A 57,671-nucleotide genomic window follows, 5' to 3' on the forward strand; every position below is an offset into this window, starting at 1 on the left:
CTTATATAACACCCCTCTTTTTGTTTTTAAGAACAGTATAGTAGTAAATAAAATTATATCGAACTCAATTTTAAATATATAAATGTTTCGACAAAATATATTGATAGAAGTTGATGACAATAGCAACTTTTATAATGAAATGAAGCAATTTCAAAATGGTTTTAGGATGATCACATTTTTGTATGTTCACAAAGTTGTCAGAAAATAAATGAAATTTTCATATGAAGTTCAAATGGAATTCACAACAATCAATTATTATAAGGGCACACAGATAATTCCTTATCTTTTATATAAACCATCCCCCAAGGAGGACAATGAAAATGAGAAAAAAAGTGAGAAAATCTTTTAAACAATTATTAATTGAAAATAAACAATCACTATTAAATAATAAAGAAAATATGAAAGAAATTGAAGAGAGAATTGAGAAACGACATGTAGCATATAGTGGTGCCAATAATTAAATAAAATAAAAAAGATAGCCTTTAAAGGCTATCTTTTTTATTTTATATTGAAAAAACTCTATTCCTCTCTTTAATTTTGTAACTATGCAAGATGTTTTTATAGTGTTTTTCTGTCAATATTATTCATTTTTCGAGGTTGTAATTGGTATATATCAATTTTGAAGATTCACTATTCATAATATTACAAAAAATGTTACAATACATTCAAAATTACGCTATAAAATCATTTTAATATGAAAAATTGGAATGAAAAGAAAGGAGAGGAATATGAATAATGGTGTCGCTTTGAAATGATTATTATCATTTCAGTAGGAGTTGATGTAAAACGATGGATAGGTATGAAGAACTGGATTCTATACGAGGAATTTCTTCATTGATAGTAATGATTGGCCATCATTTAATGATTTTTTCAGTATTTCAAAATTACAGTTATGAAGATAATAAACCATTTGTTATTTATCTATTAAAAGAAACACCTGCTCGTCTAATTTTTAGTAGTGGTAACGAATCTGTTATTATCTTTTTTGTTTTGAGTGGATTTGTTTTGTATAAATCCATTCAAAAAAACTACGATAGCTATGGATCATTCCTTTTAAAGCGTATATGTAGAATCTATATTCCATATATCGTAGCAATAATTATAGCTATTTTATGCCAGACTACAATGAGTAAATATGGTATTTCTAATTTAAGTGAATGGTTTAATCGCTCATGGACGATTGAAAGTTCTTTAAGCTTAATAGCGCAACATATTTTATTAATTGGGAAATATAATACAGATGCATATAACGGCGTAATTTGGTCACTTGTTCATGAAATGCGAATATCGATAATTTTTCCGTTAGTTTTGATGGTTTGTTTACGAAAAACGTTGAGGTATTCATTATTGTCATTGTTTAGTTTTAGTATATGTTCTGTCGTGATTTTATTTTTATTTCACTCAAGTTTAACATTAACTAGTTATGCATTAACTCTGCATTACACAGTGCTGTTTTTACTAGGAGCACTAGTTGCGAAATATAAAAATAATTTAATAGTTTTTTATAGTAATCGTACTAAAAATGAGAAAATTGCATGGTTTTTATTTGCGGTTTTACTTTATATGTATGAAGGGCTTGTTGGAGAAATTAATTTGCTTAATAATTTTATATTTCGAGACTACGTAGTAGCGATAAGTGCATGTTTATTTGTCATATTAAGCTTGTCAGTATCAACTTTGTCATCCTTGCTACGTAATAAATACTTGTTATATTTGGGGAAGATTTCTTACAGTCTTTATTTATACCACATCATATCTTTATTTTCCCTAGTGTATATGCTTCATGAAATATTTCCGTTACCTATTGTTTTAATGTTATCGCTCATTCTTTCGTTTATACTAGCAATAATTTCTTATTTGTTTGTAGAAAAATTTGCATTCAGGATCGGAAAGTATATAACAAAGCAATCGAATTTAGAAAAGGAAAGACTATCTGCAGAAAGTGAGTTGCAGGATGTCATTCAAACAAAGGCGGTGAAATAATTGAAGCAAGAAATTAGTATGAAGGATTTTCAGCAGCTATTGAAAAGAAGAGTAGTAACAATTATTTTGACGATGTGTTGTGTAACAGGTTCTTTAATTCTTATTTCTATGTATATATTAAAGCCTTCGTATCAATATTCAACGCAAATTCTCGTTGGGAATTTAGATGGGTTTAATAAGGAAAATGCAGTGAATAAAACACAGGAAAATAAGCAACTTGTAACGTCGTATGTTGATATATTAAAAAGTCCACTCATTATTTCAACGGTTAAAAAAAATTTGAAATTAGAGCAATCAACTTATGAATTAGCACAAAAAATTTCAGTGGTGAATATGGACAACTCACAAATCGTTACTGTCACAGTAAAAGATTCGGATCCTACAATCGTCAAAGAAATTGTAAAGTCATTGGCAGAACAATCTCAAAAAAGCTTTCAACAGTATACGAATGTACAGGGGATAAAAATATTAACTGACCCTGAGTTACAGGAAAAAGCTGAAAAGTTGTTTCCGAAATTTCAACTTATCATTCCTATCTCTTTAATTGTTAGTTTTTTTGTTGGGATAGGTTTAGCTGTATTTCGAGATTATTTTGATGAGCGTATATACGTGGAACAAGATTTAGAGAAAATAACAACAGTATCTGTTATTGGTCACATAAATATGAAACCGAATAGAAAAAAGAAATCTACAGAAGTTGATGCGCAATCATCTATATATCGAGGTGAACATGTCGATGTTTAAGACAAAGAAAAAGCTGCCATTTAATCCGCATGATGCTTTTATGAAAGAGCAGTTTTATACGGTGTATCACGAGTTGAAAAAATCGGGGAAACAAGTGTTCACAGTTACTTCAACGAAGGATAGAGGTGTTATCGCGTCGCTTATAGTAAATCTAGGGGTAGTGTTTGCAGAGATGAAAAAAAAGGTGTTACTTATCGACGTGAATTTTTCTGATCCTAAACTACATCTACTATTACAAAGCAATTATACGAAAACAGTGAACGATATAATAAACGATTCCCCTTGTAGTTATGAATCTTTTTCTAGTAATTTATCTAAATACTTATATTGTATTCCTGCCCAAAAAACAGTACACACCGGAACGCCTTTAGTTGCTACGGATGAATTTGATCATGTAATGGCGAAGTGGAAAGAAGATTTTGATTATATTTTCTTGTATTCCTCTGAAGTATTTGAGCTTCCTGCTACGCACATGATTGCAGGGAAATGCGATGGAGTGGTCTTAGCAGTCAAAAAGCGAAAAGATTCCCTACGTAAGGTGCAAAAAGTGATAGCAAATATAAAGAGGAAAGAATGTGAATTAATAGGTATAGTTTTATATTCTTGAATGTGGGGGTAACGATCTATGATTCGTGAAACAAATCAAGCCAAGTTGTATACGATTCCGGCTCAAGAAAAGACCAGTATTTTGAATCGAAGTATAAAGCGCTTGTTTGATATTATATTTTCACTCATATTGTTACTATTAACGCTACCAATTATGTTGTTCTTTTGTATTATGATTGCTTTCGAAACAGCAGGAGCTCCAATTTATTTTCAAGAACGTTTAGGGATTAATGGAAGGAAATTTAATGTATTTAAATTAAGATCGATGGTAAAAGATGCTGAAATAAATGGACCACAATGGGCAAATGAAAATGATCCAAGAATTACTAAAGTTGGATCGTTTATAAGGAAAACGAGAATTGATGAGTTACCGCAACTTTTAAATATTTTAAAAGGTGATATGTCTTTTGTCGGACCAAGACCAGAGAGAGAGTATTTTTATAAACAATTTGATACGTATATTCCAGAATTCAAGGATCGTTTAATAGTGAAGCCAGGGTTGACAGGATGGGCACAAATAAATGGAGGATATAATCTTGATCCGAAAGAAAAGTTGAAATTGGATATGGAGTATATTGAATTGAAAACGATTAAGATGGATATTCGGATTTTATGTAAAACTGTTTTAATAGTATTGAACGGTAATGGTGCAAGATAAATATATGTAAGTAGGTTGCTTGCAAAGGAGAGCAGGTATGGGGAGATCTATTTTAAATAATATTATCCATCTATTTTATAGCACAATTTTAGCTAATCTTCTTCAGGCTGTGAGTTTAATTGTTTTAGCAAATTTTTTTAATGCACAAAATTATGGGATGTTTAGTGTTGCCATAGCAGTGACGTTTGTTATGTTATTTTTTACAGATTTAGGACTTACGAATACGTTTCTTCGAGAAGGGGCAAAAGATGGAGTAGACTTAGAGACAATTTTATCGTCGTATATAAAAGTAAGGATGATTCTACTTATTTTTATTTCTATAATCGGCTATATTGCTATTCATTATATGTATGCGGATAGAAATTTGATTTATATGATGATAAACGTAATGTTTTTCATGTTAATAGGATTAACTTGGCAAAATATAGGGATTGCCTACTTTCAGCTGACGGAGCGTATGAAGTATATAGCGCTTATTAAAGTTGTATCAGCGGCAGTTGTCATTATCATTACATGTTTTTGTATTTTCGGAGAGTTACCAGTTTATATAACTGCTCGTTTATATGGATTTGGTTATATGATTGGTGGTGTATTCAGCATATATGTAATGAAAAGAAAGACGAGTATGAATATGAAGGTCGTAATTCATAAAGCGTTATTTTGGCAATTGACACCTTTTATTATTAGTGGTTTTTTAATAATGAGTACGCCACAATTAGCACCTATCTTACTTAACTATACATTGCCATTAAGTATGGTAGGTGTTTTCGCAGTGGCGTATCGGATGCCAGCAGCTTTATATCAAGTGCCAGGGGTGATTGCAGGTGCATTTTATCCAGTACTCTTTAAGCATTATAATCAGAATAATTTAGAAGAGCATACGAAATTAAACTTACTTCAAATAAAATCAATGGCGATTGTGGGAATATGTATGACGATAGGTTTATATCATTTAGCGCCATACTTTATTTCTATATTTTTTCAGGAGGAATGGAGAAATGCAGTAGAGCCACTCCAAATATTATCATTTCTCATTGTGCTGCAAAGTTTAAATATTGCTATAGCTGACGGCTTAACAACGAGTGGACGTCAAAATAAAAGAACGGTGGTGCAATGTATAGCATTAGTGATAGGTGGGATTATGCTTTATAGCTTTAGTAGTATTGGTGGAATGATAGGAGCGGCTTACGCTATGGTTTTATTTGAAATTGTGGCTTTAGTTGGGTATATAGCGGTAAGTGTAGTGAAGAAAAAAATTGTATTTCAAATTGTAATACCGTATACAATTTATTTTGGCGTAACTTTTATTGGAGTGCAATATATATTGCACACATATCATTTCATTGCGCTCGTTCTGACTACGTTAATCGTAGTAGTTGGTATATTCCTATATGATTACGAGCTGAAAAAACTTCTTCTTTCGTTTATAAGAAAAACACGCAAAAAGGATTATATTACGAAACAGGGGATATAGCCTATGGAAAATAATATAAAGATATCGATGAAATGGATTATGCTCTTAATATTATTTGTCATGTTAAGTAAATACAACATATATATTGGATTTTCGCTGAAGATATATATGATTTTTTTAGTTATATATTTTTGTTTAACAATTAAAAACTTTCATATTCAAAAGCTATATTTTCATGAAGTTGTATTTTTACTATTTTATTTCATCTATTGTTTGAGTGGAATTCTTTCTATATATTTAAATGCTAGTATTCGTATGATTCTTGGTGTGCTACTTGTTTTAGGGTGTTATTTTATAATGAGAAATTTATTAGGAAATGTTGAAATAGCAACACTCGAATCATCTATCGTCTATGTAGGATTCGTATTTAATTTTGTAAGCCTAATACTTTATATAGTCGGTTTACAGCACTTTGGATTATACGGTGGAGAAGAGAGAGAAATTTTTGCTGGACTATTAGTTGATAGAGGGTATCCAAGGTTAATTGGTTTGCTAGATGATCCTAACATTTTTATTTTTTATAATACAATATTTTTTATGTATTATATGACAAATCTACATAATATGACGAACATTATAGGATTGATTTTATGTGTTACGACAAGTTTATTAACTTTTTCAAGAGGAGGGATATTAGCACTTATGCTTGTCGTTTTTGTATATATATGTACATCTAGTTTTGCAAAAAAAATAAAAATAATGATAAGTTTACTATTATTTGGTGTAGTGATTTTTAGTTTATCAAATAGTGTAATGGGTGGCCAATTGGATGACATATTGAATAAACGAATTTCTGATTTTTCGCACGATAATGGAAGTGGTAGATTTACATTATGGGAAGCTGCTTTTAAATATTATTTATCCAATCCATATATCGGAATTGGTGCGTTTAATTTTTCGAATTATTATGAGTTTCAATTTAATGAAAAGTTATATGTACACAATACATTTTTAGAAATTTTATCTGAATCGGGTACAATTGGTTTTCTTTTATATAGCGCTTTTTTATTCATATTAATGTTCAAGTTAACGCAGTATACTTTGTTTCGTGAAAAACCGTACCTTTTATTGACTATAATTGCATTTTTATTTCAGATGATGTCATTGTCACTTATTATTAACGAAGCGTTCTTTTTATTTTTAGCAATGGTTGTGAAGTACATTTCAATATATGAAGGAAGGGGAAAGGTAGATGGTAAAATGTCTATCAGCACATAATAAGGCGCCTCATGTTTCTGTAATAACACCTTCTTATAATAGTATACGATTTATAGGTGAGACGATTTTATCTGTACAGAATCAATCATATGAAGATTGGGAAATGATTATCGTTGATGACGCTTCAACTGACCAATCTCTTGCAAAAATTAAAGAGATAATAGAAGGAGACTCGCGTATTAGATTATTATCATTAAAAGAAAATGTTGGTGCTGCTAAAGCTCGGAATATAGCGATTGAAGAGGCGAGAGGAAGGTATATTGCCTTTTTAGATAGCGATGATATATGGTTGCCTCATAAATTGAAGACGCAATTGTTATTTATGGAAGAAATGAATGCGGCCTTTTCATATGCATCGTATAGTTTAATCGATGAAAACAGTAATGAACTAAATCGTGAAGTGGATGTACCAAAATTTGTTGACTATCATTGTTTGGCAGGAAATACAATTATCGGTTGTTTAACAGTAATGATTGATCGTGAAAAAATTCCGCATATTGAAATGCCTAGTGTACAGCCGGAAGATACAGCGTTATGGCTGAATTTATTACATGAAGGACATGAAGCGAAAGGGATACAGCAAGTGTTAGCGAAGTATAGAATTGTAGCAAATTCTGTTTCGAGAAATAAAATTAGAGCCGCTTTTCGTTATTGGAAATTATTAAGGGAACAAAAACGACTTAATGCTGTGCAAATCCTTTACTATTTTAGTAAGTATGCTTATCATGCCTATAGAAAAAATAAAATCAATGTAGTTGGGAAGACGCAATTATGAATATATTGTTGATGACAGATAAATTGATAACTGGAGGAGCCGAGAGTTATTTCTGTAAATTGGAAAGCAATTTGCGTGATGAGAAATTTACGGTTTATACAGCTGCAGGTGATGGAGAACTATATGAGTCTCTTACTAGAAAAGAAAATTTCATGTTACTTAGTCGATGGAATCATTTGAGAAATATTCATTACTTACGAAGTGAGATTTGTAAACGAAAGATAGAACTTATTCATGCAAATAGTTTGCGAATGGTATTATATTCCTTTTTAATTCGAAAGTTTATGAAAAAACAGATAAAAGTCGTGTATACGAAACATAATGTAACGATATTAGAAAAGAAAATGCCAACTCTTTTTCGTTATTTTATAAATAAATATGTGAATAATATTATTACAGTAAGTGAGTTTGAAAAAAATAATTTAATTTCAATGCATGTAGCAGAAGAGAAAATAAAGACAATTTATAACGGTGTGGATATTGAAAAGTTTTTATTCCAGCAGAAAAAGACAGAATCTATTTATAAAATAGGGATATTAGCAAGACTATCCAAGGAGAAAAACCATCAATTATTTGTAAAAATTGCAAATGTGTTAAAAAAAAGAGATGACTTTTTGTTTTATATTGCTGGTGATGGACCAGAAAAAGAATCTATTATGAAAGAAATAGAAAAGTATGGATTGCAGCAAAGTGTAAAGATGTTAGGGAATATTTCAGAGCCGCATAGGTTTATAGGAAATATGGATGCCCTACTTTTATTATCTTTTCGTGAAGTGTTTCCAATGGTGGTAATTGAAGCAATGGCTACAGGAACACCGATTGTTTCAATAGATGTTGGCGGAATAAATGAAGCGGTAGTAGATGGAGAATCAGGTATTTTGTTAACTGAATATTGCGAATATATATTCGCAAGTGCGCTTGAGGAACTACAAGGAAATGAGGAAAAGGTGAATGGTATTAGACTGAAAGCACGAGAGAAAGCAGAGAGATATTTCTCATTAACTAAAATGATAGAAGAAACGAAAAGTATATATGAATTAAACAAATGACCGTGCAAGTCGTTTGTTTTTTTTATTAGAGAAACTTTTAAGAGAAAACTCACATATTATATGAAAAAGGTAATATGAGGAGTGAATTTATTTTGTCAGAATATATTTCTTCCCAAGAAGATTGTGCACCAGAAAATAGTGTCCATATTGATTGTTTTGGTGCAGTTCCGAACTCAGGGAATGATAGCTCATTAGCAATTCAACAAGCTATAAATTATTGTGTAGCGAACCGAATTTCGACGGTTAGAATTACAGGGATAAATACGTACAAAATTGTAAAACCGATTGTTATTAAATCAAATGTAAGATTAGAGCTAGATCCTACTGTTACGTTGCAAATTGATGGAGATTTTAATGCGTTTGAACTGCAACAAAATGCGTCTATTACAGGTGGTACAGTTCAAGTTATAAACCCAGTGTTTCAATCTGCTGTCATTTATGTTTCCGGTTCACAACAAATAGAAGTTCCTAATCACTCTCTTATATCAAATATTAATATAATAAATGCAACGTCGTCATATAAAGGTAAGGCTATACACTTTTATTGTCAAAAAGCATGGGATTATATTAGTTTCTTTCAAGTTAACTTTATTCAAATTAAAAACTTTCAAACTGCAATACATTTGAAGACAGAATATATAGATGATATAAATACACCTTGCTGGATTAACGCAAATGTATTTCAATCTATATTTATTGATGGATGTCAGTATGGGATAGAAGTTGATGGAAACAGTGATTTACCAAATGAAAGTTCAGGAAATACGTTTCAGGATATTCAAGTGCAATGTAGACAGCAAACGAAAAAAGTCATTCGTTGTACGGGTGCCTATAATACATTTGATTGTATGATTTGGGATACGTACCGGATGAGTAGTGAACAGACTGTCATTGAATTTTCTTCTAATTCACATCGTAACTACCTTTTTTCAAATTTACTTTCCACAACTATTGTAGATAAAGGGCAATACAATGTTTGTACGTCTACCTATGAAGAATCTCTTCGAATTCAGTTACCGATTACGTTAAATAAACCACATTTAATAGGGAACCAAGATGATATTTTAGTAAACGCTCAGCAAAAGTATACTGTTAAGCAAGTTAGTGGGAAATTACCTTATGGGGGGAATCTTGCAAATTGCTTCAATTTAATAGATGAACAAAGTGTAAACTATATCGATGTTCCAGATAGTAATCCAGTTGTGATTGAGCTAGATTTTACGAAAAATCCAATCAAAATGTTAAATTGTTTTGGAATGTATTTTGGATGGGGAGAGAGCCCAAAGAAAATTAAAATTGAATATGCATTAAGTGCAACTGGAAATTGGGTTGTTGCATCGGATGTTCCATTAAATGTAGGCGATACAATTATATCGAATATGAAGGCGAGTCAACTATATAAAGTAAGAATTACATTGAGTGGTTATTCTCAAGACCATAAACGTTTTCGGATTAATCGTATGTTTGCAAGGTCTTCGATGGAAAATGGGAATGCTTGGTTAGCGACAACTGGTGGAAGAATGTTTGGAGATATTGAAATAGAAGCAAGTAAAGGTATCATTATGAAGACTGCTAGTGGAGCGAAATGGAAAGTAACGATTAATGAGGCTGGTCAGCTTATTACGACTAAAATAACTTGAGATGATGATTGGTTGTAAATGCTTGGACGAGTTATTAGGTATTACGATAAAGGGAATAAAAAAGAGATTGTAATTTGGTTTCAACCAAACTACAATCTCTTTTTGTTTAAATTAACGCCACCAAATCCAAGTCCAAAAGTAATTTCGTATATTTCGAGGAGTAATGCGTATAAAACGTTCGCCGTCAAAGAAACAATTGAAATTTGGAAGTGTTTCATCAGGATTTTTTGGAATAAAAGTGACGATGTTTTCGTTGCTTGTAACGGTTACTGTAATTGGTGGATCGGTAGGCGAGACTTGAAGTTGTAAAGAAATATCCGCCGTGTTTTTGAATTCATTATTAACAGGTGGACTTATCACTTGTACTGTGAATAATACGATAATTGTTTCGTTTGGTTCCAAATTAGTAGCGACTAGGAAACCGATATTCGGATTCGCTAGTGGAGAGCGTTCGCTGTTAATAAAGACAGTACCGTTCATAAATTGTAAACCTGCTGGAATGGTATCTTGTAATGAAACATTTGAAAGTGAAATATCAGAAGTATTCGTAATACGCATCGTATAATCAAAATATTGGTTTAAATAAGCTGAGCTGACGGAAGCATCTTTCACTACTGTTGCAGTTATAAATTGAACTGGTATACGAACGATATTTGAATTGTCAATGAAAGTAATAATTGGATCCTGTGGTGTCAATTGGAAGGCGGCTGTGACGGAAGCAGAATTGATAATTGTGCTGTTTGAAGGGATAGACGTGACGAGAACTTTAAATGCTATCTTTGCTACGGAGCCAGCTGGTAAAGCACCGATATTCATACCAGTGTCTGGACGGACATTTAGAACAGGAGTGCCGTTAATGGTTACGCTGTTTTCTATAAATGTTGTACCAGTTGGAATGATATCTAAAATAGAAGTACTTATCGTAGGAATCGGGGAATGGTTCAATACCTCTAATGTGAATGTAATCATATCACCTATAACGGCAATAGATGTGTCGGCTGTTTTGTTAATACGAACCATAGGATCAACTACTGTTGTTGTAACGACATTTGTTTTCTTTGTAATTGTAATAGGTGGTTCATTCGGGTCAATGGTAACAGTATAGGAAACAGAAGCATCGTTATTAATTGCTGGTTGAAGAGTTGTAGGAGATATTGTTACTTGGAAAGTAATGATAGTAGATTCATTAGGAGTAAGGCTTCCTAATGTAATACCATTTTCAGGATTTTCATTAGGCTGATTGATTCCGTTAATCGTAACGCTGCCTGTAACGAAGGTTGTATCTACTGGTGCGGTGTCTATGGCAATAATATCTTCAATCGTTACATTACCACTATTCGTAATCGTAATTGTATACGTTACAGTTTGACTAGGTAAAGCATTCGTAGTATCAACAGACTTTATGGCAACGACATTATCATTTTGGACAGTTGTTGTGACGGTATTTGTTGTAGTCGTGTTTGTAACAGGTAAATTATTTGGATTGACTATATAGTTAAAAGTAGTAATGGCTTGGTTCGTCAATTCATTTGGTGTTGGGATAGAAGTCACGGTTACTTGGAATGAAGCGACAGCGTTTCCGCCGACAGTTATAGTATCAATTGGTATACCACTTACTGGATTAACTCCCGGAAGGGCTTCTCCGTTTACAATGACGCTATTTTCTATAAATGTAGTACCTTGAGGAATCATATCTTGAATGGTTACATTATTCGCTGCAACATTACCAGTTTGATTGAGTGTAATCGTATACGTTAACGTGTCACCGACTGTTGCAAATGCAAGGTCAACAGCTTTATTACTATTTAAATTTGCGTGATGAATTTCTGTTACGGCAGCTGATGAAATGATAGTTTCGGTAATAGGCGGCTGGTTTGGTATGGTGTATTGGTATTCGATTGTACTCGTGTTAGAGATTGGATTTGTTTGCGGAATCGAAGTAACCCGTACTTGAAATAGAATAGTTGCTGTCGTATTAGGCGGAATGTTATCAATTCGTATCCCGTTAAGTGGATTGTCACTTGGACGGGCGTTTCCATTCACAATAACACTATTATCTATAAAGCTCGTATTCGCCGGAATAATATCTGTAACGATAATGTTTTCAACTTGTATATTCCCATTGTTCGTGATGGAAATTGTGTAAGGGATAATCGTTTGTAGGTCAGCGTATTGGATAGGTGTTGTTTTTGTTGCAATTACATGAGCAGAAATAACTTCAGTGATAGTAATATTACTAGTCGATATTTGTTCTTCGCTATTAATTGTATAACGAGAAGTTGATTGATTTTGAATACGACCACTAGCTGGAAGAGCTACCACAGTAACGGAAAATGTGACTGGGATAGAAACGTTAGGAGCAATCGTTCCTACAAGTATACCAGTACTTGGATTCGCGTTAAGCTGAGGAATATTATTTACTAAAACGCTACCTTCTATAAAGGTTGTTCCGTCAGGTATATTGTCTGTAAATACAACAGTAGTAGCATCTGCATTTCCTATATTCGTTAAAGTTGTTGTATAAGTTAAAATGTCACCAATCGTTACAGAAGTTAAATCAACAGTTTTCAGTGAAACGATATCAGCATCATTAATTTGGACGAAAGTAGTATTGGAAGTAGTAGATTTTTGAATTGGTGCAAAGTCAGGATTGAAAATAAAGTCGTAGACGATGTTTGCAGTATTAGGCGTTGGATTTAAAGCTGGCAAATTCGTAACGGAAACTTGTAACGTTATTGTAGTCGCTTGCCCTGACGCAATATTAGGAATGAAAAAGCCGATATTCGGATCTGCTGCAGGAAGTACAGTGTTGTTAACTGTTACACTTCCCGGAATAAATACTGTTCCATCTTCTATAGTATCTGTAAAAAAGATGGAGTTAGTTGTAGTAGATCCGTTATTTTGAATGAATACTGTATATTCAATGGTGTCATCAATATTAGCTAATACTTTATTAGCAGATTTTGTAGCGATAAGAATCACATCAATAAATTGTATATTTTTAGTATTGGAAGAGGTTGTTTCTGAAATTGGTGGTGCGCTTTGTTCCGGTTTATATTCATAGTGTATAACAGCGATATTATTAATAGTATTTTGTGCAGGTATAGAGACTACATTTACTTGGAACGTAACAATAATCGTATTATTTGGAAGAATAATACCAAGATTGATACCGGTAATTGGATTTTCGTTAGGTCTTGGGATGCCGTCTACAAGGATGCTATTTGGAACGAATGTAGTGCCAGCAGCAATTGCGTCAATTAGGATAGTATTTGTAATAGGTACTGTACCAGCGTTTGTAACTGCGACTGTATATGTGATGATTTGACCGATACGTGTAATAGATCTGTTAGCAGATTTAATTGCACTAACATTTGCTGTCCGCACTTCAGTATTTACTGCATTTGATAATGATCTACGCTGAATAATCGGAGAACTAGGGTCAATTTGGTATTCATACGAAGTGTCTGAAATGTTAATGACTGTGTTGCCCACTGGTATATTTGTAAGTTGTACTTGGAATGAAATAGTGATTGTTTCATCTGGTTGTATCGTGCCAAGAGTTACTCCATTTTGAGGATTTGCACCAGGCTGAATCACATTATTTATTGATAAGCTATCTTCAATGAATATAGTACCTTCTGGAATGTTGTCAATGAACACCGTATTGTTCGCTGGAACAGTTCCTATATTTTGTAGTGTATTTGTGTAGGTAATATTTTGCCCAATGGCTACGAAAGTAACATCCGCCTGTTTAACAGAAATAATATTTGCATTTTGAAGTGATGTTGTAACGATATTAGAATTTGCAGAGCGATTCACTGGTGGAGCTGTAGGAATACTTACATATTGATAATTTACAGATGATTGATTTACAATTTCGGTTGCAGTTGGTGGATTATTTGTTTGTACTTGAAATAGTATTGTTTTGGAACTGTTTGGTGGAATCGTTCCAATTGGAATTCCGTTTTCTGGATTTACACCTGGTTGAAGTACACCGTTAATTGTGACACTGTCGGGAACGAATGTAGTCCCAGCTGGAATAGAATCTGTAAAAATAATATTTATTGCGTCAACGTTGCCGATATTTTTCACTTCAGAAATATAAAGTATAGTTCCGCCAATATCTACAGTTATTGGATTGGACGTTTTTGTAACTGTCAATTGTGCTTGCACGAAATTTGTAATGACAATATTACTTGTAGATGTTTCGGTAATAGGCGGTTGTCCTGGGTCTAGTTGAATTGTATATGTTGTATTAGATTGATTTGTAATCGATTGTTGCGAGAATGAATCGTTAATAAGAATTTGGAACGAAATAAGGTGAGTAGCGTTTGCTACTAGGTTAGGCAAAGTAACACCTGCATTTGGATTTGCACCAAGTATAGCTGTTCCGTTAAGTGTAAAACTATTTTCTACGAATGTAGTCCCTTCTGGAATCGTATCTGAAAATATGAGATTAGTAGCTGGAATATTTCCGGTATTTTCTAGTGTTATCGTATAGGTCAAAATGTCACCGGTTGTTGCTTGTTGTGCATTGACAGCTTTTAAAGAAAGAACATTCGCATCCGAAATTTGTGTGAAAGCTGGATTAGACGTAATTGTTCGAGAGATGATAGGAGCAGTTGGATCGGCGATAAAAGTATAGTCAATACGGGCTATATTAGAAATTGGATTCACGCTTGGAATGGATTGAACGATAACTTGGAATGTGACGGTGACGATTTCTGAAGGTGCAATGGCGTTTAAGGAGATTCCTACGTTTGGATCAGCACCCGGAGCTGAAACGCCATTTATGGTTACGCTATTTGGAATAAATGCAGTTCCTTCTGGGACCAAATCTGTTAAAGTAACTGTATTTGCAGTTGTATTTCCGTTATTTTGAACGACTACCGTGTAAGTGATTGTACCGTCAGTAGATTGTACGAGAGAATCTGTATTTTTAATTACAGATAGCGATGCATCAACGACAGCTATATTTACCGTATTAGATGAAGAGGTTGCTGTAACTGGAGGTTGACTTGGGTCGACAATATAAGTGTAACTTGTAAGTACTTGATTTATAATCGCTCCTTGTGGTGGAATAGAACTTGCAAGAAATTGGAACGTAATAGTAGCAGAATCACCTGGTGCGATAATACCAACTGGAATACCGAGAGTTGGACTTGCATCTGGAAGTGAAATCCCGTTAAGCGTGACACTATTTGGAACAAATAATGCACCTTCAGGAACTCCGTTAATGAGTAATACAGAATTTGCAGGGAAGTTTCCAGTATTCGTTAATGTTGCTGTATACGTAATGATATCTAAGGTAGATACGATTGTACGATTTGCTTCTAAAACAGTTGTAACAGTCGCGTTATTAATTTGTGTGGAAGCACTATTAGAAGTTATTGTGCTTGTAACAGGAGGAGAGGCCGGATCAACAATAAATTCGTATTGAATAGATGCAACGTTTGTAATTGGGTTCGAAGGTGGAGTAGATGTGACTATGACTTGGAAAGTGGCAGTTAAGGAACTACCCGCGTTAACGGTTCCAATATTCACTCCGTTATTTGGATTTGCACCTGGAATGGTACTTCCATTTACAGCAAAACTATTTTCAACAAAGGTCGTTCCTGCTGGAATCGGATCTGAGAAATTTACATTCGTAGCGTTTGTATTGCCACCATTTTGAATTAAAACTGTATAAGTGATCGTGTCGCCGATGTTTGCAAAGGCTGTATTAGTAGTTTTTACGGCTGAAAGTATTGTTGAATTAATAGAAGTAACGAAGACGTTCGTTTCCACATTGCCAGGCTGAGCCTGTAATGCATTTCCTACGTTATATTGGAAGTTTACAAATCCTAAGTTTTGGAGTTCAGGTGTGAACGTTGTTGGGTTGCTTACAATTTGAACTTGGAATAAGATTGTTACAGTTTGATTTGGAGTGATCGTATTTATGCCAACACCATCAATGATAGAAGCAGATGGTAATGGAGTGCCATCAACAATAACTGATCCTGCCACAAATTGTGTCCACGATGGTATCGGGTCTGAGAAAATAACGTTATTAGCCGGAATATTTCCTGTATTCGTAATCGTAGTTGTATACGTAATCGTATCACCAATCGTTGCAAAAGCTTTATCTGCAATTTTAATTGTGTTTAAAATTGCACTTTCGATTTTTGTGGAAACAGTAGTAGAAGTAATATTTTTTGAAACGGGAGGATTAGCTGGATTAACGATATGCTGGAAGCTAATGCTAGCTTGATTGGTAATTGGATTTATAGGTGGAATTTCATTGGCATTAATATGAAATGCTACGATGACAAACTGGTTTGGTGCGATATCTCCAATTGGAACGCCTGTCATTATGTCTGCATTTGGGATGGTAGTTCCGTTTAGTGTAAAACTATTCGGTTCAAAGGAAGTTCCGTCTGGAATTAGGTCGGTAAAAATAACATTCGTCGCACTAACATTGCCGCTATTTGTAATCGTAACTGAGTAGACAATATCTTGCCCAATATCTACTGTTTCCACATTTGAATTTTTTTGTGCAGTAAGGATAGCGCTATTAACTTGTGTTGTCGTTGTATTAGATTGATTGGAAGTCGAAATGAACGGCTGATCTGAATCAACAATATAACGGTAAGTGGTAAGAGCCGAATTAGAAATAGGATTGTTGATTGGGAGGGTTGAAACGATGGCTTGGAATGTGACAATTGATGTATTTCCACCATTAATTGAACCGATATTTACACCAGTAGATAAATCAGCGTTTGGAATGGTTTGCCCATTAACTGTGAAACTGTTTGGAACGAAACTTAAATTGCTATCAAGTATATCGATAACGGTAACATCAGTTGCAGCCACATTCCCAGTATTAGGAAGGTTAAGTGTAAATGTTATTGTATTACCAACATCCGCAAAAGTAAGATCTGCTGTTTTTGTGCTAATAATATTTGCGTTGTTTATTTGAAGAAGTGTCGTGTTGGAAGTAGCTGCACTCGATACTGGCGGATTCCCTGGATCAACAGTAAACTCATACGTCGTTGCTGCTGTATTTGGTGCAGGATTAATAGGTGGGATGCTGTTAACCGTAACTTGAAATACGATACTATATATTTCATTTGGTGGAAGTGTTGCAAGTACTACACCTGTATTTGGATTCGCATTTGGTTGTAAAACGCCATCGACTGTTAATGTGTTAGGAACAAATGTGAGTCCACTTGGTAATGCATCTGTAAATACAATATTAGTGGCATCCGTATTTCCTATATTCGAAATAGACGTAGTATAAAAAGCAGTTTGCCCGATATCTGCAAAGGAGACACTTTCATTTTTCGTCATGGATAATATAGCTTCTTTAATTTGCGTTGAAACGGGATTACTAATTGAAGTTTCTGGATCAGGCGGTGAGACTAATTGATACGATGTTGATGAGAAATTTACAATTTGGTTCTCGGTTGGTAATGACGCCACGTTTACTTGGAATGAAACAGTTACTGTAGACCCAGCTGTTATAGGCCCAATATTTACTCCGTTCGATGGGTCCGCACCACTTTGAGAAACCCCGTTAATAGAAAATGAGTTTGCAATAAATGTAGTTCCGCTCGGCATTGTATCTGAGAAAATAACATTTTGTGCAGATGAGTTTCCATTGTTTGTTAAAGTAACAGTATAGGTGAGTGTGTCTCCAATACGACTAAAGGATTTATCGACTTGTTTTAATGAAAGAATGATAGCTGTGTTAATTGTAGTGAACACTGTGTTTGAAGTAACATTCCTTGAAACAATAGGGGCATTAGGGTCAGTGATAAATGTGTAAGAAGCACTAGCCGAATTGGCAATAGGATTTTGAACAGGAGTAGAAGTAGCGGTAACTTGAAATGCTATTGCTATTGAGCTGTTAGGAGCAATTGATCCAATTGTAATACCTGTATTAGGATTAAGACCAATTTGTGTGATGCCATTTATTGTGACACTATCCAAAACGAACGTTGTACCGTCTGGAATAAGGTCAGTGAACGTAATATTCGTAGCATTTGTATTCCCACTATTCGTTAAAAGTGTCGTATAGGTAATAGTATCACCTAGTGTTACAAGTGTTTGATCAACTGATTTAATCATCGTTATCATAGCATCTAGTACAGGGTTTGTAACGCTGTTCGTTGAAGTAGAAGTAGTAACAGGAGCTGCGCTTGGATCAACGGTATAAGAGTATAAAATTGTATCGTTATCCATAATTGAACTTGAAGGGGGAATAGAAATAACAGTTACTTGGAAAGTAACGGTTACTGTTTCGCCAGGAGCGATATTGGGTATATTGACTCCAAGTGCTGGCCGTGCACCAAGTTGCTGCATACCATTGATTGTGACCGAATTTGGTATAAATGTAGTGTTGGCTGGAATAGCGCTTGTGAAAGTAATATTCGTTGCTGCAGTATTTCCTGTATTTGTAATAGTAGTTGTATACGTAATCGTATCTCCGACAGAAAGAATGGATTTATCAGCACTTTTTGTAGTAGTTAATATAGCACTATTAATAGTTGTCGAAACAGTATTAGATATATTCGTTTGTGATACGGCAGGTTGGCTAGGATCGACCACATGTGAATACTGTACAGAACTAAAATTTGAAATTGGATTTATACTTGGAATGTTTGTTACAAGTACGTTTATCGTAATAGCAATTGTACTGCCAGGATTTATATTTCCAACTTGAATTCCGTTAGCGGGGTTTCCAATTTGCTGAGCACCAGAATCATTTACAAGAGTACCAGATATAAATGTCGCTCCATCAGGCAAAATATCCGTGAAAAGTATATTTTGTGAAGTGACATTTCCAGGGTTGCTTAATGAAATTGTATAGGAAAGTGTATCCCCGATCTTTGCAAAAGTTTTATCTACAGATTTAATTGCCAAAATTTCTCCGGAATTTATTTGTGTTGAAACCGGATTAGATGTTGTACTTCGTGAAACGAGTGGTAAATTAGGCACTGTCATAAATTGATAATTAATAGAAGCTCCGTTTACAACGGGTGAGTTTGGTCCCCCAGGTCCGATTGTAAAAATAGGATTTGGGATGCTAACTACTTGCACACGAAAGGTGACGTTTATAAAATCTCCTGCAATAATATCCCCAATTGGTATCCCGTTCGCCGGATTTACTCCAGGTAATAAAACCCCACCTACTCGAACGCTGTCTTCTATAAATACTGTATTATTTGGAATCGGATCTGTAAAAGTGATATTAGTAGCAGTTGTGTTTCCTATATTCTCCAATAAAACTGTATAAGTTAAAAATGAATTTCCGGGTGCGATGTCAGAAAATAGACGATCGACACTTTTTGTTGCTTGAATAATTGCTTCGTTAATTTGCACTAAAGTTGGATTACTTGTAGCTGTTTCTGTCACTGGCGGCTGGGTAGGATCCACAATGATAGAATATGTCGTACTGGATTGATTCAACGTAGGATTTGTAGCTGGTATTGAGCCAACGATAGCTTGAAAGCTAATTGTTGTTGTTCCTCCAACTGGAATGGGGTCTAAAGAAATCCCGCTATCTGGTCTAAATCCAAGTTGTGGGATGGTATTAATTTGTAAGCTATCAGGAACGAATGAAAGTTCAGGTGGTAATATATCGATAAAAACAGGTGTGTTTGCGGTAGTATTTCCGCTATTAGTGAGAGTAGTTGTATACGTAATTGTATCTCCGACAGCAGCAAATGCACTGCTTGCAGTTTTTGTTGCGATTACGGAGGCTGTATTTACTTGTGTAAAAGTTTTATTGGATTGAACGGTTCGTGAAACAGGCGGTTCATTTATATGAACAATAAAGCTATATTGAAGCGATGATCTGTTAGGAATTGGATTCGGATTTGGGATCGTTGTAATGTTTACTTGAAAGCTGAGTATAACTGATGCATTTGAATTTATGTTACCAATATTGATACCGTTTTGTGGATTAGCATTAGGAATAGTTATTCCATTTACTGTAAAACTATTTGGGATAAACGTCGTACCATCTGGAATTAAATCTGTAAAAATAACATTGTTTGCGGTAGTGTTCCCGGAATTAATAATGGTAGAAGTGAAAGTGAGTGTATCTCCAATAGTAGCGAATGTTGAATTGACAGTTTTATTTATAAATAGAGTAGCATCAATAATTGGAGTAACCGTCGTATTCGTAATTGTACTACCAACAGCAGGTGATTGGTTTGGATTCACGTTATATTCATAATTTACAAGAGCATTATTTGTTAATGTGCCACTAGGTGGTATCGCTAAAATTTGTGCTTGAAAAGTAATGAATATAGTATCTCCGGGAGGAATATCTGCTAAGTGAATACCAAGTGATGGGTCTAATCCTGGCTGTGGAACATTATTAATAGTTACAGAATTCTGGATAAATGAAGCCCCTGCGCCAAGTCCATTCGTTAAAACAGTTGCACTAGCGGGAATATTTCCTGTGTTCGTAACTGCAATCGTATAGGTAACGATATCTCCAATTGCAGCAGTCGGTGTGTTCACTGATTTCGTAGCGATGATTGTAGCGTTATTAATTTGAGTTGTTATTACGTTACTTAACGCATTGGAGGATGTTGGAGGTAAGTTAGGATTTACGAAATATTGGTACGTTGTGTTACTTTGGTTCGGGATAGGGTTCGGATTCGGAATGGAATTTACTTGCACTTGGAACGAGATGGTCGTATTTGCATTAGGATTTATCGGATCAATTGCTATGCCATTTGCTGGATTTACATTAGAGAGCGTAGTACCATTTACTGTTACGCTATTTGGAATAAAAGATGTCCCGCTTGGAATGGTATCTGTAAATACTATACTTGATGCAAGTGTGTTCCCATTATTTGTTAAAGTAGTCGTATACGTAATAATATCATTTACGTTCGCAAACTGTTTATCAGCAGATTTTGCAGAGGTAATCGTAGCGTTATTAATAGCTGTTTGTACAGTGTTAGAAGCAACCATCTGCATGATGGCTGGTTTGGATGGATCGTACGTGTATTGGAATGTAGTGCCTGATTGATTCGTAATTGGATTTACAGCAGGAATAGTTGGTACAAAAACTTGGAATGAAACGGTACGTGATGAATTTGCCCCAATCGTACCGATCAAAATGCCGTTAGCAGGATTTGCATTTGCTATAGGGACACCGTTAATCGTTACAGTATTAGGAAGAAAGATGGTACCATCTGGAATGATATCTGTAAACGTTACATTAGTGGCAGGGATATTGCCGTTATTCGTTAAAATTGTTGCATAAGTTATGACATCGCCAACATCAGCGAAATTTGTACTTGTTAGTTTCGTAGCAACAAGATTTGCGGTGTTAATTTGTGTCGTTACGATATTGCTAGTGGCATTTCTAACAACAGCAGGTAAATTTGGATCTGCGATAAAGCTATATTGTAGTGCAGCACTATTTTGAACTGGATTTGGTGAAGGTAAACTATTTGCACTAATTTGAAAAACAATGGTTGTAATTCCACCTGTGGGAATTGTTCCAACTTGAAGACCAACACTTGGATCAGCACCTAGCTGTAAAGCGCCGCCTATAAAAATACTATTTGGTACAAGAGTCGTACCAGGAGGGAGTATGTCGGTAACAACTACATTATTCGCTGGAGTATTCCCAAGGTTCGCTAAGGCAATTGTATATGTGATTGGTTGCCCAACATCAGCAATAGTTAAATCTACCTGTTTGACAATAACTACATTTGCTAAATTAATTTGTGTGCTTACAGTGTTACTTAAAGAGGTTTCTATAGTTGGTGGATCGCCTGGATTTAGAATAAAGCTATACTGTGTACTAGATGAATTTGTTGTTGGATTTTGTGTAGGTAAAGCAGTGACGGTTACTTGATAAGAAACAGTAATTTCACCGTTAGCAGGAATGGAAGGTAACGGAACACCGGCGTTTGGATCAGCGTTATTTTGGAGTACACTATTAATAAGGAAAGTGTTTGGAATAAAGGTAGTACCGTCTGGATTCGTATCAACGAAAGTAGGGCTATCAGCAGTAACACTTCCTGCATTCGTTAAAAGAATAGTATAAGTTAATACATCCCCAACAGTAGCAAATGCCCGATCCACTGTTTTTGCTGAAATGACATTTGCATCGTTTACTTGAGTAAATGTAGTGGTTGAAGTAGTGTTCTTACTTACAGGTGAAGCGTTTGGATCCACGATAAAGTTATAGGAAATAGAAGCGCTATTTGAAATAGGATTTGGATTTGGGATGCTAGTTATTAATACTTGGAATGAAGCTGTAATTGTAGTATTTGCATTGATGCTACCAATATTGATGCTAGCTGGTGTAACACCTGGCTGAGCAACATTGTTAATTGTAACACTGTTTGGTACAAAGGCAGTACCATTCGCAATTGAATCGGATAGTACTACATTGTTCGCCGCAACATTTCCATCGTTTGTAAGAGAAAAGGTATAAGTTAATACATCTCCAACTTCCGCAAATGTTTTATCTACAGACTTCGTAGCTTGAAGGTTTGCTAGTCTAATTGTTGATGTAACAGAATTAGAATTTGCTGTTTTTGAAGTTGGTGGCAGACTTGGATTAACAGTATATAGATAAGAAGCGAAAGCATTATTAATGATAGGATTTTGGGCGGTAATATTAATAACTGTTACTTGGAAAGAAAGAGTAAAAGTAGCTCCGCCAGGAATTGTTCCGATAGGTAAAGCGACGAGAGAATCTACATTTTGCAAAACTCCGTTTAGTGTTACAGTACCAGGAGTCAATATCGTTCCATTTGGAAGTGGATCTGTTAGTTGCACGTTAGTTGCAGCTGTATTTCCACTGTTTGTAATGAGGATTGTATAACTTATCGTTTCGCCAATTGTGGCAAATTGTTTGTTTGTTGATTTTGTTAATGTTAAATTCGCGTTGTTAATTTGAGTGGAAACAAGATTAGAAGAGATACTTTTTGTAACGGGTGATTGGCTAGGATTGACGGTATATTGATAAGAAGCGCTGGATCCATTAGAAACGACATTTGACGCGGGTATTGTGTTTACTACTACTTGAAACGAAACATTTTTTGTTGAGCCAGTTGTGATCGATCCAATGTTCACACCGTTAGTGGGATTTGCGCCCACTTGCGTCGTGCCATCTATTGTTAAACTGTTTAGAACAAAAGTGGTGCCAGTGGGAATGATATCTGTAAAAATAACGTTATTCGCATTCGTATTACCTGTACCTGTAAAGGCAACAGTGTAAGTTAGTGTATCGCCAATATCTGCATAGTTTTTATCTACTGCTTTTGCCATAGTTACAGTAGCGTTATTCACTTGAGTAGATACGATATTGGTCGTATCAGTCCCACTTACTGCTGGTTGATTTGGTACAGGAATGTATTGATATGTTGTTGAGCCACTATTTAATATTGGATTTGTTTGCGGGATAGAAGGAACGAATACTTGAAATGAAACAGTAGTCGTAGAATTAGCAGCAATGGTTCCAATGGATATACCATTAGCGGGATTCGCTCCAGCTTGAGTAACGCCGTTAACAGTTACACTCCCTGGAATGAAAGTTGTCCCGCTAGGAATCGGATCCGTATATATAACGTTCGTTGCCGCGATATTTCCTATATTAGCTAAGGCAATACTGTATGTTAACGTTTCTCCAATATCAGTAAAAAGTTTGTTAACTGATTTTGTACCATTAATATCTGCAAGATTAATTTGTGTTCCTGCAGAGTTGCTTGTTGCAAGACCGTTAAAAGTTGTTCCACCGGCAATTGGTGTATATTGAAATGTAATATTCGCAGTGTTAGAAATTGGATTCTGATTTGGAAGGGAAACGACAGTTGCTTGGAAAGTTACTGTACGAGAAGCGTTATTATTAATGGTTCCAAGAGATATACCAGCAGCCGGGTTTGCATTTGTTTGTGGTATGCTATCTACCGTTACAGTGCCAGGTATAAAGGAAGTGCCGTTAGGAAGACTGTCTATAAAAATAACGTTATTGGCGGGAAGAAGCCCGGTATTAGGGATAGTAACGGTATAAGTGAGAACATCTCCAATTGCAGCGACACTTTTATTCACATTTTTCGTTGCTTGTATGTTAGGCGAGTTTATATTAATTTGTAATCCGACTGTATTTAACATATATGCATCTCCGTTAGTAGTTAAACGGATTGCGGCAGACACTTGGGAATTTGTTAAATAAGGAGAAATATCAATAGAAGTAATGTCCCAGCCTTGCCTTCCTGCGGAGATATTTGTACTTGTAGAAGCACTTTGATTTCGTGTTCCAAATGTCCCAGTTGTATCTAAATTTCCAGCAGCATTATTCACTTGAGAACCGAAGAAATTATTTACAGCATTATTTGGCCCGGATAATGCATTTAATGAACTGAAATTTGGTCCAAATAATGCTTGATCCCCAGTTAAATCAGCATCCCCTTCAGTAGAACTTATAAATAATCTCCCGCTTACAGGTCCTCCGGCAGGTGTTAAAAACCCTGAGACAGATACATCTGCACTACCAGTTTCTACAGAAACACGGTTACCAGCTACGTAAATTGTTAAATTTCTTGCGGGTAAGGAACCGTTTTGATAAGCGACAATGAGCGTCCATCCAGAAGAATTGATAGCTCCGTTAGAAGCATCTAAAGGATCAACAAGTCCAGGGACAGAACCGGTTGTATAAGAGCCAGATCCTCCAGCTTGAACGAGGGATGTTACATCTGCAGAACGTGTATAAAATCCAAATGTGACAGATCCGGAAACGAATGTTTGATTTGAAGCTGTAACAGCTGAAGGGGTAATCGAGTATGTTGAAACAGGTGTTGTAAAAGAAACCGGGTTTCCTAATACACTCGTAATGTTTTGATCACGAGATAAGTAGTTTCCACCCCAAACGAGTTCTGCGTAAAGAATAGTACTACCAGCAGGGATATTTAAAATAGCGGTAGAACTATTTTGTGTATAACTTAATGTTGTACCAGCAGGAAAACTCGGTACTTGTAAAGCGGTATTTGTAGTTATAAATGCACCAATTGCCCCGATTGTACCAGCCCGGTTTTGATTACTAATTTTACTTAAGCCTAAAGTATTACCTGTAATCGCGAGTGCGCCGTTAGTGGTGGTAGAAAATCGATTCGTAATGGGCATGTTGTCACCTCATTTATAATATAGTCTTGGTCAAAATAGGATATGTGTGTGACAAATAAAGGGAAACATGTACAAGTTGATTTAATAATGATGATTTAAATGTCTAGAGAAGGGGATGAAGTATGCTTGAATTGGAAATTAAGGTGGAGCGTCTTAGGGACGAACAAATAGGCGATATTGTAGCATTATCTTCTTATATTGGGTGGGATTATAATAAAGAAGAAATTGAGACTATTTTTGATTCAGGTATTATATACGGTGTGTGGAATAAGAGAAAGGAACTTATTGCTAGCGCGGCAATTATATTATATGGGGAGAAATTAGCGTCTATCGGAATGGTCATTGTACATCCGAAATATGAGGGGAATGGGATTGGAAAGGCGATAACGAATTCATGCATTAAGAGCGTATCGGCTCAAACTCCAATTATGCTTATTGCTACGGATGAAGGAAAGCCGTTATATGAAAAATTAGGATTTAGGGCAGTAAGCTATGTTTCTAAATACATATGTAACTCGTACAATGTGAATGATTATTGTGTAGGAAATGAAGATTATATGATGAATTATGAAGAGTGTGATTTAGAAAAAATAATAAAATTAGATGAAAATGCGTTTGGAACAAATAGAAAAGCATTTTTAACGAAAAGAATTATACAAAGTGAACAGTGCATCGTTGTAAAGGACAACAACCAAAATGTATTAGGTTACGGTTTAAGTATACAAACACCAGAAAATAAAATAATAGGTCCAGTCGTTGCGAAAAATGATGCGATGGCAATGAGAATTGTGCATGATTTAGCAAGAGAGCATCATGGTAAATTAAGAATTGATGTATCAGAAGGAAAGAAAGGTTTCATGAAAGAATTAGAGATTACTGGTTTTCAAAAGGTTAATACACCTCCAATTATGATGAGAAATAGTGATCAATTTTTGAAAAGAAATGGGGAACTATACAGTATTGCAGCGCAAATTTTTGGATAAAAAAGAATCCTTCTAAATGAAGGATTCTTTTTTATTAATCACGATATTGGTCGTGAGTTGGTTGGAAGAGGTCTTCCTCGATATCTCTCACCATAGAAAAATGATCCACATTATAATGACCGTGTAGAACTTTAGTATGGTGCTCGATAATTTGTTCTGCAGATAACACGTTAGAATCAGTTGTGGAATGACCGTTTTTAATTAATGTAACATCAAATCCTTGTACAGTAGCTGTTCTAACTGCGGTGTCGATGCAATGTTCTGTTTTACATCCACCGATAACGATATGATTAATTTTTTCTTCTTTTAAAAGTTCAAGTAGAGAAGTGCCATAGAATGCGTTTGTTGCTGCTTTATTAATAAGGATTGCAGACTGAGGTACTTTGATTTCATTATGTACTTCAAATCCTTCTCCGCTACCAGAAGCAACATCGATATCTCTTACGAAAACAATAAGGGCATTTGCATGTATTGCTTTTTGTACGGCTGTATTTAGTGTAGATAATAACTCTTTTTTGCGAAAAACTTCTTTTTCTTGTTCATTCCCATCCATTAATTCTTGCTGCGCATCGATAATTAATAGTGCTTGTTTCATCGTGTCTCCCCTTTAATATGAAATAAGTTCCACTATACATATTCATTCATATTGCAAGGAAATCCTTTATTGTCTATGCAGTAGACGATAGATTTACAAAGTTGTCAAAGAAATTTCATTCTCATAGCGTGTAAAAACATGTATGATAAGAAGTGGAGAATTTTTGAGTAGGTGGGAATATCATGCAAACAGTAGAAGATTATCTTTCATTCTTACATACGAAAGGATTTAAACTATCAGAGGAAGCACAAGGGTTTATTATGTTTGGACAAGGATATACTGGTGCATCTGATGGAATTGTGAACGCAGCAATAGAAGCGACAATTAAACATCAATTACAGTTTGATGGGAGTTATTTTGTTGCGTTATTAGAACGTTTGAAAGAAGAAGAAATTACCGATAAAAAAAGCGCTAAGGCTTTTATGCGGAAGTTACAAGCGTAACTTCACGCAGCCTGCGCTTCTTTTTTTGTTTTGGAAGGTAATTCAACAAAAACCATGCCTAGGAAAATACATAGGCATCCGATAATAGCAGAAATAGAAAGTTGTTCGTTTGCAACGAGAACGCCTGTTAATGCAGCAAAAACAGGCTCCATTGCGAAAATAATTGCTACTCTCGTTGGAGACGTATGTTTTTGTGCTGATGTTTGAATAAAAAAAGCAATGGATGTCGCAAATAGGGAAGTTAGAAATAGAGCGAATAAAAAGGAAGAATTCGTCCATAGTGCTACTGAAAATAATTTTTCCCAATCTTCAAACAAAAAGGCGCAAATAGAAGAAAACATACCGACAGCTAATACTTGCGACGTGCTTAATAATAAAGGTGATATTTTCTTAGAGAAGAAGCCGTTAACAAGAATATGGGCAGCGAAAGCAACTGCACAACCGAGAACGAGTATATCTCCAATGTTTAATTGAAAAGAATCACCAGCAGTTAATAAGTATAAACCTGCTGTTGCTACAGCAATGCCCATTACGATAAAAATGGTAGCTTTTTGTTTTAAAAAGATAAAAGACAAAATTGGTACCATAACGATACTAAGACCTGTTAAGAAACCAGCTTTTGAAGAAGTTGTATAAAGTAAGCCGAATGTTTGTAATACATAGCCAACGCATAAAAAAAATCCAACGATTAATCCAGCGAGACTACTCTGTTTTATATCTTGTTTTGAAGATTTTTTTGAGAAAATCATTTGAACGAATAATAAAATAATTCCAGCGAATAAAAAGCGAATACCATTAAAAGTAAATGGACCAACGAAAGACATAGCATTTTGAACGACAACAAATGTAGCTCCCCAAATAAAAGAGACAAATAATAAAGCAAGAGGAGCAACCCAATCTTTTTTCACACTCATACCCCCGTTAATTTTGTAAGATAGCTTTTCTAGCTAACTCATCAGCAACTTTATTTTGACTACTTGGAATCCACTTAATAAAAAAGAGATCGAAACTTTTTATGTACTGTAATGCTTCTTCTAATAGTGGTGCAAACATTTTATTTTTTGCGTATTCTTTTTCGACAGCTCGCTCGACAAGTTGCGAATCTGTACGAAAAGAGACAATGTTATAATTATGCTCCGTGCAATATTTTAATGCCGCAAGTAAAGCGTGGTATTCTGCTTCATGATTGGACATTGTCCCAAGGGGCAATGATAATTGTACAGCTGGTTGCACCCCTTTAATAAACACTCCAGCACCAGAAGGACCAGGATTTCCTTTTGATGCACCATCAATATATACTTCAATCAAAATGAGAAACCTCCAAATTATAAGATGATCCCCTACTTATATGTTTCTTTGAAGTAGGGGATAGAGTAACTTAGCCGATTGTAATACTATAACGACATGTAAATGTTTCATTCGCTTGTAAAGATTGAATTCCTTTTTTTTCCTTGAAATCTTTTGCTGGATTTACTTCATCAGCAATACCGTACCAAGGTTCAATACATAAGAAAGGTGCGTTCTCACCTGGTGTCCATACGCCAACAAATGGGAAGCCATCAAATTCTACTTTTACAAATTTATTATGTTTATGAGAACGAATAGAGATTTCATCCGTATTCATATTTTCAAAAATAAGCGCATCATTTTTGAATAAATCGTATGTAAGTGGTAATTCATTCGTATTTTCAGCGATTAATTGTTTTTTACTTGAAAGGTAAGGTCCTTCTAATACGCTTGTTTCTAAGCGTTCAGAACCATTAAATGATAAATGATAATCTGTAAATGATTCGCCCTCTAATAAGGGGAAGTTGAAACCAGGATGTGCTCCGATTGAGAAGAACATCTCTTTTGAAGTAGGGTTATTTACTTCATATGTTACATGAACGATTTGTCCGTCTAGCTCATAAGAAACGAGTAATTCGAATTGGTATGGGTATTTTTTTAATGTTTCTTCATTACTAGTTACAATATAAGTGATTTTCGTTTCACTTTGTTCTTGTACAGAGAATGTAAGATCACGAGCAAAGCCGTGTTGTGTTAAAGAATATGGTTTACCATCTACGTAGTATGTATTATCTACTAATCGGCCGACAATTGGGAATAAAATTGGTGCGCGGCGCCCCCAATAAGAAGAATCGCCTTGCCATAAGTATTCAGTGTTATCTTCTTTTAAGCGAACGCTTTGTAATTCTGCACCTTTGTCAGAAATGGAAACGACCACTTTTTCATTTTGAATTGTTGCTGTCATGAAGCGAAACCTCCTAAAACTTTCATATGTTTTATTATACGTTGTCTAAAAGAAAAAAGGTAGTTAATGATAGGAATCTATTGACGAGAGAGTGTGTATTGCGTAGAATATATTCTTGTTGCTTAAAAAACGAATAACGTGGTTCGAAACCATCCCACGTAAAAAAACTAAGGAGATTTTGTCATGAATATAAGAACATTAGTCGGTAATGGTATTTTAGCGGCATTATATATTGCTGTTTCTATGCTTATTCAGCCATTTGGCTTTACGAGTGTACAGTTTCGTATTTCAGAGATGTTTAATCATCTTGTTGTATTTAATAAGAAAGCAATTTACGGAATTGTATTAGGTGTATTTTTAACAAATCTCTTTTTCTCACCTATGATCGCTTACGATTTAGTATTTGGAGTAGGGCAATCTATTCTTGCATTAGTTGCAACGATTATTTCTATGCGATTTATTAAAGGTGTTTGGGCTCGTATGATTTTTAATACAGTTATTTTTACAATTACAATGTTTATGATTGCAATTGAGCTTCATCTTGCATTTGATTTACCATTTATGTTGACTTGGTTAACATGTGCCGTCGGTGAATTTGTTGTCATGGCAATTGGTATGCCTGTAATGTACTGGATTAATAAACGAGTACAATTTGAAAGATTTATGCAATAGATGAAAGAGCTATTCCTATAGGGATAGCTCTTTTTGTATGTAATCATATTGAATATAATGCTGTGACTCTTGATACAATATAATAAAATAAAGTGAGGCTTTCATTAGCTGACTACATATAAGAAGTCTTATATAAGGGGAATCTAGTATGAAATATAAAATTCATTGGTTGTATAAAACAAAGAGCGGATTGCAGACGGAATTAACGACAGATTATATGAACATAGAAGATGTATTGCAATTTGCAGAGGATTTCGAGAAAACAGGAAGAGTGAAAGAACTATCATTTTATGATGAAATGGATGCAGAATGGTCATTAAAGGAAATGAAAAAGCTGAGTAAACAAGTAGAGGAAGAGCCCCAAGAAATCCTCGTTTATTTTGATGGCGGTTATGATGTACAGACGAAAGAAGCTGGAGTAGGTATATGTGTATACTATAAAAAAGGAAATACAAAATACCGAATTCGCCGTAATGCATATATAGAAGGTATATATGATAATAATGAAGCGGAATATGCATCATTACTATATGGCATGAATATACTCGAGGAATTCGGAATTAAGTATGAAGCAGTTACACTTCGCGGCGATTCTCAAGTTGTACTGCAGCAATTGGCTGGAGAATGGCCTTGTTATGATGAGCATTTAAATCATTACTTAGATCAAATTGAACAAAAAGCGAAGCAAATGAAATTAAAACTTGTAAGTGAGCCGATATCTAGAAAACAAAATAAAGAAGCGCATCAATTAGCTACGCAAGCATTAGAAGGAACAGTCATTGATAGTCATAAAGAAATAACCGAATAGAGAGGTGCAAAGGTGGATAAAAAGCAACTCATTACAGAGGTAAATGACTTATTAGAAACGTATTGTGAAGGATGTTTCTTGCGAGAACATAATCGAAAGACAAATAGTAAGTATTACGCTCATTCATTTTGTATACGACAATGTACAGTTGGAGAAACATTGAAAAAGTATGGGGAACAGTTATCATGAAAAAACATCCAGAGAAAATTCTCTGGATGTTTTTTAGTGTCTTGCTTCGTTTAGTTGATGCTCGCATTTACTTAATTTCTTTTCCTCATTCATTAAAAATGGCTCATCTAAATCTGTCGCAACAGATTTCATAATTTCAAGCTGAGAGCGAGCGGCTTCTACAGCAGTAGTCGCATGCTCTAATGTATCTGGATCCATTGAAATTGTCGCTGACCCTACCATTTTTTGTGCTGTTTCTACACGGAATTTCACTTCTTCAAAATCATTTACTTCTGATCCCATTATTACTTCCTCCTTTGTATATTGCGCATTTCACATAGTTTTTGCTCTGTAAAACGGAAATATACAAAGGAATAACAAAGGAGGTTACCAAGTAAGGTAACCTCCTGTTATATGTTGGATTAAAGTTTTACTACGTTAGCAGCTTGAGGTCCGCGGTTTCCTTCAGTGATATCGAAAGATACTTCTTGACCTTCTTCTAAAGCTTTGTAGCCGTCACCTTGAATAGCAGAGAAATGTACGAATACATCGTCAGCGCCTTCCATTTCGATAAATCCAAAACCTTTTTCGTTGTTAAACCATTTTACTTTTCCTTGCATGTTACAATTCCTCCTAAAAACATTTGCTTTTTTCATTTAGTGAAATTCATTTGAAAGATAATATAAACTAAAAATGCTATAATCTTGAATATTCTGCTAAATGATTAATTTAAATATACACGAATTGGTAGAAATTAGTCAAGTAAGCGATTTTATTTTTTTGTATTTTTAAATAATTTTTCAGCCGAATTTTTAAATAGGTATAGGACAGGCCGAGTATGTAATATTCTTAATTGAATGCTATACATAATGAGGTGAAAGAAAGAATGAATGAGTCTTATTTATTAGATAATGAAGGAATGAGAACGAGAACTGACATACCAAATTGGGTTACAAAAGAATTTCAAAATTTTTCGAGTGTCGTGCTAGAACCAACTTTCCCATGTTATTTCGGCTTAACAGCTTTGAAAAAGAATGAACTTCGTTATTCATTTCTCTCTCATAATGATTGGAGTCATTTGCCACATACAATGTTATCTTTTTTAGAGTTAATGAAAGAGCGCCCAATTGTAAGAAGAGGATTCTTTCTTTTTGTGGAACCGGAATGTGAGGAACAATCACTGGAATATTATCGTGAGTACTTTTGGAAAGTACTACAATATTTACATGAAAACGATGACCAAACATGGCCGAAGCAAATTCCTGAAGACCCAGACCATTACTTATGGGAATTTTCATTTGGTGGTGAACCGATATTCGCATTTGGAAATGCGCCAGCTTATAAACAACGAAAAACTAGGCATTTAGGAAATTCTCTCGTTATTGGATTTCAACCGCGTACCATCTTTGATGGATTAGAAGGGGAGCGCCCTAAAGGAGCATATTCAAGACAAACGGTCCGAGATCGAGTTGAAAAGTGGGATCAGCTGCCGAAACACCCTAACATTAGTCATTATGGTGATCCAGATCATCGCGAATGGAAACAATACTTCATAGGAGACGATGTAGAGCCGATAAAAGGAAAATGTCCTTTTCTTCATAAGTTAGAAAAGTAAGAGCCATCATCGAGATGGCTCTTTTGCATATTTTGGATAAAAAGGGGTATTTTAGTAGTAAATATTTTGATGAAAGCTAGTCTATTTTTAATCATTACATCATTACTTAATAGTAAAGGAAGTAGAAAGGATAGAGCGATGTTTGGAGCGATTATACAACAAATTGTATTAGGTATTTCATTAGCTGCGCCAGTAGGTCCGATTAATATTGAAATGTTAAAACGAGGAATTGAACGAGGTTTTTGGCATGCATGGGTTGTTGGAATTGGTGGAATGACTGCAGATATTTTGTTTATGCTTCTCATTTATTTCGGTTTATCTTCTGTGTTTATGTATACATATGTACAAGCTTTTATGTATTGCACAGGGTTTTTCTTATTATTTTATTTAGGATTTCAAAGTGTAAAACAAGGAATTTCCCACTCGAATATGGAATATAAAAAGGAAGAGGTAGGTGGCCTTAAACAATCGTTTATGGCAGGTTTTTTAATTGCGATATCCAATCCATTAAATCTTGTTTTTTGGTTTGGTATATACGGAAGTACACTTAGCTCATTGCTTACGAAGGTAACGAAACAAGAAGCCTTTTTATACAGTCTTTGTATTATTGTTGGCATTATTTTATGGAATTTAAATATTGCTTTTTCTATCCATTTTGGCAGAACTTTATTAAAGCAAAAAGCACTTGGCTATATAACAGCCGGAGCCGGTATTATTTTAGTAGGATATTCTATCCATTTTGCATACAAAGCTTTACAGTTGTTCACATAAGATTGAAGGGGAGATTTTTATGTATCGAACCACTATTGACGGAAAAGAAATTATTATTACGTTAGCACCCAAAATCCGAAAAGAAATTACTGATAGGAATCCACTATATGAAGCGGTATTTCATAATGCAGCAAGATTACTGCAAACAAAGCAACCAACGTTTGCGCTAAATCATGAAATATTTGGGCTCATTATTGGAGAGGTACAAAGAGGAGAAGTAACAGTGTTTGCGGTGGAACATATTATTCCAAAGCAAAATATATTTGGATCGAACAATTTTTTCTCGACAATAGAGCAGCAGGCAAATTTGTAAAGTGAATAGAATAAAATAAAAAATAAAAGAAATAGTCGTAACGATATGTTGCGGCTGTTTTTTTGGAAAAGGGGGAAGGAAGATGAAGAGAGTGGGGAAAGAGTTCTTTTTACAACATGATATCGTTATTATGTATAGTATTTTATTTATTTTCATCATTATTTTAAAAATGCAATTTTTCACATGGATCGGTATGTTCGCGTGTTTGTTTGGGATTGTTTTTTATACGCTTAACGAATATATGACACATCGGTTTTTATTCCATTTAAAGCCACCTAAAAACGTATTTTTATTAAAAATGTTAAGAAGATTACATTATGATCATCATGTATATCCAGATGATTTAAAACTATTGTTTTTGCCTGTATGGTTTAGTATACCTAGCTTTACTATATATTTACTTATAGCATATGGTATAACAAAAAGTGCTACTATTACACTTTCATTCGGAATTGGAATGATTATCATGCTTCTCGTTTATGAATGGAAACATTATATTGCACATAAGCCGATTCGTCCGTTCACTAAGTTTGGAAGATGGCTAAAAAAACAGCACATATTACACCATTATAAAAATGAAAAGTTTTGGTTTGGTGTTTCAAATCCAGTATTCGATTTCATATTTGGAACACTTAAAGATGGGAAAGACGTTGAATTAAGTGAAACAGCTCGTAATTTAGAAAAAGAGAAAAAGACAGAAGTAGTGCGATAAGCACTACTTTTTTTATTTGGAAATTTGCCGGGTGGTAAAATTCCCGCCTCACAATCCGACAAATATGAGGAAGTTAGATGGAAGATAACCTCCTGTAAAGCTTGACTGGTGAGGAATTGAAGTGCGTAATTTTTATGTTGAAAAAGTATATTAAAAACTTAGGAGAAATTGGCGAAAAATGTCTATCGAAAAATCTTTGCAGGAATGTATGGATTGTCTAAAATAGAAATAAGTTTCTGAATATTTATAAAATTTAGTCTTTAGGTATACAGGGGGAATTGTATTTTCAGTAAGAGAGGGGAATGGGAATGAAAAGAGATGATACATCAGCACGTAAGTTACAAAATGAAGTGAATTATACAGAGGTTGTTCAGTCAGAAGAATTTCAATTGCTATTAAATACGAAAAAGAAGTTTATCGTTCCGATGAGTATTTTCTTTTTAAGCTTTTTTATTGCATTACCTATTTTAACATCGTATTCAAAGGTGCTCAATACACCAGCATTTGTGGATGTTACGTGGGCATGGGTGTTTGCATTTGCGCAATTTATCATGACGTGGTCATTATGTATGATTTATAGCAAAAAAGCAGAATCCTTTGATAAAATCTCGCAAAAAATTCTACAAGATATGCAAAAAGGGAGGGGCTAACTTTGAATGTAACCGCTTTTGCATTATTTTTAATCATCGTTCTTGGTACACTCGTCATAACTTATTTTGCATCGAAGAAAACGAAAAATGCGAGTGAGTTTTATACAGCTGGAGGGGGATTAACTGGTTGGCAAAATGGTCTGGCCATTGCGGGAGATTACATGTCTGCTGCGTCTTTTCTTGGTATAGCCGGAGCCATCGCATTAACTGGTTTTGATGGGTTCTTTTATAGTATCGGTTTCTTAGTTGCTTACTTAGTTGTATTATACTTAGTTGCAGAGCCACTTCGAAATTTAGGGAAGTACACGTTAGCAGATATGATTGCGGCGCGTTTTGATGCGAAAAAAGTTCGCGGCGTTGCAGCGCTTAATACAATGACGATTTCAATTTTTTATATGATTGCACAATTAGTTGGGGCTGGTGCACTTATTAAATTATTATTAGGAATCGAATATACGACATCCGTTTTAATCGTTGGTACATTAATGACAGTGTACGTTATTTTTGGCGGAATGACTGCGACGAGCTGGGTACAAATTGTTAAGGCTGTATTACTTATGGCTGGTACATTTATTATTTCTGTTATCGTTTTCTCAAAATTTAATTTTAGTGTGACTGAAATGTTCGCTCAAATGAAAACAGCTACGCCATTAAAAGATTCATTTTTAAATCCAGGGGTAAAGTATAAGGATGGTCTTGATACACTGTCTTTAAATTTAGGACTAGTTCTTGGTACTGCCGGATTACCACATATTCTTGTTCGCTTTTTTACAGTACGTGATGCAAAAACGGCACGGCAATCTGTTGTGTACGCTACGTGGTTAATTGGCGCATTTTATATTATGACAATCTTCTTAGGATTTGGGGCAGCAGCATTTGTAGGAAATGAGGCAATTATGAAAGCAAACCCTGCTGGTAATATGGCAGCACCTTTATTAGCTAAAGCGTTAGGTGGAGATTTCTTATTTGCTTTCGTATCAGCAATTGCCTTTGCAACTATTTTAGCTGTAGTGGCAGGCCTTGTATTAACAGCAGCATCAGCATTTGCACATGATTTTTATAATGAAATTATTCGCAAGGGGAAATCAACGGAAAAAGAGCAAGTGTCAATGGCTCGCTATGCGTCTATTGGGGTAGCGGTATTATCCATTATACTAGCGTTATTTGCTCAAACGTTGAACGTAGCATTTTTAGTTTCATTAGCATTTGCAGTTGCAGCGAGTGCAAATCTACCAGTTATATTATTCACAATATATTGGAAGCGCTTCAATACAACAGGTGCCATTTCGGGTATGGTCGTTGGTCTTGTATCAGCAATTGTTCTCGTAGCGTTAAGTCCAAATGTTTGGAACCCTGTAGCTGGAAAAGCTATATTTGTTGGGGAAGCGATATTCCCATATACGACACCTGGAATTATTTCAATTCCGCTTGGATTCCTTGCAGCATATTTAGGAACCGTGTTATCTAGTAAGAAAGAAGATGCTGCGAAATTTGATGAGATTCTTGTGAAATCTAATACAGGTCATGGTGTTAGTGATGCATCGTCACATTAAAAAGAGAAGGGCTTTTCGATATATAAGAAAAGCTCTTTTTTTCTTGTAAATATTACTGTATTGTAAGTAGGATTTTGTCTTAATTTTGTGGAATGAAAATAAGCAGGGAGAAAATTAAATCATCATGGCACCAGCACAGCTTTTGTGAAAAATAAGTTGTTATGGAAGGTGGAAGAAATGATGAAAACGAAACAGACTGATGAATTATTAGCAAAAGATGAGCAATATGTTTGGCACGGAATGCGTCCCTTTAGTCCAAATAGTACAATGGTAGGGGCAAAAGCAGAAGGGTGCTGGGTTGAAGATATAGAAGGGAAAAGATATTTAGATGGTATGAGTGGTCTTTGGTGTGTGAATAGTGGATATGGCAGAAAAGAGCTCGCAGAGGCGGCTTATAAGCAATTACAAACATTATCATACTTTCCAATGTCACAATCGCATGAACCGGCTATAAAGCTTGCAGAAAAATTAAATGAGTGGCTTGGAGGAGAGTATGTTATTTTCTTCTCTAATAGTGGCTCGGAAGCGAACGAAACAGCTTTTAAAATAGCAAGACAATACTATGCTCAAAAAGGTGAACCGCATCGTTATAAATTTATGTCACGTTACCGCGGGTATCATGGAAATACAATGGCAACGATGGCAGCGACTGGACAAGCACAGCGTAGATATCAATATGAGCCATTTGCTTCAGGATTTTTACATGTAACGCCGCCAGATTGTTATCGTATGCCTGGAATAGAAAGAGAGAATATTTATGATGTAGAATGTGTAAAAGAAGTAGATCGCGTTATGACATGGGAATTAAGTGAAACGATTGCAGCTTTTATTATGGAACCAATTATTACGGGCGGAGGCATTTTAATGCCGCCACAAGACTATATGAAAGCTGTTCATGAAACGTGTCAAAAACACGGTGCCTTGCTCATTAGTGATGAAGTGATTTGCGGTTTCGGACGTACAGGAAAAGCATTTGGATTTATGAATTATGACGTTCAGCCAGATATTATTACGATGGCAAAAGGGATTACGAGCGCATATTTACCGTTATCAGCGACAGCTGTGAAAAAAGAAATATATGAAGCATTTAAAGGGAAGGGAGAATATGAATTCTTCCGTCATATTAATACATTTGGTGGAAATCCTGCAGCTTGTGCATTAGCGCTTAAAAACTTAGAGATTATGGAAAATGAAAATTTAATTGAGCGATCTGCACAAATGGGCTCGCTTTTATTAGAGCAATTAAAAGAAGAAATTGGAGAACATCCACTTGTAGGGGATATTAGAGGAAAAGGCCTACTAGTTGGAATCGAACTAGTAAATGATAAAGAGACGAAAGAGCCAATTGATAACGACAAAATTGCAAGTGTTGTAAATGCTTGTAAAGAAAAAGGTTTAATTATTGGACGAAACGGCATGACAACAGCAGGATATAATAACGTCTTAACGTTAGCACCACCGCTTGTTATCTCAGGTGAAGAAATTGCCTTTGTTGTTGGAACGTTGAAGACAGCGATGGAACGCATTTAATGAACGAAGCGAGCCGCAATACGGCTCGCTTTTGTTTATTATGTGAAATATGATAAATTTTCAAAGGGAGGGGAATTTTTATGAAGAAATATGATCCTAGTCAACATTATCACATCGGATATTATGAAGATGGATATGATTTAGAAGTGACGGCGTACAAAAGAATAAATGAACCAGTTTGGGATGCTTATATTCCGCACTATGAGGCAGACGACTTTTATAAAAAAGTGGAGGAAATGAAACTAGGTGAATATATAGATGATTACGGCATTATGGTGTATTCATTTCGTAATGATATGGATGATGAAGAAGCACGAACTATGTTTGAAAACTGGTTAAAAAAGAATGGAATTGTTTAAAGATAAAATGAAAAAAGAGATTACTATCTTATAAGATAGTAATCTCTTTTTATTGTAGAAAGCTTATTTACTATTTACTTGCTTTCATTACTTTATCTTTTGCACCAAAAGTGTATTTTAACATTGGTGGTGTAATCATTGTAGTTAAAATAACGACAATAACGATAGCTGTAAAGTAATCTTGTGCTAGTAGACCTGAAGAAAGTCCTGTTCCTGCGATGATAAGTGCAACTTCACCACGAGAAACCATTCCAGCACCGATAATTGCAGAAGACTTAGCGTCAAATCCAGTCATTCGTGCACCAAATCCACAACCAATTAGTTTCGTTAATACAGCGATTACTGTTAATGCTAGGATGAACCAAATTTGATTGCCAATACCGTCAAATGTAATATTCATACCGATACTAACGAAGAATACTGGAACGAACATAGCGTAAGCGATTGGTTCTACTTTCTTTTCTACTTCATGTTTGTAGTTCGTTTGAGAAATAGCGATACCAGCTGCGAAAGCACCGATAATACCAGCAATTCCTAATAGTTCGCCGAAATATGCGAATGAGAAACAGATGATAAGAGCCGCGCTCACGATAGACTCAGATACGCGTAGTGGTGATAACCAGCGCATGATTGCAGGAACACCTTTCCATCCGATTAAAATAATAGAAGCGAAGAATACAACTTTCTTCAAGATAACCATTGTTAAGTTAACATCGTCTGTACCTAAGAAGCTCATTGCAAATGCTAATAAAATAACAACAAGAATGTCATCAAATACAGCCGCGCCAAGCATAGTTGTACTTTCACGTGTTTTCATCTTTCCTAAATCACGAAGTGTTTGTACGGAAATACTAACACTTGTCGCACATAGAAGTAATCCTAAAAATACAGCATTGCCTTGTTCCATTCCCATAACAAGACCAGAAACGTAACCACCTACGAATGGTAGAATGATACCTCCAAGGGCAACAGCTAAAGAAGAATTACGATTTGCATTTAATTCCTCTAAGTCTGTTTCAAGTCCTGCCATAAACATTAAAAGAATAACACCGACATTACTTAATTGTGTTAGAAGCTCTGAATTTTCAATCCAACCTAATATAGCTGGACCGATAACGATACCGACAATTAATTTACCGAGTACAGAAGGTTGACCTAGTCTAACACTAAGGTCACCAGCAAGCTTTGTACTTAATAAAATAAGTGCAATTTGAAAGAAAAATTCGAAATCCATCGGATCCTCTCCTCATCATTTTTATTTTTATCATACGATTTCTCGGAATTTGCCTAATGAAAATATGTAAAACCCATTAAACAAAGGGTCTGATTACAAGTTCTTTTGAACTCGTAATTTGAACCTGTAATTAATATATAATATATTTTACAAAAAATCAATGAAAAAATGGGAGCTTTTTTGGAGAGAAAAGGTGTTATTAGGGATATACATATAAGAATAGTGTGTGAATTTTTATATGTATGAAATAGTATGAAGCCCTTTTTCATTACAAATAATAAAGCCTAAATACGATTTCAAGAATTATAAATGTGAAAGGGAGGGCTTATCATTTGAAGTCATTAAAAAACAATTTGTCTATCGTTGCTTTAGGTGGAGTAAATGAAATAGGAAAAAATATGTACGCTATTCAATATGAAAATGATATTGTCGTTATTGATTGTGGATCTAAATTTCCAGATGAAAGTTTATTAGGAATTGATTTAATAATTCCAGACATCACATACTTACAAGAAAATAAAGAAAAAATTCGCGGGTTAGTCGTGACGCATGGACATGAGGACCATATTGGTGGAATACCATATTTTTTAAAACAACTAAACGTACCAATCTATGCGACGAAGTTAACGTTAGGTTTAATTGAAATTAAATTAAAAGAGCATAATCTTCAAAATGATACGGAATTAATCGTTATTCACGCAGAATCAGAAATCGATCTCGGTTCTATTAAGGCGACATTCTTTAAAACGAATCATAGTATTCCAGACTGTCTCGGTATTGTGTTTCATACACCAGAAGGTACTGTAGTACACACCGGGGATTTTAAATTTGATTTAACACCAGTAAATAACCAACATCCTGATATTCATAAAATGGCTAAAATAGGTAGTGAAGGTGTACTAGCTTTACTATCTGAAAGTACAAATGCAGAACGACCAGGTTTTACTCCATCAGAGAGATCGGTAGGGGAACGGATAGAGGAAATATTTATGAAAGCAAATAGAAAAGTAATTATTTCTACATTTGCTTCTAATGTGAATCGTGTTCAGCAAATAGTTGAAGCTTGCATAAAAACAAATCGAAAACTAGCTCTGCTCGGGAGAAGTATGGTAAATGTAGTAGAAGTTGCTCTAGAGAAAGGGTATTTACATATTCCAGACGACATGTTAATTGAAGCGAGTGAAGTAAATCGTTTAGATCCAAAGCAGGTAGCGATACTTTGTACAGGAAGTCAAGGAGAACCGATGGCAGCTTTAGCGCGTTTAGCGAGTGGAAACTATAGACAAGTTGATGTTTTAGCAGAAGATACGGTTATTATAGCGGCGACTCCGATTCCAGGCAATGAACGTAACGTTTCAAGAATTATAGATAATTTATTTGCTTTAGGAGCAAAAGTAATTTATGGATCAGGTAGTTCTACTGGAGTTCATGTATCTGGTCATGCGTATCAAGAAGAATTGAAATTAATGCTCACTTTAATGAAACCTAAATATTTTATCCCAATTCATGGAGAGTTTAGAATGCTACATCACCATAGCTTGTTAGCAGAATCAATTGGTGTCGAAAAAGAAAATATCTTTATCGTTCGTAATGGAGATGTTGTAGATATAAGTAATGAAGTGGCCATTCAATCTAGAAAAATACAGGCTGGAAATATATATGTAGATGGTTTAGGAATTGGTGATGTTGGAAATGCCTTATTACGTGATCGAAAACAACTTTCAGAAGATGGAATGCTCGTAATAGTTATTACCTTTAATAAAATGGATGGAGAAATTATTTCCGGTCCTGATATTATCTCTCGTGGATTCGTCTATGTTCGTGATTCAGAAGAATTTTTGAAGGAATTAAATAAATTAGCTGTTATTACGATTAATAATTTAAAGAAAGAGAATGTGAATAGCTGGGGTATTTTGAAAAGAGAAGTAAGAGAGGCTTTAGGGAAGTTTATATATACTAACACGAAAAGAAAACCGATGATCCTTCCTATAATAATAGAGGTTTAAGATTTAATAAAAAGAATTCTCTTAGGGGAATTCTTTTTTGTTTTGAAGACAGAATGAACATATAATGAAATAAATAGAAATGGAAGGAAATAAAAGATGTTATTAAATAAACGTTTTACAATTGGAGAAATGGCAAAAATGCATAATATAGCGGAATCTACTTTACGCTATTATGATGAAAAGGGGATTTTTCATCCGTCCATTGTGGACCCGCAAACAAATTATCGCTATTATACGATCGATCAATTTTCACTATTAGATACGATTAAATTTTTACGCCAATTAAATATTCCATTAAAGGAAATTAAGAAATATATTGATGAAAGAAATCCGGCATACGCACTCAATTTACTGGAAAAACAACAAGAAATGATGTTGAAAAAACAAAGAGAAATTGAGTATGCTTTGGCGAAAATGGAACATAAAATTCATTTAATTAAGGAAGCGACAAAAGCAGAAGCTGAACAAATGGTAATTAAAGAGATCCCGCAGCGAAAAATTACAGCAATTGCGGTTGCCCCGAATACGACGGATGATATGTTTGAGTACTATATTCATTCGTTGCAAAAAAATATGAAACAAATGGATGATAGCTTATTTTCTGGAGATATCGGTGTAACAGTTGCGAAAAAAGGATTAATGCAAAATGAGTTTCAAGCATATAGCAGTGTTTTTATTCTTTTGGATTACATGCCTTTTCAAATACATAGTTCAGATGAAATTAAAGAAGGCATGTTTGCCTGTGTATATCATCATGGACCATATGAAGAAACGGATGAAACATATAAGAAGTTAATGAAATATATTAATCAAGAAGGATACGAAGTAAGTGGAGATGCGATTGAGATTGCATTAATTGATTGGTCTGTAACAGATAATCCAGAGGAGCAAGTAACAGAAATTCAAATTCCTATAATGAAAAAACAAAGCAATAAGTTGTAGGACTCGTATCATTACAAATTGGCATCAAACACGATAATTAAGTTACCTATTTTTTAATTCTCTATTGACCTTCAAGTAACTTGAAGGTTTAAACTGTGAACAGAGCATTGAAAAAGGAGCATTTATATGATGGAAACAACAGAAAAGTTAAGAGAAAAACCGATAAAAAGTTTATTTATTTCTTATTTAATACCAGCCGTTCTTGGAATGGTGTTAATGTCAGTTAATATTGTGATTGATGCGGTTATGATTAGTAGGGGAGTTGGAGCGAACGGATTAGCAGGAGTAAACGTGGCTATTCCAGCGTTTTCAATTTTCTTCTCCATTTCATTATGGATTGGAATGGGCGGGGCAACGTTATATTCCATTGCACTAGGTGAAAATAAATTAGATAGGGCAAGATCTATTTTTACTCAATCCATGACGGTAGCAGTAATTATCGTAGGTGTGTTAGCAGCGATTTGCTTATGGAGAATAGAAGATTTAGCATACTTATTCGGTGCAAACGAAGTGATTTTACCGTATGCGTTAGACTATTTACACGTATTATTAACATTTGGAATGATATACGTTTTAGAAAATATTTTAAGTACATTTATACGAAATGACGGAAATCCTAATTTAGCAATGGCAGGTCTAGTTGTAACTGCTGTATTAAATATAGTGTTTGACTATATCTTTATTTTCATCTTTGGATGGGGTGTAACAGGTGCTGCTTCAGCGACTATTCTTTCAGCAGCAATTGGTTTCCTTGTATTATTAACGCATTTCTTTAGAAAAAGTAGTATTTTAAAGTGGACGAAATTCCATTTTGAATGGGATACAGTTAAACAAATTATGATTATAGGTTTTCCTAGTTTTACAGCAGAAAGTACAGTAGCGATTGTTACGATTGGTTTTAATATTGCATTCGTTCAATATGCAGGAGAAGTAGGAGTCGCTTCTTATGCGATGGTGAACAGTATTCATGCGATGACATTACTACTATTCTTCGGTGTTGGAGCAGCGTTACAACCGATCGCTAGTTTCCATTACGGGGCAAATTTACCAGAAAGATTGCGTGAAGGATTAAAGTTCGCTGTAAAAATTGCGGTAGTACTCGGTGGTATTGCAATAGTTATCGGATTATTCTTCGGGAAATATATTATTGGTCTATTTGATGTCCAATCTCCAGAGTTATTGGAGTTAACATTAACGGGTATTAGCTTGTTCTTTATCCAATATGTATTTTTAGGATATAACATTGTGTATGGAGAGTACTTCCAATCAGTGCGACAAACGACAAAATCAGTGCTGATTATAATGAGCCGAGGGTTACTATTTATTATTCCATTATTATGGATTATGCCAAAAGTATTTGGGATAAATGGAATTTGGCTCGTTATGCCAGTAGCTGAAGTATTGACAGCGATTATCGTATTTACGATGAATCGTATGAAACATCCTGTTCCATTAAATATGGCGGGAGAGAAAGAAGCGATTTAATGAAGAAAATCCCCTTGAGCAAGTAAGGGGATTTTTTTACTCTTTTAAACTAATCGCAAAAGATCCATCTGTTTCTTGAACAGACGCGAAAGCAACGCTTTTAATATTAGTGATGCCCTTTTCTTTTAATTCTTTATATAACCATTTTTCGTCTTTATGAATTAACTTTAAGTTATCGTATTGAATTTGCGAATCAACGATAAGGGCAATTGGTAATCCAGCATACGTAACATCTATGTTTAAATCTTTTGGAGTTAATGGTACAAGTTCACGCTTTGGTAAAATGCTAATGGCTCCATTCGCTTCTAAAATAGCATATTCAATTTCGTGAACACTTGGATATCCTGCGACGCGAAGGTTAGACAGTAGTTCAGCGATTGGATATCTACTTTTTTGTAAGTTTTCAAAAATAATATCACCATGTTTAATTAAAATGATAGGGTGCCCGAGAATAAAACGATTTAGTTTGTTTAGTAAGCTTAATTTTGTAAGAAGCAAATGTAAACATGTAATAACGACCATACCGAGAAAAGCTTGCAAAGCACCAGAGACAGGTATGGCCTGAAAAGCTAAATAAGATAAAAAGATAATAGCACCAAAATCATGAGGAGTTAGTTGTGCTAAAGCTGATTTACCGAGCATTTTAAGTGATAGTAAAAATAAGATGAAAAAGAACGATACGTTACATAAAAAGAGAAGCAATAGAGACACTCCTTCGTGCAAAGTTGTACTTACTGTTCCCGAAAGAAATATAAATATTACTTTCCAGAGGATAAATTAGGCTGAATTGGAATTTGTCTGTATACAAACAAATAAATGGATATTATCATGAAAGAAGCAAAGAACATAGGAGTATATGGATATGAAAAAGAAGAAAATAATTAAGTATATGATAGGCATTATAATCATTTGCACCGTTTATGCAGGATTTTTACAATATAACATTTATAAGCATGGACAGATGAATGCAGCCTACGATGCGGATTATATAATTGTATTAGGCTCGAAAGTAAATGGAACGAAACCGTCGTACTCATTGCAATATCGTATTGATAAAGCAGCTGAGTATTTACAATCACATGAGAAAACAAGTGCTATAGTATCTGGAGGGAAAGGAAAAGGAGAAGATATTTCAGAAGCATTAGCAATGAAAAATGGATTAATGAAACTAAAAATTGCAGAAGACCGCATTATAATGGAAGATAAGTCAACGAGTACAGATGAGAATATTAAATTCTCAAAACCTTTAATTCCAGACAATATGAAAAAAGGAATGATCGTAACAAACGACTTCCATATGTTTAGAGCGAAAAAAATAGCAGCCAAGCAAGGTTTACAATTAGAAGGTCTTCCGGCTGAAACACCGAAGCGAATTGTCATTCCATCGAATATACGAGAGTATTTAGCCATTACGCAATATTGGTTTATGAATCGAATATAGAGAAAAGTAATCCCGTCTGGAAGTCCAGTCGGGGTTGTTTTTGATGAAAATCTTACAAATATGTCATGTTCATGAAAGGTAAAGCGATAGTTTCTAGAATCGATTCCTGACATAATGAAGATAACAAAAACTATTTAGAGGTGAATCGGATGAAAGGAAATAATATATTATCTTCACTATGTTACTTTAGTATCTTTTTTGCACCATTTTTACTGCCAATTATCGTCTACTTCGTTGCGGAGGATGAAGTGAAATACCACGCGAAAAAAGCATTTTGGTCACATATTTTCCCGTATGCGGTTTTATTTGGTGGATTAGCAGTATCCGGCATATATGGTTTAAGCTTCAATCAATCTGATGGTGCTGGAGTTGGAATGATGATCACATATGCGGTGTTCATTCTTGTAGGGATTTATTACTTCATTTGGAATATCGTAAAAGGTGTTAAAGTTTTGAAAACAGCGTAATAAGACAAGAAATAATTTGATGTAAACCTGTCGGTATTTGTTGGTAAGTCGATATATTCGAAAAATCGTTGATATAATGCAAGGAATCGTCGATATAATTTCATTTACCGTACTAATAGAAGTTTTAAAAAGAGCAATTCAAAAAGAATTGCTCTTTTTGTGCTTATAAGTTGTGAATATTGAAAAAGGTATGTTAATTTTTCATTATGAAGAGAAAAAAGGAGTGTTTTTCATGAATGAGATCATACATAAAATGGAGCAACACGTTTCAGTTCGTAAATATAAAGAAGAATCAATTCCGAAAGATGTAGTAGAAAGAATGGTGCAAGCTGCGCAGCATGCTGCTTCCTCGCATTTTGTACAGGCGTATTCTGTTATATATGTAACAGATCAAGACCTAAAGGTTAAACTAGCAGAGCTATCCGGAAATCGTCACGTGAAAGACTGCGCAGCATTCTTTGTTTGTTGTGCAGATTTAAAACGACTTGAAATGGCGTGTGAACAGCATGGTACAGAGATTAAGCATGAAGGAGTAGAAGACTTTATCGTTGCGACGGTAGATGCTTCACTGTTCGCGCAAAACTTAGCGTTAGCAGCAGAATCGTTAGGATATGGTATTTGTTATATTGGTGGTATTCGTAATAACCCGAGAGAAGTAAGTGAATTGCTTCATTTACCAGATAAAGTATATCCTATATTCGGAATGACAGTTGGTGTACCAGATGAAAATCATGGAGTGAAACCGCGTTTACCAGTAGCAGCAATTCTTCATGAAAATGGGTATGATGAAAAGAAATATGATGAATTATTAAACGAATACGATGAAACGATGAGCTCGTATTACAAAGAAAGATCAGCAAACAAGAAAAACGTGACATGGACGGAATCAATGAGTTCGTTTATGGCTAAAGAAAAAAGAATGCATATGAAAGAGTTTTTAAGTGAAAAAGGATTTAATAAGAAATGAGAAAAAAGGCAGACCTGCATGCAGGTCTGCCTTTTTTGGAGGAGAAATATGATTGTCTCCGAATAAGTATAGGAGGGAGGAGATAATATGAAAAAAGCTTTAATCTTTTTATTCGATGGATTTGCAGAATTTGAAGTGAATATAGCGAGTTTATTTTTAATAAGTAAGGAATTCGAAATAATAACAGCATCGGTAGACGGAAAAACAGTTACAGGAGAAGGTGGTTTTTTATGTCAACCACATGTCTCTATCAAACATGTTGAAGTAGCAGATTATGAAGTGTTTATTGTACCAGGAGGACATATTTTTGATCATTTAGAAAATGAACAATTGTTATCGATCGTGAATGAATTACATAAGCAGAATAAATGGATAGCGGGTATTTGTGCAGGAACAGCTTTACTACATGCAGCAGGCGTGCTTAATAAGAAGAAATTCTCAACATCATTAACACCAGATGAAAAACAATTAGCGCATTTACATGAATGGGAATATAAACAAAATAAAGATGTAACCGTTGATGGGAAAATCATAACCGCGGTAGGATCTGCGTACGTGGAATTTGCTGCTGAAATAATGAAGCAGCTCAATTTATTTAACGAAGCTGAAGTGAAGGAGAACTTGCAATACTTTAAAAATGTAACAGAGCTTTGTGATGAAACGTTAGTTTAAGTGAATATAACAAGCGGCATAATAGCCGCTTGTTATCGTTTAAATCTATGAGTTTTTGTACAATTTCAAGCATCTATTGTCTTGAAAAGTTTACTTATAATAAATGCAAACTTTCAATAAGAAGATACATACCCGTACAACTCAAAAGGATGTACGTAAATATTTTAAAAATCCGTTGATTAAGCCATTTGAAAATAATTTGACCTATATACAAACCTAAAAAAACAATTGGGATTGCATAAAAACTGGATTCCCAAATTGTTTTGTTTGTCCCAGTGAAGAGTATTTGAGTTAGTAGGCTAATGAAATATATAAATAGATAAAAAGCCAATGTAGTTGCTCGTAACTTCTCCTTTTTCGTATCAGTTCCTGTAAAATAAAGTAACAGTGGAGGTCCTGGCATACCGATACTTGTCGTTAAAAGACCAGATAATCCGCCAACTATGAAATCTCTAGATTTTGTTGATTGAATCTTAAAGTTGCATATTAGCATCAACGTTAATAGTAAGAGAAGGATGCTAATTGCTAATTTAAATGTGTTGATGTTAATGGAAGTGAAAATGATAATACCAAAAGGAACACCAATTATACTTCCGAAAATTAATCTTTTCAATAGAATAAAATCAATGTCCATTCTTATTTTCCAGATGAGTGATATGGAAATAATTAATGATAAAATGATATTTATTTGTATAGCTTCTTGTGGTAGAAATAACATGAGTAAGAAAGGTGTTGCCATAATAGAAAAGCCAAAACCTGTACTCGTTTGTAAAATAGAAGCTACTAATATAATACATATGAAAATGAATGTAATCTCCAAAATAGCCCTCCTACGTAATCAAATCCAATACATATTTTAACATAAAGTGAAACTTTAATCAGTGGGGCTTACTGTCCTTTAAAACGGGAAAAAAGCGGCTAAATAGCCGCTTTTTTCTCGCATTTAATATTCCAATGATGACCCTGTAGCCTTAAAATATTTTTCTCGTGAAGGCGTCATTACCCGGATTGCTAATAAACAGGAAAGGAAAAGAATGAGTAATGAGCTACTGATTACAGTGATTTGAACGGAAAGAAGTTGTGCTGATGCTCCAATTGCTAAAATGAAAAAGATTTGGATGAAATTTTTTATGGAATCAAACACGCTATCGATACGTCCTATCATATGTACAGGGATGTTATTTTGATAAAATGTTATAAAGCCGGTACCAGCAAATGATGAAGAAATACCAAGTAAAATGAAACCGCTCGCTGCGATTATAAATGAATTTGAAAAGGCGAAAATTACATAACCTATTGCTGTGAATATCGTACCGAATCCGATACAATGTTGAATCGGTAATCGTTTAGCAAAGAGAGAAACAAGAAATGAACCGAAAATATATGCAGCACCAGTTATACTAACAAGCATGCTATATTCCATGTCGGATAAAAACAGTACTTGTTTTGTGAATACAACTTCTTGTGAATCGAGCGCCATAGAAACAAGCATAGTGGCTTGAAATAAAACGAATATGAGAATGATGTAAGTTTCAGTTCGAGCGAATGAAAAAACTTGTTTCCAATCACTTCGTAATGTTTGTACGAAAGTATTTGCAACTTCTTCGTTTTGCTTTGTTTGTAGTGTAATGTTTGGTAAGAAATAAATGAGAATAGTAGAAAGTAGAAAGGAAAGTGAGTTGCAGTAAATTACAAAGGATGCTGAGTACGTGGTGAGAAGTATTCCAGCAAGGGCTGGACCGATAATAAAAGCCCCGCTTGTACAAAAGTTATTCCAAGCGTTGAATTGAGCGCGTTCTTCAGCTCGTATGAGCATCGTTCTATAAGAAAATGATGCTGGATCGAAAAATGATATAGCGATGCGAGTTAAAAAGATAAAAATATAAATGGCCCAAATAGAATCAAATAGTGGAATACAGCCAATGAGAGCTGCCCGAATTATACCTGTGATGAGCATAATGGACCGTTTGTTTAATCGATCTACTATGCTACCAGACCATATTTTTGTAACAACGGTCGCAATTGGACCAACAATCCATAATCCTGCTACAGCAGCAGGGGAGTTTGTGCTATTTAACACCATTAAGTTTAGGGCGATGAGATACATAAAATCACCTAAACGAGAAATTCCTGTTCCCGACAATAATAATAATTTATTTTTCATAAGCAGTTGGACCTTTCTTTCATTGTTTTTTAATCCTGCAGGAAATAGCGTATTCCTCTTCGGAGTTTGATTGACGAGCGGTTTTGTTTTCCCAGCGTAATAAAACTTGTGTAACTTCCCAAATAAGCTGTTGTAATTCCTCTGGAGTTAAAAATAAATGAGATACAATATGACTGCCTGTATTCGTTCCTTCTGTGCCGCTTTCTTCAATATAGAAATGAGCAGATTTTGCCTTGTAATATTTTTCAATAATTCCTCGTTTTTCTTTCGTGTCTACTAATTCAAGTAATCCTCCATCATATAAAATTTGAACGTGATAATGAACGCTACCAGCAGATTTATTTAGTTTAGTAGCTACTTGTTTTGCTGTGAGTGCCTCGTCTTTTAAAAGGTGAAGAATTTGAATGCGAGTTGCATTAGAAATGAGCTTCTGCTGCTCAGCTGAAATAGTAAGTCTATCGTCAAACATTATGATATCTCCTTTCTTATGATCTAAATTTATTGTACATTCTAAAAAATTAGAACGTAAGGGAAATAAATCGCCTTTTTCCTTTATATTTCGACATAAATAAAAATAGCATGTACATAAACATGCTATTAAGTGTTAGTAGATTCTTCACTCAGTTTCCCGCGATAAAACAGGTAAAGCCATATAAAACTAACAAAAATACAGCATAGAGCTAATAGGCTACCAATAATTTGCGGAGAAAGAATTTCTAAAAGCGCTCCTGTAAAAAACATGGATAACTGAATAAGTGATCCGTAAATGGAATAATGGAATGAAAAAACTTTACCCATCATATTTTCATTCGTATAAGTTTGAAGTAATGTCGTATCAAGTGGAACGATAATTCCTCCTGCTATGCGCATACAGAGCAATGTAATGATACCGATAATAAGTTGATCGGACAAAATGAATCCGAGAAAGAAAATTCCTTGTAGGAAATAGGCCCAACCGAATACTTTTTTCATTTTTTCTTCATTTTTAGATATATAAAGGTTAACGAGGAGGCTTCCAATCATAAGCCCAGCCCCTTGAATCGTATATAAAATTCCAATGTTGGTGTGGAAAATCTTTTCGGCATAGATCGTTAGAAGTAGCTGATAAGCGCCTCCAATAATACCCCATGAAATGCCGACAAGAATTAACGTTAAAATGATTTTTGTTTGTAATATGTATGTGTACCCATCTTTTATATCAGTAAAAAATGCTTTTTTCTTGTTACAAGTATCATGAGAAGGGACATTCATATTATAAATAAAATAGGCTGAAATAAAGTATGACAGGCTATTTACTAAAAAAGCGAACTCAATATGTAAAGATTGTGCAATTATCCCGCCTAGAGAAGCCCCCATAATAGACATAAAACCATTAATTGTATTAGAAAGAGAGTTAGCAGTTACGAAATGATTTTGGTGTACGATATTTTTTAAGGTTGCTTGTTTAGCTGGTTCAAATAAACAAGAAAGTACGGATAAACATATGTTAGAAATGAAAATAATCTCAATTTTATATAATGCAAATAAGTAAGTGAGGACGATCATGCCTCGTAAAAAATCGGTAAAAATCAGAATCTTCTTTTTAGAAAAACGATCTACAACTCCGCCTATAAAGGGGCTAAGAAGTAGCTGTGGTAAACCTTTACTTATAAAAGTGAGTGCAATCATAAACGAAGATTCCGTTATGCTATAGACGAATGTTACTAAAGCTACAGTATGAAACCAATCTCCAAGTACACTTAATGTTTGACCGTAAAATAGTTTTTTGAAGTTACTATTTGTTTTAAGAAGTGCGGAATAAGAAACTGACATAAAATTTAATCTTTATGTAATGATGATGCTTGAACTTGTTTTTTCCACTCGCTTAAATACACTTTCTCCGCTGTAGGAAGTCCAACAGGTAATTGTGCGATCAATTCTAAACTATTTCCGTCAGGATCATTAAAGTATACGGCGGCATGTGCTAATTCTGGAAAAACAATCGGCTCAATTGGTTCCATTCCAAAATCTTTTCTTGCTGAAATTCCTTTTTGGTTTAGCCAGTGTATTGCATTTTCTAAATCATGTAAGCTTACTTGAAAGGCGATGTGTCGTAAAGAGGGGTGATAATTAACTTTGTATTCTGTGCCTTCCCAAAGACCGAGCCAACTTTCGTTTTCTTTAATCCAAAAGAAAGCAATATCATCTCCTCTTTTATATAATTTCAGTCCAAGTGATTCATAAAAAGATATTGATATCTCTAAGTTACTGACAGGTAAGTGTGCTTCGTAAAGACCTTTAATCATTGTAATCCTCCTTAGTAAAACATTTCTTATTTCATAGTAAACGTTTTTTTATTAGTTGAAATCACAAAAAAGAGGGATATCACTTCATACGAAAGTATGAAAAAACAGCTCAAATATGAGCTGTTTTCGTATAGTTTTTCGTTCATTTGTTAAGGATAGGATATATTAGTATCCGTATCCGCCGCCACCCCAGCAGCTACATCCGATGATGATTAGAAGGATGAATAGTACGATAAGCAAAGCAAATCCACCGCCGAAACCAGAGCAACTTCCACCATAGCTCATATGTTTTCCTCCTTTTGAGTAAGTTAATCTATATAATTCATGGACTACTATATACAGTATGTTTTTTGTATGGAAAAGGAGCCAGTCTCTTTTGTAATTAGACAAACGCCTGTATGGTTATTTTGATTGTATATTGTGCTAGGGGTATGTGAAGAAATCATTATATATTTTGCAATTTGTTCATAAAAAAACATAAAAATTGTAAAAAAAACCATTTTTATATTTTTTTATGAGAGGATTTGTACTATAATTTTACAAGTAATATTATGGGAAAAGGGAGTTTTAGTAAAGAGATGGAGATGGGAAAATTACACAATAAAATAGAAAACAAAAAGAAAGAGCTAATCCAACTTGTTGCTAGACACGGATTGGATCATGATAAAGTTTTGTTATTTAGCCGAGATTTAGATATACTTATTAATAAGTTTATGAATGTAAAAGATAAAGTACACAAATAAATAATTTGTAGTTTTTTATATTAAGATATTTTGTAAAAAAGGAGAGAAAAGTATTTGGAACATTTACAAGAAGAGTTATATAAACAAATAAAAGAAGAAAAAGGTATTGTTACAATTTTTTTAAAGAGTGGCGTTAGAATAGTAGGAGAAGTTGTTGCGATAGACAAATTTACCGTTTTAATGTTAGTTGATGGAAAACAACAGCTTATATACAAGCAGGCTATATCAACGATAATAAAATAAGACACTCATATTGAGTGTCTTTTCATTATCGTTTGCAAGCTTCCACGTCAATGCCGGCAGCCAGTAATTTCTTTTCTCCATCTTGTTCAATCATTTTTTGTAATTTAGATAGGAAAGAATCAAAGTTTGTATGCTTTGCTACTTGGAATGTCATTTTATGCTCAATTGGTAGCCACGTATCAATATTAGCTTCGTTATGCTGAATTTTCACCTCAAGCTTATCAAGTGCGTTAGCTACTTTTGCTTCGTACGTTTCTTTCGCTTCAAACTCCATCCATAAATCATATAATTCCTCACCGAGAGAACCTTTTAATGTTCGTTTAATATTTACAATGGCTTCTTGCTCATTTATTTGTTTTTGTAATTGTAATTCATGACTATTCATTGTATCAAAAGCAGGAATATCACCAGCTTCTGCTTCGACTAGGTCGTGAATAATAACCATTTTAAGTAATTTTTCAATATTTACTTTTTGATCTAAATAAGGCTCAACTAAAATGGCCATTAGAGACATGCGCCACGTATGTTCAGCAACGCTTTCTTGACGTCCGTTAGAAAGCCAGCTATGTCGCATTTCATATTTTAGTTTTTCTGCTAGTGCAATGACTTGTAAAATGTTATGTTCCATTGTGATCCTCCTCATATTTCCATACTATAATTTTAATATGGAAATGAAATGTGTCAATTTTATGAGTATATTGCGATAAACAGATGATAAGCGTATAATACTTATTATATGTGAAAACGCATTATTAAAATAAAAAAATGTTTTATAAAAATGAAAAGGAAAGGGCAGGAATATGGGAGACGAAAATCAAGGATTTGCTAGACCACAAAGAAGAAAAAGGAAGTTTGACATTTCTAGCCCAGTCGGCATTATAGTAGGTTTTGCTATAGTGATAGCGGCAATTATGATTGGCGGCGGCGGAATAAAAGCTTTTAAAAACTTTTTAGATGTTTCATCTATTTTAATTGTCATAGGGGGAACTACAGCGACAATTGTTGTGGCATATCGATTTGGAGAAATAAAAAAATATACGAAAAGCATTTTTACTGTTTTACATAGAAAAGAAGAAAATTTAGAACAGTTAACGGATTTATTTGTTGATTTTTCAAAAAAGTCTAAAAAACACGGCCTACTTTCTTTAGAAGTTGATGGAGAGCAAGTAGACAATCCTTTTATTCAAAAAGGAATTCGATTAATGTTAAGTGGTTACGATGAAGATGAATTAAAAGAAGTGTTAATGAAAGATGTTGAAACGGAAGTGTATGAGTTAAGAAAAGGGGCAGCATTATTAGATAAAATTGGCGATTTCGCTCCAGCTTGGGGCATGATAGGGACTTTAATCGGTCTTATCATTATGCTTCAAAACTTGCAAGACACATCGCAAATTGGTACAGGGATGGCAGTTGCGATGTTAACGACATTGTATGGGTCAGTACTTGCAAATATGATTGCAATCCCTCTTGCTGAAAAAGTGTATCATGGTATTGAAGATTTATATACAGAGAAGAAGTTTGTTATTGAAGCGATTTCAGAATTATATCGCGGTCAAATTCCTTCTAAATTAAAGTTGAAACTCGATACATATGTATACGAAACAAAGGTAAAAAAAGTAAAACGAGCAGCCTAATATTTCAAGGAGTGGTATGGTTATGATGAAACGACCGCAAAAGGGATCGCCTCGTTGGATGACGACTTTTACAGATTTAACGATGTTATTATTAACTTTCTTTGTATTACTAGTTGCTACATCAAAGCAGGATGCAGTAAAATTGTCAAAGATGCTTGAAAAGTTTAGTGACGTGGAGCAAGTAGATGCGAAAGTAATGGAAAATACAATACCAGATATTTCACATGAAAAAAATGATGAAAAAATGGTCTCTAAAAAGAGAATGGACGAATTATATAAAAAGTTAAAAGCATATGTAGATAATAACGGTATTAGTCAAGTGAATGTATATCGAGAGGATACGGGAGTAAGCGTCGTTATAGTAGATAATTTAATATTTGATACGGGTGACGCGAACGTTAAACCGGAAGCGAAAGAGATAATAAGTCAATTAGTTGGGTTTTTCCAATCAGTACCAAATCCGATTGTTGTTGAAGGGCATACAGATAGTAGACCGATTCATAATGACAAATTCCCTTCTAACTGGGAGCTGTCTTCAGCAAGAGCAGCAAATATGATTCACCACTTAATCGAAGTGTATAATGTGGATGATAAAAGGCTAGCTGCGGTAGGATATGCAGACACAAAGCCAGTTGTACCAAATGATTCACCGCAAAATTGGGAGAAAAACCGTCGCGTTGTCATTTACATAAAAGAATAGAATATTATCATTTTAATAATAAAATAATGAAAATACGAAAATTCTTTTAAAAAAATATTAAATTTTATCATTTTATTTTGTATAATGAGTGAGAATGATAAGGTGAAATATTAAGATATATTTATACATAGAAGGAGAGAATTAAAAAGAATGGCACATAAAATTTTAGTTGTAGACGATGCGATGTTCATGCGAACGATGATTAAAAACTTATTAAAAAGTAATTCTGAATTTGAAATTATTGGTGAAGCAGAGAATGGAGTAGAAGCAATTCAGAAGTTTAAAGAACTTCAACCGGATATTGTAACATTAGATATTACTATGCCAGAAATGGACGGACTTGAAGCGTTAAAAGAAATTATTAAAATTGATTCAAGTGCAAAAGTTGTTATTTGTTCTGCAATGGGACAACAAGGTATGGTATTAGATGCAATTAAGGGTGGAGCAAAAGACTTTATTGTAAAGCCGTTCCAAGCGGATCGAGTAATTGAAGCTTTAACAAAAGTAGCAAACAGCTAATATAGAAGGGGTGCCACAAGGAATCTAAACATTGATAGCGGATATGCGTGTGGCCCCCTTTTTTCTTGCTTTAAAACACTAAATTGTTATACATAAATGAAATGTTTGTTAGACAGGTAGGGGATGAAAATGCAAACAGATCTATTAAATATATTTTTTGAGGAATCAGAAGAACATTTACAGTCGCTAAATGAAAATGTGCTAATTTTAGAACAGAATCCTGCTGATATGAGTGTAGTAGGAGAAATATTCCGCTCAGCCCATACATTTAAAGGTATGTCAGCGAGTATGGAATTTACGGAAATGGCGGATTTAACGCATAAAATGGAAAACGTTTTAGATGAAATTCGTCATGGGAATATAGTTGTAAATGCAGAGATTATTGATGTGATTTTTGAGTGCATTGATAATTTAGAGAAGATGGTTGCAGATGTGCAACAAGGCGGAATGGGCAATATTGATGTAATTACAACTAAGCAGAAATTAGAAGCATTATTGAATGGCAATGTAGAAACTCCTGCGGAATATATTGAGCAAGAACCTATAAATAATGATAATGCAGTTTCGCATGAAGTGCATATAACTGTTGAGCAACATGCTATTTTAAAAGCAGTACGTGCAATTATGTGTATTGAAGCACTGCAAAATGTAGGTAATGTACAAAAAACAGTTCCAAGTATTGAAGAAATTGAAGCAGATGCTTTCGGGTTTGAGTTCACAGTATTTATGGATACTGATCAAAGTGAAGAAGAATTAAAACAAGTAGTGCTTCATGTTTCTGAAATTGAGAAAGTAGAAGTGAAGCAAGGACATACATTAAAAGAAGTAGTCTCGAAAGAATTGGGTACACAAGAAGCTATGCAGGAAGATATACAAGCGGCTACGCATGTGGAATCAACTAAAGAAGTATCGAAGCAATCTGCTAATGCTACACCTGCTAAAAGCGCTGCAAAAACGAAAAATGGTAAAGTGGAAAATCGTTCCATACGTGTTCAATTGGAAAAAATTGAAAGATTAATGAACATGTTTGAAGAAAGTGTAATTGAGCGTGGTCGTATAGATGAATTGGCACAAGCAATTCAAAACAAGGAATTAATTGAGCATTTAAATCGATTAGGCGATATTTCAAAAGATATTCAAAATGTACTACTAAACATGCGTATGGTACCGATAGAAACTGTTTTCAATCGTTTCCCGCGTATGGTACGTATGTTAGCGAAAGATTTAGGGAAGAAAATCGATTTACAAATTACAGGTGAAGACACCGAAGTTGATAAAATTGTTATTGATGAAATCGGTGATCCACTCGTCCATTTAATTCGTAATGCAATTGATCATGGGGTTGAAACTGTTGAACAACGTCGTGATGCAGGAAAAAATGAGACAGGTACGATTAAATTAGAAGCGTTCCATAGTGGAAATCATGTCGTTATTCAAATTACGGATGATGGAAAT

General features: G+C 34.5%; 52 protein-coding genes and 1 riboswitch (1 of these 53 running past the window's edge). Of the genes, 36 read left to right on the plus strand and 16 right to left on the minus strand.

All coding sequences use genetic code 11. From position 1 onward, the window contains the following. The first annotated feature begins 320 nt into the window (after positions 1-320). The 10 genes from DM800_RS26085 to DM800_RS26130 all read left to right on the plus strand — a co-directional run bounded on the left by DM800_RS26085 (position 321) and on the right by DM800_RS26130 (position 10,147). Complete coding sequence (locus DM800_RS26085; RefSeq protein WP_046955196.1) at positions 321-461, plus strand: FbpB family small basic protein; 141 nt, start codon at positions 321-323, stop codon at positions 459-461. Positions 462-789: 328 nt separating this feature from the next. After that, complete coding sequence (locus tag DM800_RS26090; RefSeq protein WP_147787943.1) at positions 790-1,983, plus strand: acyltransferase family protein; 1,194 nt, start codon at positions 790-792, stop codon at positions 1,981-1,983. Then, the gene (locus DM800_RS26095) at positions 1,984-2,727 is read left to right on the plus strand and encodes a YveK family protein (protein ID WP_088062739.1); all 744 of its coding nucleotides are present in this window, start codon (positions 1,984-1,986) and stop codon (positions 2,725-2,727) included. Beyond that, positions 2,714-3,334, plus strand: coding sequence for a CpsD/CapB family tyrosine-protein kinase (locus DM800_RS26100; RefSeq protein WP_137035195.1), 621 nt, complete (start codon positions 2,714-2,716; stop codon positions 3,332-3,334). Before DM800_RS26095 ends, DM800_RS26100 begins: the two co-directional genes overlap by 14 nt. A gap of 18 nt (positions 3,335-3,352) precedes the next feature. Further along, positions 3,353-3,991, plus strand: coding sequence for a sugar transferase (locus DM800_RS26105; protein ID WP_060489669.1), 639 nt, complete (start codon positions 3,353-3,355; stop codon positions 3,989-3,991). Between the two features lie 37 nt (positions 3,992-4,028). Then, positions 4,029-5,465 carry an oligosaccharide flippase family protein gene (locus tag DM800_RS26110; RefSeq protein WP_147787944.1) on the plus strand — a complete coding sequence of 479 codons (1,437 nt, stop codon included), beginning with the start codon at positions 4,029-4,031 and terminating at the stop codon, positions 5,463-5,465. A gap of 3 nt (positions 5,466-5,468) precedes the next feature. Further along, positions 5,469-6,683: an O-antigen ligase family protein gene (locus tag DM800_RS26115; protein WP_147787945.1), complete on the plus strand. Its 1,215-nt coding sequence runs from the start codon at positions 5,469-5,471 to the stop codon at positions 6,681-6,683. Next, a complete protein-coding gene (locus DM800_RS26120; protein WP_087985579.1) occupies positions 6,658-7,458 on the plus strand; it encodes a glycosyltransferase family 2 protein in 801 nt (266 codons plus the stop codon). The genes DM800_RS26115 and DM800_RS26120 overlap by 26 nt, the downstream gene beginning before the upstream one ends. After that, entirely contained in the window at positions 7,455-8,507 is a 1,053-nt protein-coding gene (locus tag DM800_RS26125; RefSeq protein WP_147787946.1) for a glycosyltransferase family 4 protein, read from the plus strand. The genes DM800_RS26120 and DM800_RS26125 overlap by 4 nt, the downstream gene beginning before the upstream one ends. 92 nt (positions 8,508-8,599) lie before the next feature. Beyond that, complete coding sequence (locus DM800_RS26130) at positions 8,600-10,147, plus strand: glycoside hydrolase family protein (protein ID WP_147787947.1); 1,548 nt, start codon at positions 8,600-8,602, stop codon at positions 10,145-10,147. A gap of 111 nt (positions 10,148-10,258) precedes the next feature. On the opposite strand, the gene DM800_RS26135 is transcribed toward DM800_RS26130, so the two are convergent. Further along, positions 10,259-25,291 carry a DUF7507 domain-containing protein gene (locus DM800_RS26135; protein WP_147787948.1) on the minus strand — a complete coding sequence of 5,011 codons (15,033 nt, stop codon included), beginning with the start codon at positions 25,289-25,291 and terminating at the stop codon, positions 10,259-10,261. A gap of 122 nt (positions 25,292-25,413) precedes the next feature. On the opposite strand from DM800_RS26135, the gene DM800_RS26140 reads away from it, so the two are divergent. After that, the gene (locus DM800_RS26140; RefSeq protein WP_088062746.1) at positions 25,414-26,274 is read left to right on the plus strand and encodes a GNAT family N-acetyltransferase; all 861 of its coding nucleotides are present in this window, start codon (positions 25,414-25,416) and stop codon (positions 26,272-26,274) included. 34 nt (positions 26,275-26,308) lie between these two features. Here DM800_RS26140 and DM800_RS26145 read toward each other — a convergent pair whose 3' ends face one another. Continuing rightward, entirely contained in the window at positions 26,309-26,869 is a 561-nt protein-coding gene (locus DM800_RS26145) for a cysteine hydrolase family protein (protein ID WP_088062747.1), read from the minus strand. Between the two features lie 182 nt (positions 26,870-27,051). Between DM800_RS26145 and DM800_RS26150 the strand changes: the two genes are divergently transcribed. Beyond that, the gene (locus tag DM800_RS26150; RefSeq protein WP_001195212.1) at positions 27,052-27,312 is read left to right on the plus strand and encodes a DUF6123 family protein; all 261 of its coding nucleotides are present in this window, start codon (positions 27,052-27,054) and stop codon (positions 27,310-27,312) included. A 2-nt stretch (positions 27,313-27,314) separates the two neighbouring features. On the opposite strand, the gene DM800_RS26155 is transcribed toward DM800_RS26150, so the two are convergent. The 3 genes from DM800_RS26155 to DM800_RS26165 form a co-directional block, all read right to left on the minus strand. Next, positions 27,315-28,220 carry a DMT family transporter gene (locus DM800_RS26155; protein WP_048543452.1) on the minus strand — a complete coding sequence of 302 codons (906 nt, stop codon included), beginning with the start codon at positions 28,218-28,220 and terminating at the stop codon, positions 27,315-27,317. A 13-nt stretch (positions 28,221-28,233) separates the two neighbouring features. After that, positions 28,234-28,620 (minus strand): reverse transcriptase-like protein, encoded by a 387-nt coding sequence (locus DM800_RS26160; protein ID WP_000573873.1) that lies wholly within the window; start codon positions 28,618-28,620, stop codon positions 28,234-28,236. Between the two features lie 70 nt (positions 28,621-28,690). After that, positions 28,691-29,563, minus strand: a complete 873-nt coding sequence (locus DM800_RS26165; protein ID WP_147787949.1) for an aldose 1-epimerase family protein — start codon at positions 29,561-29,563, stop codon at positions 28,691-28,693. A 132-nt stretch (positions 29,564-29,695) separates the two neighbouring features. Further along, positions 29,696-29,740, plus strand: a riboswitch (PreQ1 riboswitch). Between the two features lie 6 nt (positions 29,741-29,746). On the opposite strand from DM800_RS26165, the gene DM800_RS26170 reads away from it, so the two are divergent. The 3 genes from DM800_RS26170 to DM800_RS26180 all read left to right on the plus strand — a co-directional run bounded on the left by DM800_RS26170 (position 29,747) and on the right by DM800_RS26180 (position 31,232). Next, positions 29,747-30,235 carry a QueT transporter family protein gene (locus DM800_RS26170; RefSeq protein WP_048543446.1) on the plus strand — a complete coding sequence of 163 codons (489 nt, stop codon included), beginning with the start codon at positions 29,747-29,749 and terminating at the stop codon, positions 30,233-30,235. Between the two features lie 148 nt (positions 30,236-30,383). Then, positions 30,384-31,043 carry a ribonuclease H family protein gene (locus tag DM800_RS26175; RefSeq protein ID WP_098134021.1) on the plus strand — a complete coding sequence of 220 codons (660 nt, stop codon included), beginning with the start codon at positions 30,384-30,386 and terminating at the stop codon, positions 31,041-31,043. Between the two features lie 12 nt (positions 31,044-31,055). Then, positions 31,056-31,232: a zinc-finger domain-containing protein gene (locus tag DM800_RS26180; protein WP_000358801.1), complete on the plus strand. Its 177-nt coding sequence runs from the start codon at positions 31,056-31,058 to the stop codon at positions 31,230-31,232. Positions 31,233-31,265: 33 nt separating this feature from the next. On the opposite strand, the gene DM800_RS26185 is transcribed toward DM800_RS26180, so the two are convergent. After that, on the minus strand, positions 31,266-31,514 hold the full coding sequence (locus tag DM800_RS26185; protein WP_000534395.1) for a DUF2564 family protein: 249 nt from the start codon (positions 31,512-31,514) through the stop codon (positions 31,266-31,268). A gap of 119 nt (positions 31,515-31,633) precedes the next feature. After that, on the minus strand, positions 31,634-31,831 hold the full coding sequence (cspB, locus tag DM800_RS26190; RefSeq protein ID WP_001161731.1) for a cold shock-like protein CspB: 198 nt from the start codon (positions 31,829-31,831) through the stop codon (positions 31,634-31,636). A gap of 266 nt (positions 31,832-32,097) precedes the next feature. Between cspB and DM800_RS26195 the strand changes: the two genes are divergently transcribed. The 8 genes from DM800_RS26195 (at position 32,098) to DM800_RS26230 (ending at position 38,714) form a co-directional block, all read left to right on the plus strand. Next, a complete protein-coding gene (locus tag DM800_RS26195; RefSeq protein ID WP_087985587.1) occupies positions 32,098-32,826 on the plus strand; it encodes a YqcI/YcgG family protein in 729 nt (242 codons plus the stop codon). A 138-nt stretch (positions 32,827-32,964) separates the two neighbouring features. Continuing rightward, on the plus strand, positions 32,965-33,597 hold the full coding sequence (locus DM800_RS26200) for a LysE family transporter (protein ID WP_087985631.1): 633 nt from the start codon (positions 32,965-32,967) through the stop codon (positions 33,595-33,597). A 19-nt stretch (positions 33,598-33,616) separates the two neighbouring features. After that, positions 33,617-33,910: a hypothetical protein gene (locus DM800_RS26205; protein ID WP_000286360.1), complete on the plus strand. Its 294-nt coding sequence runs from the start codon at positions 33,617-33,619 to the stop codon at positions 33,908-33,910. 82 nt (positions 33,911-33,992) lie between these two features. Beyond that, positions 33,993-34,622 (plus strand): sterol desaturase family protein, encoded by a 630-nt coding sequence (locus tag DM800_RS26210; protein ID WP_000832138.1) that lies wholly within the window; start codon positions 33,993-33,995, stop codon positions 34,620-34,622. Between the two features lie 308 nt (positions 34,623-34,930). Further along, a complete protein-coding gene (locus tag DM800_RS26215) occupies positions 34,931-35,272 on the plus strand; it encodes a DUF485 domain-containing protein (protein WP_147787950.1) in 342 nt (113 codons plus the stop codon). Positions 35,273-35,274: 2 nt separating this feature from the next. Then, on the plus strand, positions 35,275-36,825 hold the full coding sequence (locus DM800_RS26220) for a solute symporter family protein (RefSeq protein WP_001103252.1): 1,551 nt from the start codon (positions 35,275-35,277) through the stop codon (positions 36,823-36,825). Between the two features lie 180 nt (positions 36,826-37,005). Then, positions 37,006-38,355 (plus strand): aspartate aminotransferase family protein, encoded by a 1,350-nt coding sequence (locus tag DM800_RS26225; protein WP_147787951.1) that lies wholly within the window; start codon positions 37,006-37,008, stop codon positions 38,353-38,355. 80 nt (positions 38,356-38,435) lie between these two features. After that, complete coding sequence (locus DM800_RS26230) at positions 38,436-38,714, plus strand: DUF3986 family protein (protein WP_147787952.1); 279 nt, start codon at positions 38,436-38,438, stop codon at positions 38,712-38,714. 70 nt (positions 38,715-38,784) lie between these two features. On the opposite strand, the gene DM800_RS26235 is transcribed toward DM800_RS26230, so the two are convergent. Further along, positions 38,785-39,948: a cation:proton antiporter gene (locus DM800_RS26235; RefSeq protein WP_147787953.1), complete on the minus strand. Its 1,164-nt coding sequence runs from the start codon at positions 39,946-39,948 to the stop codon at positions 38,785-38,787. 332 nt (positions 39,949-40,280) lie between these two features. Here DM800_RS26235 and DM800_RS26240 point away from each other — a divergent pair, with 332 nt between their 5' ends. The 3 genes from DM800_RS26240 (at position 40,281) to DM800_RS26250 (ending at position 44,381) form a co-directional block, all read left to right on the plus strand. After that, a complete protein-coding gene (locus tag DM800_RS26240) occupies positions 40,281-41,954 on the plus strand; it encodes a ribonuclease J (protein ID WP_147787954.1) in 1,674 nt (557 codons plus the stop codon). A gap of 96 nt (positions 41,955-42,050) precedes the next feature. Further along, a complete protein-coding gene (locus tag DM800_RS26245; RefSeq protein WP_147787955.1) occupies positions 42,051-42,896 on the plus strand; it encodes a MerR family transcriptional regulator in 846 nt (281 codons plus the stop codon). 129 nt (positions 42,897-43,025) lie between these two features. Next, on the plus strand, positions 43,026-44,381 hold the full coding sequence (locus DM800_RS26250) for an MATE family efflux transporter (RefSeq protein WP_087985632.1): 1,356 nt from the start codon (positions 43,026-43,028) through the stop codon (positions 44,379-44,381). Between the two features lie 36 nt (positions 44,382-44,417). On the opposite strand, the gene DM800_RS26255 is transcribed toward DM800_RS26250, so the two are convergent. Then, positions 44,418-45,083 (minus strand): DUF421 domain-containing protein, encoded by a 666-nt coding sequence (locus tag DM800_RS26255; RefSeq protein WP_000923941.1) that lies wholly within the window; start codon positions 45,081-45,083, stop codon positions 44,418-44,420. Between the two features lie 160 nt (positions 45,084-45,243). Between DM800_RS26255 and DM800_RS26260 the strand changes: the two genes are divergently transcribed. From DM800_RS26260 to DM800_RS26275, 4 genes are all read left to right on the plus strand, one after another. Then, positions 45,244-45,822: a YdcF family protein gene (locus tag DM800_RS26260; RefSeq protein ID WP_218943206.1), complete on the plus strand. Its 579-nt coding sequence runs from the start codon at positions 45,244-45,246 to the stop codon at positions 45,820-45,822. A 149-nt stretch (positions 45,823-45,971) separates the two neighbouring features. Then, entirely contained in the window at positions 45,972-46,289 is a 318-nt protein-coding gene (locus DM800_RS26265; RefSeq protein ID WP_147787957.1) for a magnetosome magnetite crystal formation protein family, read from the plus strand. Between the two features lie 232 nt (positions 46,290-46,521). Further along, positions 46,522-47,256 (plus strand): oxygen-insensitive NADPH nitroreductase, encoded by a 735-nt coding sequence (gene nfsA, locus DM800_RS26270; protein ID WP_088062756.1) that lies wholly within the window; start codon positions 46,522-46,524, stop codon positions 47,254-47,256. 87 nt (positions 47,257-47,343) lie between these two features. After that, positions 47,344-47,928 carry a DJ-1/PfpI family protein gene (locus DM800_RS26275; RefSeq protein WP_098857540.1) on the plus strand — a complete coding sequence of 195 codons (585 nt, stop codon included), beginning with the start codon at positions 47,344-47,346 and terminating at the stop codon, positions 47,926-47,928. A gap of 94 nt (positions 47,929-48,022) precedes the next feature. Here the strand turns inward: DM800_RS26275 and DM800_RS26280 are convergent, their stop codons facing one another. The 6 genes from DM800_RS26280 to DM800_RS26305 all read right to left on the minus strand — a co-directional run bounded on the left by DM800_RS26280 (position 48,023) and on the right by DM800_RS26305 (position 52,662). Then, positions 48,023-48,748 carry a sulfite exporter TauE/SafE family protein gene (locus DM800_RS26280; RefSeq protein WP_147787958.1) on the minus strand — a complete coding sequence of 242 codons (726 nt, stop codon included), beginning with the start codon at positions 48,746-48,748 and terminating at the stop codon, positions 48,023-48,025. Positions 48,749-48,871: 123 nt separating this feature from the next. After that, positions 48,872-50,092 carry an MFS transporter gene (locus DM800_RS26285; protein ID WP_147787959.1) on the minus strand — a complete coding sequence of 407 codons (1,221 nt, stop codon included), beginning with the start codon at positions 50,090-50,092 and terminating at the stop codon, positions 48,872-48,874. Between the two features lie 19 nt (positions 50,093-50,111). Next, positions 50,112-50,561 carry an ArsR/SmtB family transcription factor gene (locus DM800_RS26290; protein ID WP_147787960.1) on the minus strand — a complete coding sequence of 150 codons (450 nt, stop codon included), beginning with the start codon at positions 50,559-50,561 and terminating at the stop codon, positions 50,112-50,114. A gap of 128 nt (positions 50,562-50,689) precedes the next feature. Next, positions 50,690-51,904 (minus strand): MFS transporter, encoded by a 1,215-nt coding sequence (locus DM800_RS26295; RefSeq protein ID WP_147787961.1) that lies wholly within the window; start codon positions 51,902-51,904, stop codon positions 50,690-50,692. Between the two features lie 5 nt (positions 51,905-51,909). Then, complete coding sequence (locus DM800_RS26300) at positions 51,910-52,377, minus strand: VOC family protein (protein ID WP_000589719.1); 468 nt, start codon at positions 52,375-52,377, stop codon at positions 51,910-51,912. A 165-nt stretch (positions 52,378-52,542) separates the two neighbouring features. After that, entirely contained in the window at positions 52,543-52,662 is a 120-nt protein-coding gene (locus DM800_RS26305) for a YjcZ family sporulation protein (protein ID WP_000120183.1), read from the minus strand. Between the two features lie 239 nt (positions 52,663-52,901). Here DM800_RS26305 and DM800_RS26310 point away from each other — a divergent pair, with 239 nt between their 5' ends. Next, positions 52,902-53,120, plus strand: a complete 219-nt coding sequence (locus DM800_RS26310; RefSeq protein WP_002096752.1) for an aspartyl-phosphate phosphatase Spo0E family protein — start codon at positions 52,902-52,904, stop codon at positions 53,118-53,120. Between the two features lie 54 nt (positions 53,121-53,174). Continuing rightward, on the plus strand, positions 53,175-53,363 hold the full coding sequence (gene hfq, locus DM800_RS26315; RefSeq protein ID WP_087985600.1) for an RNA chaperone Hfq: 189 nt from the start codon (positions 53,175-53,177) through the stop codon (positions 53,361-53,363). Positions 53,364-53,388: 25 nt separating this feature from the next. Here the strand turns inward: hfq and DM800_RS26320 are convergent, their stop codons facing one another. Further along, positions 53,389-53,991, minus strand: a complete 603-nt coding sequence (locus tag DM800_RS26320; protein WP_147787962.1) for an HD domain-containing protein — start codon at positions 53,989-53,991, stop codon at positions 53,389-53,391. Between the two features lie 172 nt (positions 53,992-54,163). Between DM800_RS26320 and DM800_RS26325 the strand changes: the two genes are divergently transcribed. From DM800_RS26325 to DM800_RS26340, 4 genes are all read left to right on the plus strand, one after another. Further along, complete coding sequence (locus DM800_RS26325) at positions 54,164-54,997, plus strand: flagellar motor protein MotP (RefSeq protein ID WP_147787963.1); 834 nt, start codon at positions 54,164-54,166, stop codon at positions 54,995-54,997. A gap of 22 nt (positions 54,998-55,019) precedes the next feature. After that, positions 55,020-55,697 (plus strand): OmpA family protein, encoded by a 678-nt coding sequence (locus tag DM800_RS26330; protein ID WP_000977943.1) that lies wholly within the window; start codon positions 55,020-55,022, stop codon positions 55,695-55,697. 150 nt (positions 55,698-55,847) lie between these two features. Next, the gene (locus DM800_RS26335; protein WP_000940570.1) at positions 55,848-56,216 is read left to right on the plus strand and encodes a response regulator; all 369 of its coding nucleotides are present in this window, start codon (positions 55,848-55,850) and stop codon (positions 56,214-56,216) included. A 129-nt stretch (positions 56,217-56,345) separates the two neighbouring features. Further along, on the plus strand, positions 56,346-57,671 hold the 5' portion of the coding sequence (locus tag DM800_RS26340; RefSeq protein WP_147787964.1) for a chemotaxis protein CheA. The gene runs 678 nt beyond the window's last position; the window shows 1,326 of its 2,004 coding nt (coding positions 1-1,326); its start codon is at positions 56,346-56,348; its stop codon lies beyond the right edge, outside the window.

Origin of the sequence: Bacillus sp. AY18-3 (assembly GCF_008042305.1) — a bacterium.
GTDB classification, from domain to species: domain Bacteria; phylum Bacillota; class Bacilli; order Bacillales; family Bacillaceae_G; genus Bacillus_A; species Bacillus_A wiedmannii.

Excerpts from the sequence above, each read along its gene's own strand:
- DM800_RS26085 (WP_046955196.1), top strand. The coding sequence starts at position 321 with ATGAGAAAAAAAGTGAGAAAATCTTTTAAACAATTATTAATTGAAAAT.
- DM800_RS26090 (WP_147787943.1), top strand. The coding sequence starts at position 790 with ATGGATAGGTATGAAGAACTGGATTCTATACGAGGAATTTCTTCATTG.
- DM800_RS26100 (WP_137035195.1), top strand. The coding sequence starts at position 2,714 with ATGTCGATGTTTAAGACAAAGAAAAAGCTGCCATTTAATCCGCATGAT.
- DM800_RS26105 (WP_060489669.1), top strand. The coding sequence starts at position 3,353 with ATGATTCGTGAAACAAATCAAGCCAAGTTGTATACGATTCCGGCTCAA.
- DM800_RS26110 (WP_147787944.1), top strand. The coding sequence starts at position 4,029 with ATGGGGAGATCTATTTTAAATAATATTATCCATCTATTTTATAGCACA.
- DM800_RS26115 (WP_147787945.1), top strand. The coding sequence starts at position 5,469 with ATGGAAAATAATATAAAGATATCGATGAAATGGATTATGCTCTTAATA.
- DM800_RS26120 (WP_087985579.1), top strand. The coding sequence starts at position 6,658 with ATGGTAAAATGTCTATCAGCACATAATAAGGCGCCTCATGTTTCTGTA.
- DM800_RS26125 (WP_147787946.1), top strand. The coding sequence starts at position 7,455 with ATGAATATATTGTTGATGACAGATAAATTGATAACTGGAGGAGCCGAG.
- DM800_RS26135 (WP_147787948.1), bottom strand. The coding sequence starts at position 25,291 with ATGCCCATTACGAATCGATTTTCTACCACCACTAACGGCGCACTCGCG.
- DM800_RS26140 (WP_088062746.1), top strand. The coding sequence starts at position 25,414 with ATGCTTGAATTGGAAATTAAGGTGGAGCGTCTTAGGGACGAACAAATA.
- DM800_RS26145 (WP_088062747.1), bottom strand. The coding sequence starts at position 26,869 with ATGAAACAAGCACTATTAATTATCGATGCGCAGCAAGAATTAATGGAT.
- DM800_RS26150 (WP_001195212.1), top strand. The coding sequence starts at position 27,052 with ATGCAAACAGTAGAAGATTATCTTTCATTCTTACATACGAAAGGATTT.
- DM800_RS26165 (WP_147787949.1), bottom strand. The coding sequence starts at position 29,563 with ATGACAGCAACAATTCAAAATGAAAAAGTGGTCGTTTCCATTTCTGAC.
- DM800_RS26170 (WP_048543446.1), top strand. The coding sequence starts at position 29,747 with ATGAATATAAGAACATTAGTCGGTAATGGTATTTTAGCGGCATTATAT.
- DM800_RS26175 (WP_098134021.1), top strand. The coding sequence starts at position 30,384 with ATGAAATATAAAATTCATTGGTTGTATAAAACAAAGAGCGGATTGCAG.
- DM800_RS26185 (WP_000534395.1), bottom strand. The coding sequence starts at position 31,514 with ATGGGATCAGAAGTAAATGATTTTGAAGAAGTGAAATTCCGTGTAGAA.
- cspB (WP_001161731.1), bottom strand. The coding sequence starts at position 31,831 with ATGCAAGGAAAAGTAAAATGGTTTAACAACGAAAAAGGTTTTGGATTT.
- DM800_RS26195 (WP_087985587.1), top strand. The coding sequence starts at position 32,098 with ATGAATGAGTCTTATTTATTAGATAATGAAGGAATGAGAACGAGAACT.
- DM800_RS26200 (WP_087985631.1), top strand. The coding sequence starts at position 32,965 with ATGTTTGGAGCGATTATACAACAAATTGTATTAGGTATTTCATTAGCT.
- DM800_RS26205 (WP_000286360.1), top strand. The coding sequence starts at position 33,617 with ATGTATCGAACCACTATTGACGGAAAAGAAATTATTATTACGTTAGCA.
- DM800_RS26210 (WP_000832138.1), top strand. The coding sequence starts at position 33,993 with ATGAAGAGAGTGGGGAAAGAGTTCTTTTTACAACATGATATCGTTATT.
- DM800_RS26215 (WP_147787950.1), top strand. The coding sequence starts at position 34,931 with ATGAAAAGAGATGATACATCAGCACGTAAGTTACAAAATGAAGTGAAT.
- DM800_RS26225 (WP_147787951.1), top strand. The coding sequence starts at position 37,006 with ATGAAAACGAAACAGACTGATGAATTATTAGCAAAAGATGAGCAATAT.
- DM800_RS26230 (WP_147787952.1), top strand. The coding sequence starts at position 38,436 with ATGAAGAAATATGATCCTAGTCAACATTATCACATCGGATATTATGAA.
- DM800_RS26235 (WP_147787953.1), bottom strand. The coding sequence starts at position 39,948 with ATGGATTTCGAATTTTTCTTTCAAATTGCACTTATTTTATTAAGTACA.
- DM800_RS26245 (WP_147787955.1), top strand. The coding sequence starts at position 42,051 with ATGTTATTAAATAAACGTTTTACAATTGGAGAAATGGCAAAAATGCAT.
- DM800_RS26250 (WP_087985632.1), top strand. The coding sequence starts at position 43,026 with ATGGAAACAACAGAAAAGTTAAGAGAAAAACCGATAAAAAGTTTATTT.
- DM800_RS26260 (WP_218943206.1), top strand. The coding sequence starts at position 45,244 with ATGAAAAAGAAGAAAATAATTAAGTATATGATAGGCATTATAATCATT.
- DM800_RS26265 (WP_147787957.1), top strand. The coding sequence starts at position 45,972 with ATGAAAGGAAATAATATATTATCTTCACTATGTTACTTTAGTATCTTT.
- nfsA (WP_088062756.1), top strand. The coding sequence starts at position 46,522 with ATGAATGAGATCATACATAAAATGGAGCAACACGTTTCAGTTCGTAAA.
- DM800_RS26275 (WP_098857540.1), top strand. The coding sequence starts at position 47,344 with ATGAAAAAAGCTTTAATCTTTTTATTCGATGGATTTGCAGAATTTGAA.
- DM800_RS26285 (WP_147787959.1), bottom strand. The coding sequence starts at position 50,092 with ATGAAAAATAAATTATTATTATTGTCGGGAACAGGAATTTCTCGTTTA.
- DM800_RS26290 (WP_147787960.1), bottom strand. The coding sequence starts at position 50,561 with ATGTTTGACGATAGACTTACTATTTCAGCTGAGCAGCAGAAGCTCATT.
- DM800_RS26295 (WP_147787961.1), bottom strand. The coding sequence starts at position 51,904 with ATGTCAGTTTCTTATTCCGCACTTCTTAAAACAAATAGTAACTTCAAA.
- DM800_RS26300 (WP_000589719.1), bottom strand. The coding sequence starts at position 52,377 with ATGATTAAAGGTCTTTACGAAGCACACTTACCTGTCAGTAACTTAGAG.
- DM800_RS26305 (WP_000120183.1), bottom strand. The coding sequence starts at position 52,662 with ATGAGCTATGGTGGAAGTTGCTCTGGTTTCGGCGGTGGATTTGCTTTG.
- DM800_RS26320 (WP_147787962.1), bottom strand. The coding sequence starts at position 53,991 with ATGGAACATAACATTTTACAAGTCATTGCACTAGCAGAAAAACTAAAA.
- DM800_RS26325 (WP_147787963.1), top strand. The coding sequence starts at position 54,164 with ATGGGAGACGAAAATCAAGGATTTGCTAGACCACAAAGAAGAAAAAGG.
- DM800_RS26330 (WP_000977943.1), top strand. The coding sequence starts at position 55,020 with ATGATGAAACGACCGCAAAAGGGATCGCCTCGTTGGATGACGACTTTT.
- DM800_RS26335 (WP_000940570.1), top strand. The coding sequence starts at position 55,848 with ATGGCACATAAAATTTTAGTTGTAGACGATGCGATGTTCATGCGAACG.